The following is a 57,671-nucleotide window of genomic DNA, read 5'->3' on the forward strand; positions in this document are numbered from 1 at the left end:
GGCGCCGTGGCGCCGTCCGCTGAGCAGACGGCGAGGGCTGCGAGTCGGCGATGACAGGATGGGCAGCGCGGCAAGAAGACCTCTGATGGCTCGGATGGGCCCCGGCTCGAGAGGTGGCCGATATTACCGGGGTTCCGGTCGTGATGAGTGCGAAAAGCCGACGTCGTGCCGCATCGACTTACGCCCATAGCAAAAGCGCGTCGCGCTTGTCGCGCTGTCACGCGCGACATCGTGGGCGTCGTGTCGACAGAGGAGGACAGCGGCAGCTGTCGTGTGCGCGCGCCGCGCCGCGGAGATCGCCTCGCGCGGGCCGGCGCGGCGCCGCGCGGAGGCCGGGGTATCGGTCGAACACCCACGCTGGCACCCCGGAGAGGCAGAGTCCGCCCGTATGCCACCGCCGCGCCTGCTCGTCGGCTGCTTCCGGCTGAGCACACGGGGCCTGGAGCCGTGGTGTATGCTGCGCCGACCGGCCGGAGGGTTGGATGATCCATCGACAGACGGGCGAGATCGAGCTCTCATCCGGGGCTCGCATCGGCCCCTCGTATTCGGAAGCGCAGTTCCTGTCGTCGCCGCTGGCGCGGATGGCCAACGCCCTGAGCCAGGCGCAGCCGTGGAGCGGATACAGGACGTCGCGCCAGCGCATCGGCTTCCGGACCTTCCGGATGACGCTGCACTTCTGCAGCGGGAAGCTCGCGTCGGTCGAGCTCTTCGAGGTGGGCGCGGAGTCCAAGGCGTTCTGGAACGACTGGTCCGAAAAGGAGGAGGCGGAGCGCAAGGCGAGCCACGATGCCTGGCTGGAGTCGATCCTCGGCGCGCCGCCCTACGAGTACCCGTGGGGGAAGGTCACGTCCGAGCACGACCCGCGGGGCGGCTACAGCAGCATCGTCGTGCGCTTCGGCCCGCCGGCCGAGGCCCAGGCCGCCCGCTGAGCCGGGGCTGCGCCGGGAGCCCCTCCCGGCGCGCTACAGCGCCCGGCGGTAGCGGACCTCCGGCAGGCTGCCCGCGCCGACGCGCGCCGGCCGCCGCGCGCCGTCGCGGGTGAAGCCGGAGAGCTCGTAGAAGCGGCGCGCCCGGGTGTTCCCTTCGAGGACCCAGATCGTCATGGTCCGGTGGCGGCGCCGCGCGAGATCGGCCTGCGCTGTGTCGAGCAGCGCGGCGCCGAGCCCGCGGCCCCACGCGGCGGGCAGCAGGTAGAGGGTGTAAAGCTCGCCGACGTCGAGCGGTTCGTCGTCGTCGCGCGTCGGTCCGGCGCTCGCGAAGCCGAGCGCGGCGTCCTCCGCGTGCAGGGTCCAGGCGCGCGTGCCGGTCGCGGCGCCGCGGCTCAGGATGCGCCGCCAGCTCGCCTCGCGCGCCTGCGTGGAGAGGGCGTTGAGATCGGACGCCGGCACGAGGCCGAGGTAGGCCGCACGCCAGGAGTCGACCTCGACGCGCGCGATGGTGGCGGCGTCTTCCGGCTGCGCCCGGCGGATGACCGCCCTTGTGATCCGCTCCGACATGGTGCCTCGCGCCCCAGGGTGCATGGCGCCGCGGCGCGACGCCATGCCGTCGTGGGGTCCGGCGCGCCCGCCGGCTCGAGCCTGCATGACCGGCGTGATGGGGTGAGCCCGAGAATGTCCGTCCAGCGGCGCCTGACGCCGCATTCATCCCGCTGCTCCTTCGTCTGCCGGCGCTGCCCCCCTAAGGTCCAGGCGTGTGCGGCGACGCGAGCGGACGCCGCAACCGAAGCTGAGGAGGCAAGCATGCTGTGCCGGGAGATCATGACGAGGGAAGTCCAGTGCATCATGGCCGACGACACGATCCGGACGGCCGCGCGCAAGATGCGCGACGCGAACGTCGGCTTCCTCCCTGTCTGCGACGAGGCCTGGCGGGTGCTCGGGACGCTGACCGATCGCGACCTCGCCATCCGGGTGCTGGCCGACAACCGTCCGCTGAGCACGCGGGCGGGCGACGTGATGACCCCCGAGGTGATCGCGTGCCGGCCGGACGACGACGTGCTGCGCGCGGAGCAGCTCATGGGGCATCACCACAAGTCGCGCGTCCTGTGCACCGAGGCGGACGGCCGGCTGGTGGGCGTCATCAGCCTGTCGGACATCGCGCAGCGCGAGGACGACAGGAACACCGCGCAGACGGTCCGCCGGGTGACAGAGCAGCGGGAGGCCGCCCACGGGGCCCGGGCGTAGCCGCAGCGCGCTCGCGGGCCCCACGGCCGCGACGGCGTGCAGCTCGGCACCCTCGCCGCCCTGGCGGCCTCAGCCGATCGCCTCGGCGGTGAGCAGGCGTGTCCTCCGCCCCGAGGCGAGCGTGAGGTGCTGTCCCCAGCTCGTCTGGTGCGGCATGTCCCCGTCCACGATCTCGCTCGCCCGGATCTCGAACCCCGCGGCGCTGTAGGCGGGGCGCAGCGCGTCCTCCACCCACGCGTCCGTCAGCTCGGGGAGCCCGAGCCGCGCCGCGTACGGCCTGTCGTCGAAGACGCTCTGGTTCAGCAGCGCGATGAGCTCGCCGCCGGGCCGGACGAGGCGGCGCAGGGCCTCGAGCACCGGGGCCTCGGGGAGCACGAGGGCCGAGAGCAGCGACGCCCAGGGGAAGTTCAGCGTGAGGGTGTGCGCGAGCCCGGTGAGCTCCTCGGGCAGCGCCTGCACCGACGCGACGACGAAGAGCGCGTTCGGCCGGCCGCCCCGGGAGGGCTTGCGGCCGGCGCGCCACGACACCTCGCGCATCCGCTCGCCCGCGGGGTCGACCCCGATGCAGTACGTGTCGGGGTGCGCGCCCGCCTGCCTGTACACGAAGCGCCCGTCGCCCGTGCCCACGTCGATGAGGACGCGCGCGTGGCCCTCGAGCTTCGCCTCGAGATCCGCCCGCGTCCACGCGAGCGACGCCTTGCCGAGCTGCACGATCATCGTCGCCTCGCGCGCCGCGCTCCCCGTCTCCCCGTCTCCCCGCTCAGGTCAGCGCGCCCCGGCCGCGCGGGCGGGCGCCTCGGTGGCCTGGCCGCTCGCCGCCGCGAGCTCCCGGCAGGCGATCGCCCGCGCGAGGTCGTCGCTCGCCTCGCGGAGCATCCGGACCAGCATGGGCAGCCGCGGCGCGCCGCCCGGGCTCTGCTGGAGCAGCGCGAGCTGCGCCTCGGCGCGGCGGAGGAGGTCCCGATCGACGCGGTACGAGGGGAACAGGTGCGTGAAATACGCGGACGCGAGCTCGTGCGTCCGCGTCTCGAAGACCTGCTGCACCCGCTCGAAGAACGCCTCCACGTAGGGCTCGAGCAGCGCGCGCTGGAACGACCAGTTGAAGCCCGACATCGCCGCGCCGGTCTGGTGCAGCGAGCCGTACCCGCCCTCGTGGAAGCGCTCCCACGCCTCGGCCTTCGCCGCGGGATCCGGCCGCGCCGTCTCGGCGCGCAGCGCGGCGCGCTGGCCGCGGTCGGACGGGTCGCGCTTGCGCTCGGCGGCGAGGCGCTCGTCCGCGCTCTCCATCCCGCGCGCGACCCACTTCACGGCGACGGTCCAGCGCATCTCCTGGTCGATCTCGAGCCCCTCCACCTCGAGCTCTCCGTCGACGAGGCGCGCGGCCAGGGCGAGGTCCGGCGCGGAGTAGGCCGCGTTGAGCAGCGCCCGCGCCCAGACGATCTGCGCGTCGCCGCGCGGCGCCGCCCGGAGCGCCGTGAGGGCGAGGCCCGTGAACGCGCTCGCCTCGGCGTCGCGCATCGGGTCGGGCACGTAGCGCGCGAGCGCGGTCACCGCGTTCGTGAGCACGGGCTCGAGCAGCGACAGGTCCGGCTCGGCGGGCAGCTTGTCCCTCACGAGCGCGAGGTAGGCGGGGGAGGCGAGCTTCTGGTCGCGCACCATGCTCCAGAGCGACGCCCAGAGGAGCTGGCGCAGGAGCGGATCGTCCACGCGGCCCATGTGCTCGCGCACGAACGCGAGCGAGCCCGGGTCGAGCGCGATCTTCGCGAACGTGAGGTCGTTGTGGTTCGGGAACACGAAGAGCGGCGCCCGCTGCCCGCGCGCGGCCGCGACCTCGGTCGCCGCGCCGTCGATCTCGGCGGGCACGGAGTCGACGACGAGCGCGCCGTCCTCCTCGCGCGCGAGCGCGACGTCGATGCGGTGCGGCCGCAGGGTGGGGTAGCCCTCGGGCGCCGTCTGCAGCACGCGGAGGCGGCCGATGCGGTCGCCGTCGGGCTCCCACTCGGCCGTCAGCGTGTTGAGCGACGCCTGCTCCAGCCAGACGCGCGACCAGGCGCCGAGGTCGCGGCCGGAGCCCTCCTCGAGCGCGGACAGGAACTCGCGCAGCGTCGCGTTGCCGTACTGGTAGCGCTTGAAGTACCGGCGCATCCCGTCGCGGAAGGCCGGCAGGCCGATCGTCGCGACGAGCTGCTTCATCGCGGCCGCCCCCTTGCCGTACGTGATGCCGTCGAAGTTCAGGAACGTGTGCTCGGTGTCCGCGAGCTCCCCGGCGATGGGGTGCGTCGTCACGAGCTGGTCCTGCCGGTAGGCCCAGCTCTTGATGACGTTGAACGCCTTCCACGCGGAGGGCTGGAACCGGGTCGCCTGCTCGATGGCGAGGAAGGCCATGTACGTGGCGAAGCTCTCGTTGAGCCAGAGGTCGTTCCACCACCGCATGGTGACGAGGTTGCCGAACCACATGTGGGCCATCTCGTGGAGGAACACCTCGGCGCGCGTGAGGCGCTGGTGGTCCGTCGGCGGGTCCCGGAAGATCATCCGCTCGCTGTGGGTCACGGCGCCGACGTTCTCCATGGCGCCGGCGTTGAACTCCGGGACGAAGACCTGGTCGTACTTGGTGAACGGGTAGGGGTAGTCGAAGAAGTCGGGGTAGAAGTCGAAGCCCTGCTTCGTGATCGTGAAGAGCTCGTCGGGGTCGAGGTGCCGCGCGAGCGATCTGCGACAGTAGAGCCCGAGGGGGATGCCGCGGTGCTCGTCGCGGACGCCGCTGTAGGGGCCGGCGATCAGCGCGAAGACGTACGTGCTGAACCGGGTGGTCTCCTCGAACACGCGCGTCGTGCGCCCCGGGCCCGCGGCGAACGTGCGCGTGACGCGGGCGTTGCCGATGATCTCCCAGTCCTCGGGCGCGGCGACGGACAGCCGGTAGCTCGCCTTGATGTCCGGCTGGTCGAAGCAGGGGAAGAGGCGGTGGGCGCTGAACGGCTCGAGGTCGGTGTAGAGGTAGTCCTCGCCGTCCTCCGGGTCGCGGAAGTGGTGGAAGCCGTCGCCTGTGTGGTCGTAGTCGTTCTCGTAGACGACGCGCACGCGCGTCTCCGGATCGAGCAGCTTGCCCGGGAGCCGGATGCGGCAGTCGGTCCATTCGGGCTCGACCTCGACGCCGTTGATCTCGAGCCGCTCGATGCGCCGGCCGCGGAAGTCGATGAAGGTGTCGCCGCGGCCGCGGACGTCGAAGTAGGCGATCGCCTCGCCGCGGTAGCCGTTCCCTCCGCGGGAGAGGTCGAGCGAGAGCTCGTAGCGCGCGCTGCCGATGCGCGCAGCGCGCTCCTCGGCCTCCCGCTGGGTGAGCACGTCCCGTCCAGGGCCACCGGTCTTCTCCGCCATCATGCGGGCACACCCTAGGCCGAACGGCCGGAGGGAGGCCAGCGCATCTGTGCCATTGTCTCGATCGCCGCCCGGCGCGGGGCGCTGGAGGATGGGCGGTTTGCGGGCGAGCGGGCGAGGGATGCGGGAAGGAGGGGCGAGGGCGCCGTCCTGCGCGAACGCGGTCGTCGACCGTGGTTGGTTGGCCGGGGCGGCGCCGTGGCGTGTCGGGGAACGGTCCCGTGGCGGCCGGCGCTCACCGGTGCCGCCTGCGCACCCGAGGTTGCGCGGGCGGCGCAGGTGACCCGGGCCGTGCAGGTGACGGGCCGTGCAGGCGACCCGGAGGAAGCAGCGCGCCCTTGCCTGTGCCAGGCGGGCGTGCTCTGTGCCGGGAGGGGGGCCGGCACTGGCTCAACCGCAATGCATTGCGGCACACCGGGGTCCGGACCCCTCGAGAACGTCCAGCCGGGCGTCCCAGCGGGTCGATCTGGCGCTGGGCGTGCTCTGGAACGAGCGGAGCAAGGAGGAGCTCGAGGACCGCGCCGCCCGCTACGCGTCGCTCGGGATCCCCGCGTACGTCGTCTTCGATCGTCGGCGCCGCCGGTTGCGCGGCTTCCGGCTCGTCCAGGGCAGCGCGTGCTACCAGCCCATCGCCCGTCAGGAGGGCCGGCTCACGAGCGCTGTGCTCGGCCTGGACCTGGGCCTGGAGGGGGACCGGCTGCGCTCCTACCATGCGCTGGCCCGGCTGCAGGAGCCGCACGAGGTGCTCGCGAGGCTCGGCACGACGGTGGACGACCTCGCGAGGCGCAGCCAGCGTCACTTCAGTCGGTCGGAGGTCGCATCAGGGGAAGTTGAGCGGCCCCCACAGCGTGCCGCAAACACCACCCGAGTAGTTGATGCGGTCCACGTATCCATACCCCGTGACTCCTGAGTCGGGACAGTCGTATCGATTCGTCGCGGTCGCGGTCGCGTTCTGGGACGGCGAGCCGGGACCCCAATCCCCCCGGTCGTGCTGCACCGGAGCGTCGCCGTCGAGCAGAATCCCTGGAGATGACTCGTGACGCACTGGACCCCCGTCGCGACCTTGTCGCTGGGGCAATCGGTCGTCCAGACGTGGTTCGTCGTGGACGATGGACCGGGCGTACAATAGATCCGGAATTTGGCGCGAGCCGAATCGCTCTCCCAGCCAGTCGCTCCAGCTCGTCGACAAGCGGGAGGACAACACCGATCTCGCCAAGGCGCGCACGAACGTGGAGGACATCATCAACGCCCACCCGGACCTCAACGTCGTGGGCGCAGACGCCGAGGGCGCCGGCGATCCCTCCGGTCTGCACGGCCTCCCGGGCGATCCGCATCCCGAGCTCGATGTCGAACCGGCTCTCGGCCGGCGGCTGCAGGTCCAAGGGCGTGCGCGTGCCCGAAACCGCCGCACGGAACGCCTCGATGCGCTCGCGGCTGTTGATGGCGCTGAGCCAGAACGTCTGCGCGCCGATCTTGCCTCCGCCCGGGCGCAGCCGGGCCATCATCTCCGCGGCGAGCCGCCCCGCCGCCACGTTGTCGGTGCCGATGTAGGCCGAGCGCGGCTGCCCTCGGCGGGCGGCGTGTCGATCGTGACCACCGGGATCCCGGCCTCGGCCGCACGACGGATCGCCGGCTCGAGGACCTCCGGGGTGATCGGCGCCACGGCGATACCGTTCACGCCTCGGTCGATGGCGTCCTCGAGGATCCCGCGCTGCTCGACGGCGCTGTGGGCGGGGCGTTACGGACGTCCACGTGGATACCGACGCTCCGCCCCGCGGTGAGGGCGCCGTCACGGACGTTGTTCCAGAACGACAACGGCGATCGGTGCGGGACGTGGTAGATGCGGATCTCGCGGGCCGCGGCGTCGCCGCGCGCGCCCCCGGAGGGAGCGTCGCTCAGCAGGACGAGGTGCACGGAGCGCCATTGCGGCCCGAGCTGCACGCTCTTGATGCCTTTCGAGATCATCTCGACGAGCTCATGCGTGCTGGTCCGCGCGGCCACCGCGTTCAGCACCTCCTCGAGCACGCGCACCTCCTGGGCCGACCGCGCCTTGTCGTTGTAGAGCTCTCGCCGCGCCGGCGCCGCGCCGGCGCCGCGCCGGCGCTCGCGGCCAGCGCGGAGCCGCGCCCAGCCCTCGGCGGAAGGCGCCTGCCCGTCCGGCTGCTCGACGGCGAGCACGCCGATCGTCTGTCCCTGCACGTGCACCGGGGTGAGGACCACGACCGCGCCGGCGGGCACGAGGTGCAGCGCCGACGCGCCCGGCAGGTGCTCGCGGTACCAGTCGGCGGCCGCCATCACCCGAGCGCTGTCCGCGGATTCAGGCGTCGGGAGCGTCGAGAGCGTCGGGAGCGTCGAGAGCGTCGCGAGCACGGTGGCCGGCCCCGCGCCGCCGACGGCCTCCTGCGGGCTCGCCAGCACGCCAGCGAGGCCGACAGAGGCCTCGTAGACCAGCAGCTCCCCGTCCCTGGCCACGAGGCTCCCGCGCTGCGCGGAGGGCACGGCGCCCACGCTCCCTGCGGCTCCGCCGGTTCCGGCCGGCGGGCCAGGCGCCGCGCGCGACACCCCGCGATCGGTCGATCGCGCTCAAGGGGATCCCTCATCGGGATCGACGTCGGGAGCATAGCAGCTCGAAGCACCGTCTCTGCTCGTCTTGCACACCTCGTCCGGGAAGCACCAGTAATAGGTCACACCGGACGTCGTGCCGCAGTACCGGACCCCATGTACCCCGTCCTCGATCACAGGGCCCTATCCTCCGAACGACCGCCTGCTCTCCACCGTGCTCTTCTACCCGGCCAGCGCCGCCAAGTACGCGCCGAGCACGGGGATCGAATCCACCCTCGCCCTCGACGATCCCTCGATCGAGAACTACTTCGTCCTGTGCACCCTCCCCGACGCCACCTTCGGGGACCCCGCGACCCTCACGAAGCTGGCCGAGGCCGCCTTCTCCTATCCGGTCGACACCACCGTCACCTACGCCTACGACCAGGCCACCCAGACGGCGACGGCGACCTACCGGATCTCCACCGTCAATGTGCTGGGAGGGCCGGTCAAGAGCGTCAATGGCCTGATGCCCCACCATTACGGGCCCATCTCCTGACACGAGGGCGAGGCGGTCCTCGAGGCGGGGCCCGAGCCCGTCCAGAACGGCGCCCAGCAGACCATGGAGTTCCTCACGATCCGCGGCAAGCTGAGGGTGTACGACGCGGGCCAGGGCCGGGCGAGCCCTGGAGTCGATCGCCGCCGCCGACACGGAGCGGTAGAGTGGTCGTCCGGGACAGAGCAGCGGATTCGTCGGTCTCTCAGCGACTCAGTATCTCATCCGACCGTAGCCGTGGGCCACCACAGCCGGCACGGAGCGGCTTCGTCCAATTCATAGATTTGTGCCCAGAGCACGCGAAGGTTGAAGGGCAACAGGACGACCGCGGCGAGCGTCTACGCTTGCGGCGGAGGCGTGAGTAGAATAGAAGAACGAACAGTTCACCTCGCTGGAGCCGAGTGGACCCGCGGCACGTCACGCGGCCGAGCTCCTGTCTCGCTGCAAACGCTCTGTCAACAAAGAATCATGGACTCTCGGGGCAGGCGAGGGGGTCGCAGTGCTGCCCGGAAGGATGATTTGTCGGGCGCCATGCCGCGGTCCGCTCTCCTTCTTGCCTTCATCATTTGAACCCAGCACGCGAAAGGCATGATCATGGCAATTCCCACCACGCAATGCAGCGTCCAGATCCAGATCTGGGTCGATACCAATGCCATCCAGAATGGCAGCGCGCGCGGCGTGTACCTCGTCGACAACCGGGTCACCAGCGGCAGCCAGAACGAGGGCTCCGCGAACCTGGTGACCGCGTGCACGCAGAACTCCTCTATCTGCTGGCAGGTCCTTACGGTGAGCCCGTGCACTGCGTCGAGCGTGCAGATCCAGTCGATCGGCAACTCGCAGGCATGGGGCGCGAGCGGTCAGCCGCAGATCGCGCCGGACAACCCCAACGCGTTCACGGGCCAGGCGCAGGCCGCGGGCTCTTCCTCTTACCAGCTCTCCATCAACGTGATCGCGGGCGGCGGCTCCGGGACCACGGTGATCCTGAACCCCAGCGTGAGCGTGCAGGCGACAACCGTAAGGACTGCGGCGTGACTCGCCGAGCGGAAGCAGGAGGACCATCATGAACGAGAGGAAGCCGCAACAGCCCTACGTCCGCGTCGTCAAGCCCCGGAGCGCCACGCCGTGCCCGCAGACGGCGATCTCGATCGCCGTCGACACGTCATACGTCATCTCGCAGGGCGGCCGGAACATCGGCACCGGCATCTACATGTTCGACAACCAGCGCAACAACGGGAGCACCGGCCAGGGGGCGCTCGAGCTCTCGACGGTCGCCAACGCCGGTGATCTCGTCGGCTTCGAGGTCGTCCCGATCAACCCGAACACGGGAGACACCGTCGTCATCAGCGGCTTCAACGTCTCGGCGGGGAACGTGTTCGGCAACCAGGGCTACCCGATCCCCGATTCCAAGGACCCGTCCTTCTGGATCGGGCAGGCCGTCAACGCCGGCCAGCAGACCTACCAGATCCAGATCCTGGTCACGAGCGGCGGGATCCGGCCGACCAAGTACTACGTGAGCTGGGATCCATTCATCACTGCGCGCTGACGCGCTCGGCTGGGTAGCGCCGCTGCGCCGCAACCCCGCGCGACGAGAGGGTCGAGCGCGGTGATCCGGCGCAGCGGCGGTGGGGATTCGCGCGCCCTCGCCGCGCGTGCGCCTGTCGGCAAGACCATGAACAAGGGGTGAGAAGAGTGAAAGCGACGCAGGCTCCGCCGAGCCTCCCGAACCAGTACCTGGTCTACACCGGCTACCAGGGGCCGGACCAGCCGGAGGTGAGCCAGACATGGCTGCTCCCGCCGGCTTCGGTCTATGGCGGGAAGACCCCTCAGCAGCCGCTGAGTATTCCCTATCTCTACACGGGGAACGGCAATCCATCCACGCTCGGCGTATCGAACGACGACTTCGTGATCGCCGCGAGCTGGAGCGGGTCGCCGACGCGCACGAACGTCAACGTCACCCTCCAGCTCACGGGCAAGAACGCCTGGAGCACCGGGGCCGCCGCGCGCGCCGCGCTCCGCAAGAACTTCCTCGCCTTCCTGGCGAAGATCGAGGCCTCGTTCGAGATCGGGTCGTCGCCGCTCCTGATCCCGGGCGCGACGTCGATCCTCGCCGCGGCCCTCGTGCAATACATGCCGCTCCCCGCCGGCGAGACGTTGCTCTACGCGTGCGGGCTCGAGTCGGGGATGGGCACCGGCGCACCGCCCGCGGTCGACGTGATGCCCGGGATGCGGCTCCGCTCCGAGCCCTCGGTGCGACAATACCTTGCCCCTCCGACGCAGGCGTTCTCGGGGTACGTCTCGACAGGGACGCTCGCGTGGGAGGTCGCGGCGAGCACCGTTTCGGGCTCCCGCGTGCAGGCGTTCGATGCGTTCTGGGGCGCCGTCGCCTCCCCGCAGATCACCCCGCCGCCCGGGTCGCCCGGGCCGATCTACGGCCTCTTGGATCTCGCGCTCGCGAACAGCGGTTACAAGTACCACCGGCTCGTCTATCCGCAGAGCGTGATCGCGGGCAGCGCGCCGGGCAGCCTCGACGCGGCGACCAGCGCGACCCTCACCGGCGCCAACACGCTCGCCGACCTCCGCTCAAGCCCTCCGTACTCCGCGAGCTTCTTCGGCCGTGACGTGGTGATCCCGGAGATATGCGTCTTCCTCGGGGTCTCGAGCGCGACGTTGCAGCCCATCTGGGTGCCGCTCGGGACGACGGTGAACAACCTGCTCGAGCGCTTCACCCGCTGGAAGCCGCTCTCGACGAGCAGCGCGCAGAACGCCCTGCGCCTGACGCGCCCCGCGTACTCCTCGCAGCAGCTCGGCTCGCTCGCCGGCGTGTCGGTCGCGTTCGCGCCGGCGGGTGCGGCCATCACCGATCTGCGCGCGCTCGATCTCCCGCTCTGGCCGGGCGATGGGCTGCTCCTGAATCTGCCGGTGCCGGTGGGCGCGTGATGCTCCGCTATCTGCGCTTCACAGCGATCCCGGAGCTGTACGCAGCCTCGGACGACGGACAGCCGCCGCCGGCCGGGAGCGTCACGCGCTGGTTCCTCCTCCCGAAGGGCGCTGGCGCGCCTGCGACCCTCGATCTTTCCCAGACATGGGCGCTCACGGGGACATACATTTTCCTGGAGACGCCGCTCCCCGCGGGCGGCGAGGCGGCGTTCGCCGGCGCGGCGTGGGGGTTCCTGGACGATCCTGCGTTCCGGACTCCGCGCATCGCGTGGTTCCCGAGCGGCGTTCCGACCGGCGGCGCGGTCGACGGGTACGCGCTCTCGACGTCGCCGCTCGATCCGTCGGTCACCGGGCGCGCGCTGGTCGTCACCCATCGCAACTACGCGCTCGTCGTCGGCACGGGCACGCCGCTCGGGCTGGACTCGTCCGCCCCGGCGTTCACGCTGACGCAGACCGCCGCGGTGTCGATCGCGCTCACCACCGAGCTCGGCGCCACGACGCTGCGCGGCGCTGGCTCGATATCCATTCCCCTCACCGGGGCCGACGCGGGGTCGCTGCAATTCCAGCTCTCGCTCGGCGCGACCGGCGGCGTCTCCGACCTCACCCACCTCGACGTCGGGCTGCGCGCCTATTACGCGACGCCCGGCTCCTCGACGGACGGCGGCGTTTCCGGGCTGGTCACCTCGCTCGGCTACCCCGTCTTCGATCCCGAAGAGGCGCCCACGCTGGGTGTGTCGCTCGCGCCCTTCAGCGTGGCGGAGGGGCGCAGCTATTTCACCTTCATCGCGGGCGTGAAGGCGCTGCGGTCGTGCTACGCGACCGTCACCGGCTATCGCGCGCTCCTGACGCCGTATCCCGACGGCGCGGGCCCCTCGGGGTCGCCGGCGCGCCTCGTCTTCGCGCCGCGGCCGAGCGCGCTGCCGCCGTCGCCCGACGACCTGTACACCCTGGTCCCCAAGGGCGATTTCGCGCTCGCGGCGGAGGGGCCCTCGAATGATCCCCGGGCGGCGGGCGTGGTGCCGGCGGTGGCCGTGACCTCGCCCAACGATCGGCTGATGTGCGGGCTCTCCGGCGTCGAGTACGTCGGGCTCGGCGCCGGGGCGAACGCGCTCTCGTTTTTCACCGGGAGCCCCGCGTACGCGCGCGGGTTCGATCCCGCGTCGAGCGTCCAGGCGCCGACGACGCTCACGACCGACGCGACGACCGCCTGGGCGCTCCCGAGCGCGCCGGGCTCGGCGCCGCTCACGTACTACGCGCAGCCCGACGGCGCGGTGCTCCATCAACCGTCGAGCGGCACGACGTTCGACCCGCTCGTCTACCTCGAGGTCGCCGCGAACGCGCTGCCGGCCGCCGTCGCGGCGACGGCCGCCGTGCCGATCCTCCCGTACGCCGGCCTCTCGGCCGGCGATCCCGATCTCGACGCGTTCCTTGCGCTCGAGGCCAAGGTCCTGAGCCCGAACCGGCGGGCGGCGATCGCGAGGGAAGGCGGCCCGCCGCCCGCCGCCGCCGCGCACCCGCAGTTCGCCGCGACGGCCGCGACCGGGGCCGGATTCGCGGGCGTGACGCCGCAGGGGCTCCTGGCGATCTTCGCCGACACCACGCTGCAGACGATGGACGAGCTCGTCCTCGCCCAGATGCCGGACGCATCGCGCTTCTCGCTCCGCGATCTGCCGAACGGGACGCCGCTCCGCACCGCGATCGCGTCGAACCAGCTCTTCCTGATCGCGAGCAACCCGGCCGCGATAGGGCCTCACCTCTCGGCCGATCCGGCGCAGAACCGCATCCTGATCGAGGGCTGGACGTTCGATCTCGATCCGTCGACCTGGCTCACCACGGGGCCGCCGGGGCTCCGGGGGACGACGCTGATCTTCAAGTTCGCCGACGGGCGGCTCGTCGATCTGGCGAAGGACACCGGCGCCTGGGCGAAGGCCGGCGCGGGCGCCGCGCCGTTCAACGTCGACGACGAGGCGACGTCGACCCGCGTCGGGACGCTGATCCAGCGGGCGATCGACGCCTACGACGGCGGCAAGGGCGCCGCGGAGTTCGCGACGTTCGTCGCCGCCGTGACCGATCCGTCGTGGCAGGGCATCCTGATCCTCAACGCCGAGGCGCCGCTCGAGGCGCTGCCCGATGCGTGCAAGGGGCTCGCGGCCGGCATCGATCCCGCGCTTTTCCACGCCCACCACGTCGGGATCAACACCGCGAAGATCGCGTCGACCAGCCCCATCTCCATCGAGGCGTCGTCGATGTTCGCGCTGATACGCTACGCGGCGCCGCGCGCCCCGGTCGTGCCGAACGGCGCCGCCTACCAGTTCCAGGTCGACCTCATCGAGGTGCTCTTCGAGAGCTCGGCGATCAGCGAGTTCTCGAGCAAGATCGAGCTGCTCGTCGCGGAGCTCTTCGGCGACGCGGTCGATCTGCCGGCCGCGGACCGGATCGTGTACCTGTACGGCGTCCTCCAGCGCCAGACGGTCGCGGGGAAGGTCTACGACACCTACCTCTTCCGGACGGCGCAGAACCAGCCGCGCGTGTTCCCCCTGGTGAAGGGGAGCGTCTTCCGGCAGATCCAGATCAGCAGCGCCCAGTTCGTCACCCAGCTCGACACCGGCGGCGGGCTCACCCACACCTACTTCGCGCTCGCCGGCGTGCTCGATTTCGCGGAGCTCGAGGGGCTCGACGTCTTCTCGTTCGGCGGCTCGACGGCGAGCGACGTCGCGGGGCTCTCGTACAGCAAGCTCCTCGTGCGCATGACCTTTGACCCGGCGGTGCAGCACAGCAGCGTGTTCGCCTTCGACGCGACCGGCATCGCCTTCGACCCGTCGAGCAGCACCGCGCGCCCGGACAGCCTCTATCTGCATTTCCCGATCAAGGTCTCGGCCTTCATCCAGGCCGACAGCGTCTCGTCGCCGGGCGGGCTCGGTTACCTCGGCGTCCAGAGCCCGCTCGCGCAGAGCGCGCTCGCGTACCCGTGGTTCGGGCTGGTGTTCGATCTCGACCTCGGGTCGCCCGGCGCGCTCGCCGCGAGGGTGGGATTCACCGCGCAGCTCCTCGCGGCGTGGAGCCCGTCGTCGGGCGCGTACAAGGTCTTCATCGGCCTGAAGCTCCCCGGCAGCGACGGGGGGAAAGGCACCATCAGCATCGAGGGCGTGTTGAACCTCGGGTTCCGCGCCATCGTCCTCGGAAAGAACGGTGCCTCGACGTATTACCTGCTGCTCAACGCGCTGACGCTCAGGTTGCTGGGCCTGTCCTTCCCGCCCGACGGGCAGATCGACATGGCGCTCTTCGGCAACCCCGACGACGAGCACGACTCGAGCCTGGGGTGGTACGCAGCCTACACCAAGGATCAGGCGCAGAAGCCGGGCGGGGCAAGGGCCGCGCGGGCGCTTCCGCGGAGGAGGGCGTCGTGAAGATCCTCGTCTGGAACATCCAGTTCTTCACAAAGCGCCGGATCGATGACGACTCGGGCAGCACGGTCAAGCAGCGCGCGGCGAACGCGGAGCGGACCCTGGCGAACCTCCTGTACATCACCAGTACGGTCGAGCAGGCGCAGCCGGACGTAGTCGTGGTGATCGAGCCGCAGGCGACGCAAGGGACGCTCCGCACGCTCGCCACGGGAGGCGGGCCCGACGGCCTCCTCTACCTGCTCGCGCAGCTCCGCGAGTGGATGGACGGCGCAGAGTGGGACTGGTGCCTCGTCCCTCCCCAGAGAATGAACCCTCGCGATGATCTCAAAAGCAGGACCTACACCGAGTGCGTCGGCGTCTTCTGGCGCAATGCGACGATGGCCTTCACCGGGCCATGGCACTGGACGGTGAACGGCTCCCGTGAAACGACCATGGGTGTGGCGGTGAACTACCCTGCTCCGTGGGACGCCGCGGTGCCGGCGGGGACGACCTGGGCGGGGCAGCCCGAATTCCAGCGTCCGGGCGCCTACGCGCCGATCACGTTTCCGGACGTCTACAGTCGACGGCCGTTTCTCACCCAGTTCCAGGAGCGCGCGGCGCCGAACCGGACGTTGAGGCTCTACTCGGTCCACACGACGCCGGCCACCGCGCGCGACGCCTGCGCGCACATGCGCGACATCACCGGCGCGCGCCCGCAAGCGAACCAGATCACCGTCCTCGCGGGCGATTTCAACCTGGACCAGAACAAGCTGAACACCGCCGGCTCCTCCACGCTCCAGGCGTTCAACGACCTGATGTTGACCCTGTACAAGCCACCGGTCCTCAGGCAGACCTTCCTCACCACGACGTACCGCGCGACCCGCGTGAAGCCTCGCACCAAGGCGAGCTGGGCGGACTATGCGACGAAACAGGTGCTCGACTATGCCCTGGTCGGCTACGGGACCGGCGCGAGGCCGCCGGGGTTCCAGCCCAGCGTCGAGGTCGTCGACCGCGTCGCCGGCACGCCGTCCCCGCCGTTCACCTCGGACATGGGTGTCCGGCTCGCCACGTATCCGACCCTTCCAGGCGCGGACGCCACTCACCTGGATCCTCTCGAGATCTTCCGGCAGCGATGGAACTACGGGCACATCGCTCAACCCCAGCGCACGCGCCGACAGGATGACGCGCCGACCGACGGCACCAGCGATCACCTCCCCATTCTCGTGACGGTTTGAGCGGAGCGGCAGCCATGATGACATCGAAACAGCTCGCCGATCTGCTGCGGCAGCAGGCGACGGCGAGCGTGGGCCGGATCACGCTGAACGACGCCGTCCTCGGGACGAGCGGCCTCGACGCGCTGGTGAGGCGCGATCTCCTGCGCGCCGGCGGATCGCTGCTCCTGCAGGTCGATCCGGCGACGATCCCGGCCGATCCGCCCGCCGGCGGGTTCTCGCTCGACGCCGCGGTCCCCGCGGGATCCGCCGGCTTCCTCAACCTGGATGACCGGCGCGCCGCGATCGCCTTCGCGGTGGGCAGCACCATCGACCTCGCGCTCACCATCGCGGCGCGCACCACGCGATCCGGCGCCACCGCGCCGTGGGTGTTCAGCACGAGCTTCCCCGAGCTCGCGGTTCAACCGTACGACGAACTCGATCTCGCGGCGCCCCAGCTCGACTTCGCCACGAGCGGGCAGAAGGGCCTCTCCTTCGACGGCCAGCTCGCGCTGACAGGGATCTTCGCGGCGCTCGCGTCGCTGATGAAGCTCTCCAGCACGTTCCCGCTCACGGGCGCGCTCACCCGTGACGCGCAGGGAAACCTGAGCTTCACCCTCGAGGCCGACCTCGGCCTGCCGGCGTTCGGGATCGGACCGATCATCACCCTCCAGAGCCCGCGCGCCGGGGTGGCGTTCGCGCGCACTGTCGGCGACGACGGCACCGTCGACATGCTCGTCCAGCTCTACCTCGCCGCCACCGCCGCGTTCGGCGCCGAGGGCGGGACGCAGGTGATCGTCGACATCCGCTCGGCGATGCCGGTGGTGAACAGGACGTCGCCGATCCTGCAGCTCTCCGTGATGCCCAAGGACTTCTCGACCAGCCTGAGCAACCTCGGCTCGCTCGTCGCCGGCAAGACCTGGGACGACTTCTTCCAGGGGCCCGCCGCCGAGCTGAAGCCGTATTTCGACACGTTCGGCTTCCTCGGCTACTCGATGACGTTCTCGACGGGCGGGAAGGTGACGGCCCTCGCGCTCAGCGTCGGCACGCTGAAGCCCTGGACGCTGTGGGGCGACTACACGCTCACCCTCGACGGCACCTGGAGCGTGCTCTTCCTGAGCGGCACCTCAGTGCAGACCCTCTCGCTGCACGCCGGCTTCGACTACGAACAAAAGATGCGGTTCGACGTCACCGTCGAGCTGCCGAGCCTGCGCATCAGCGGCCGCCAGAGCGGCGCGCCGATCATGCTCTCCCTGAAGGACGTCGCCGACAAGCTCTTCGACGGCGGCATCTCCGTCCCCGAGGACCTGCTCCGGATCGCGGTCAGCGACTTCTCCATCGACATCGACAAGGCCGCCAGGACGTTCGGCATCGGCGCCGGCGTCGACGCGAGCTTCTCGCTCTTCGGCGCGCAGATCCTGGCGCTCCGGCAGATGGCGATCCACGTCACCGTCGACGCCTCCGGGGCGACCAAGAAGTACACCGCGGCGCTCGACGGACAGATCAGCCTAGGGCCGATCACCGCGCAGGTCGACGCCGTCCTCAGCAACGATCCGACGGTCGGCACCGTCTTCACCATGCACCTCGTCGACGAGACGGTCGGGTCGATGCTCGGGCACCTCATCCACCTCGTCGACCCAACGTACGACGTCTCGTTCAGCGCGCCATGGGACAAGCTCCTCGACATTCGCCTCGACGCCTTCGTCCTCAAGGTCGATGTCACCAACAAGGTCGTCTCGCTCGCTTACGAGGCCTCGATCGATCTCGGCTTCCTCTCGATCACCGAGCTCGCGCTCTCGTGGAAGAAAAACCCGACCGGGCCGAGCACGACGCGGATCGAGATCTCGGGGACCTTCCTCGGCGTGCGCTTCGGGACGGGATCGTCGAATCCCAAGCTCTCGTGGGATCCGGTCAACGAGAACCCGCCGGCGGTCCCGGGGGCGGGCGACAAGATGTTCGATCTGCGCTATGTCGGGATCGGCCAGCACGTCTCCTTCGACCCGGCGTGGAAGCCGCAGAACGTCGAGGAGGTCATCGACAAGATGGAGAAGCTCGCGTTGCCCGCGGGCGGCTCGAACCTCCCCAACCTCACATCGAAGGACGGCCTGCGCTTCGCCAAGGACAGCGGGTGGCTCGTCGGCGCCGACTTCACCATCCTGCAGACCCTGAAGCTCGCCTTCGTCTTCAACGACCCGAACCTCTACGGCATCCTCATCGCGCTCTCGGGGGAGCGCGCCAAGAGCTTCGCGGGGCTGAAGTTCGAGATCCTCTATCGCAAGGTCACCGACACCATCGGCGTCTATCACATCGAGCTCAAGCTGCCCGACGCGATGCGGCACCTCGAGTTTGGCGAGGTGTCGCTGACGCTGCCGGTGGTCGTGCTCGACATCTACACGAACGGCAATTTCCGGGTCGATCTCGGCTTCCCCAAGGGGCTCGATTTCTCGAACTCGTTCTGCCTGCAGGTCTTCCCCTTCATCGGCTACGGCGGCTTCTACTTCGCGCTGCTCGACGGGGACACCTCGAGCCGGGTGCCGAGGATCACGAACGGCCGCTTCAGCCCGGTGATCGAGCTCGGGATCGCGCTCTCGGTCGGCGTGGGCAAGACCATCGACGAGGGCATCCTCGCGGGCGGGCTCTCGGTCACCGTCGTCGGCGTCCTGCAGGGCGCGATCGGGTGGTTCGACCCGACCGACGCGGCGACGCCCAGGGACGAGTATTACTGGCTCCAGGGCACGATCGCGATCACCGGCCGCCTCTACGGGTCGATCAACTTCGCCATCGTCCAGGCCAGCATCTCCATCACCGCGTACGCGAGCGTCACGCTCGTCATCGAGGCGCACCAGCCGATTTACATCTCGCTGTCGGTGGGCGTCTCCGTCGAGGTGAGCATCAAGATCGTCTTCTTCACGATCCACTGCTCCTTCCAGGCGACGATCAGCGCCTCATTCACGATCGGCGCGGCGTCGCCGACGCCGTGGATCCTCGCGCAGCCCTCGGGGAGCGCGAGCCGGCAGCTCTTCGCGCACCGCGGAACGGTGCACGCGCCGCAGCGCCGCTTCTTCGCCGGGCTCGCGCGCCACGAGCGCCTCGCGCGCATGGCGGCGCGGCTCGCGGCCGGCGATGTGACGCTGGCCTGGAGCGCGCGCACGGTCTTCGCGAGCCCCCGCGCCGTCCCGCTGCACGCGATGCCCGCCTTCACCAGGGCCGGCGAGGGCGTGGCGATGGTCCTGCTGCTCGGGATCGAGGACGGGATCCCCGCGCGCGCGGCGTCGCTCGCCGCGCCCCTCGCCGCGACGGCGGGGCCGGGCGTCGGCGACGTGCTCGAGGGGCTCGTGCGCTGGGCGATCGCCAACGCGCGCGCCAGCCTGGGCAAGCCCGCCGACGACGGCCGGGTCGACGCGGACGACGTGGCCCTCGCGAACCGGGCGCTCGCGGACGACGCGGCGCTGGCCTCGGCGATCGACTACACGGCGTACCTCGCGGATTTCCTCGATCGCAACTACCGCTTCTCGCTGAGCGCGCCGCAGGCGGGCGACGGCGGCGACACCGGGGTCGGCGTGTTCCCGATGCCGCCGGTGCTGAAGGTGACGGCCGGCGGGGCGCCGCCGATCGATTTCGCGCGCTTCAACTCGCTCGATGAGACGACGCTCGAGAAGATGCGGGCGTACTTCGCGCTGCTCGCCGTCGATTACGAGAAGTTCGTCGCGCAGCAGGGCGGCGCCTCGGGGCCGAGCGCGCTCGCGGCGGTCGAGGGCACGACCCCGATCGCGCAGGTCGTGCTGGAGCAGTACTTCGCCATGCTCCTCCGCGCGGCGGTCAAGGCGGCCGGCGACGTACTGCACGGCTACGCGTTCTCGTACGCCGACTCGACGCGGCCGTTCGGCCTGGCCGAGATCCGCGCGCAGCTCGGCGCCCCCGGGCTCTCCGCGATCGCGGTGGTCCCCGCAAACCGCGACAAGCCCGTGCTGGCGCCGGCCGCGCCGCTCGCGCTCGACGGCGTGCACCACCAGGTCAAGCTCGGCGAGAGCTTCGCGTCGATCGCCGCGACGTTCAACGCCGTGCTCCCGGCGGGCGCGCAGGTCACCGCGCGGCAGATCGCCGCACAGAACGCGGGCGCGGCGGGGGTGCTGAGGAGCGGGGCCTCGGTGACGTTCGCCTCGCTGTCGTGGACCACGCTCCCGGGCGAGACGCTGAACCTCGTGCTCGCGCGGCTCGCCGTGCGCGCGGCCGCCGCGCCGTTCGTGCAGGGGTTCCCGGGCCTGCAGCCGCTCGCCCAGAAGATCCTCGCGCTCCCCGAGAACGCGGGGCTCTTCCCGGCCGGCACCGATCCCATCGCGGCGCTCAACCTGCCGATCGATCCGGCGCGGCACCCGCAGCTCGCGATGCCGCCGGGCGCGGCCTTCGCGGCGTACGCGGCCGTGGCCGGGGACACGCTGCTCCGCGTCGCGGCGGCGTCGATCGCGATCCAGCAGAACCTCGTCGACCTCATCGGCATGGTGGCGTGGGTGCTCGCGCACAACACCCTCACGGTCACCGATCCGAGCGCGCCGCAGCCGCCGGGGACCACGATCGCGCTCCCGCCGACGGCGCACGCGATCGAGGCCGGCGAGACGGCCTCGTCGCTCGCCACCCGCCTGCTGACCGATCTCGACGCGGTGATCGCCGCGCTCCTCGCCGTCGCGCCCGAGGCGAACCTGCTCGCGCCGCAGGCCCTGGCGGCGTTGCCGCCGCTCTCCTACGAGGTCCGCGCGAACGACACGTTCGCGTCGATCGCCGCCCTCTTCAACCTGACGCTCGAGGCGCTCGAGGCGGCCATCGACGGCGCCGGCGCGCTCGCGATCTTCGCTCCCGACGCGGCGGTCACCGTCGCCGACATCACCGAGATGGCGCTCGATCCGCTGGTGGCGGGGCTCGCCGCGACGCAGTGGACGACGCTGGCGCCGATGGCCTCGCGCTTCCTGCTGGCGGGCCTGCGCCTGCCGGATCCGAGCGACGGCGCGTTCGAGCGGCTGACGCTCGCCGAGATGCGCGATCCGGCCAGGCTGGGCGCCATCGCCACCCTCCCGCTCTATGCGCTCACTGGGCAGCAGATCGTCATCGCCTCGCCGCCGCCGGCTGGCTACACGGTCGCGTTCGATCAGAGCGCCGCGGCGCAGTGGCTGTCGCTCCCCGGCACGCTCGGCTTCGAGCTCACGAAGGAGCAGATCGCGGTGATCGGCGAGATCGCGGGCGCGGCGTTCGCGCCGCCCGTGGAGCTCTCCGCGCTGCCGCTGCTCCGCCTGGCCGCGGCGCGGTCCACGCTGCAGCGGCACATCGCGTGGCAGCCCGCGGCCCTGCCGGACGGCGCGGTGTTCAACCCGGCGAAGCTCGGCAACGTCGCGGGCAACCCCGCGCTGTGGGTGTTCCCCGATCCGCTCGTGGCGCGGATCGAGGCCGACGGCGCGCAGCAGGCGCCTTACACGGTCGCGATCGGCACGCACCAGCGCGCGGACGGGATGACCGTGACCTACGCGAAGGGGTTCGCGTGGGCGACGCTGCTGCGATTCTCGGTGCAGCAGCTCCCGGCGGAGGAGGCCGCGTCGGAGACGGCGGCGACGATCGTCTCCGTCGTCGGGACCGACCACGACGGGATCGCGCTGCTCGACGCGATCGACGCGCAGCTCGCGCGCGACGACGCCACGCTGTACCTGCTCTACCCGCCGAGCCCGGCCGGCGGGGCCGGGGCCGGCCTGCTCTCCGATCAGCTCGGCCCCGCGACCGCGCTGGTGCAGACCAACCTCTCCACGCTCAGCCACAGCGGCGCGGCGGCGCGGCCCCTGCGCAACCGGTTCCTCGTCCGCGACGACGGCGCGGCCATGCACGTCGCCCCGATCACCAGCGCCGGCGCGTTCCTGCGGCTCATCCGCGACGCCTCCATCGTGCGCAGTGGCGGCTATTGCCTGCGCTACGTGAACGCGAACGGCGGCGTCGGCCTGCCGGGGACGTTGTTCACGAACGGCCCCGTCGCGGAGCTGGCCCTGCTCGTGGTGCTCGACTCGCAGAACACGGCGCACCCGCCGATGCTGCCGTTCAACAACTGCGCGATCGTCGGCGATAACATCGACGCGGCGAGCAGCAACGTGTTCGTCGAGTCGGCGACCTGGCTCGTCACCGCGCCGAGCTCGCTCGCCGACGCGGCGGCGTACGCGGCAGCGCGGTTCGGGCTCACGCTCGACGCGGGCGCGGTGGCCACGCTCAACGCCGACGTGCCGCAGCTCCTCCGGCCTGGCGCGACGGTCGAGATCCCGGACGGCGCGGGCGGCGGCAAGGCGGACGCGGTGCGCATCGACGACACGCTCGCCACGCTCGCGGGTCGCAACGGCCTCACGCCCGCGGCGCTCGCGGCGTTCGGCGGCAACGCCGCGGCGCCGATCCTCGCGCCGACCGAGCTCGTCCAGCTCTACCCCGGCGCGCTCACGCGCGCCGCGGCGATCCCCGCGGGGAGCGCGGGATTCCAGCTCACGCGCGCGAACCCCGATCCGGGCAACGCGCGCGCGCTGACCGAGATGGATGGCGCGACGATCGTCGACGAGCTCTTCCACATGCTCGGCCACCGCATCGTCCCGAACCTCGCGGGCGATCCCGACTTCCTGAAGAGCGGCGAGGGGATCCCGGTCGGGCCGGCGCAGAGCAGCCCGACCGAGGGCGGCGGGGCCCCGCCGCCGGACGCGCCGAACACGCGCTGGGACTACCACCAGGCGATCGCGATCGCGCCCTTCGCGCTCGGCCGCCACGGCAGCGCGAGCCCGGCGCTGCCCGCGGCGGCTGAGAGCCCGTACGCCGGCGTCGATCCGAGCGCGGGCGTCACGTTCGCTTTCGCCTTCCAGGATCCGTTCGGCAACACGCTGCCCGTGCCGGGGAGCGGCTCGCTGACCCAGCCGGTGCGCTACTTCGACGATCTTGTCGGGCTCGGGCATTGGCCGTCGTGCGCGGCCGGGTACTCGCTCGCCGGGGGCAGCGGGGTGCGCCCCTCGATCGGGCTACGCCTCTCGATGCAGACGGAGCGGTACCTGCCGACCGCGGCGCTCTCGAGCGCGCGGGCCGCGCAGAACGTCGGGACCGACCTCGCGACGTACCTGCGCGTGTACTACCAGATCGCGCAGCCCGACGTCGGCTTTACGCTCACCACGACGCTCGAGGGCGGCGGCGCGCCGACCGCGCACGATCTGCCCATCGAGCCCTTCCGCGACTTCGTGGCGGGGGCGTGGGTGGTGCTCGACGCGCTCCGCGCCACGCAGCCGGTGGTCTTCGCGCCCTCGAACGCGGCGACGACGATCGGCTCCGTCGCCGACACGTACGGGATCGCGCTCTCGGACCTGTTCGCGGCGAACGGCGAGGCCCTCTACGCGACGGTCTTCGGCGGCGCCGCGCTCTCCATCCCCGCGCTCCACACCACCGTGGCGGGCGACTCGCTGGCCTCGATCGCCGCGGCGAACACCCTCGATCCCGTGATGCTCGCCCGGCAGAATCCGTGGGCAGCGCTCTCCACGACGGTCGTCCTCGCGGCGCCCGCGCGGACGGTGCAGGCGGGCGCGGACGACTCGCTCGCGACCCTCGCCGCCGCGACGCAGGCGTCGGTGGCCGGCATCGCTCGGGCGAACCCGACCGCGCCCCTCGCCGACGGGCTCTCCATCGCCGTCGCGGGCGTCGCGGTGACGACGAGCGGCGACGATTTCACCTCGCTGGTGAAGAAATTCGGCGATCTCGGCCTGTCGGTGACGATCGGCGAGATCGCGCTCGCGAACCAGACCACGGCCGGACTCTTCCGCGCGCCGGCGACGCTGACGATCGACGATCTCACCCCGCTGCCCGGCGACTCGCTCGGGGCGCTGCAGGAGCGCTTCGGCTTCACCATCGCCGCGCTCGCCGCCGCCAACCTGGGCCTCGCCGATCTCTACGCCGCCGGCACGTCGCTCGTCCTCGGCCCAGGCTCGGCCGCGTCCCCGAGCGGCGACGGGGTGACGATCGCCCAGTTCGCCGCGCAGCACGGCGTGTCGCCGGGCGCGCTCGGGCGCGCGCTCTACCTCGATCTCCAGCCGGCGACGCCGTCCGCGGTCAACCAGGGCGCGATCTTCGTCTCCACGGCGAAGCTCACCATCCCGGCGACGGTGACGAACGGCGGGGCCGACCGCCACGCGCCCTACCGCGCCCTCGCGACCGACGCCGATTTCGCGACGATCGCGGCGAAGTTTGCCGGTGGCACCCCCGCCGCGCTCGGCACGCTGAACGTCGACCGCCCCGGCCTCCTCGCCGCGGGGATCACGTTGCGAGACGCGGCGACCGGGAAGACGGTCCAGACCGACGCCAGCTCGACCTTCGCGTCGCTCGTGGCCGCGTTCGCGGCGATCGGCGTGACGGTCACGCCCGAGAGCCTCGCGCGCGACAGCGCGTCCACGCCGAGCCTGGCGCGCGAGGGCGGGCTGTGGCTGTGTCCGCCGATGATCGCGATCGCCCAGGAAGGCGGCGCGCCGGACACGCTGGCGCGGATCGCCGCGCGCTACGGGCTCATCGCGCCGGACGGCGCCCCGGACGCCGCCCGCGTCGCGCGCGCCAACGCCGCCGTGCTCGGGTTCGTCGCGCCGGGCGTGTCGCTCTCCTTCGGCGGCGTCACCCTGGTGACCCTCGCCGACGACACGCTCAACGCGCTGCTCGGGCGCTTCACCCGGCCGGGCGCGCCGGCGCCTTCGATCGACGATCTCGCGTCGGCGATCGCCCGCATCGCGCTCGTCCCGGCGGGCGCGCTGGTGCTCCCCGTCGCCGTCGAGAGCGCGGTGAGCGCGACGATCGCGCCGTCGTTCGCCGGCCCGATGGTCCGCCTCGGCGTCACGGTGACCGAGGCGCGCACGCCGGCGTGGATCGCCGATGCCTTCCAGGACGTCGCCAGCGTCGCGACCAGCGCCTTCGAGGTGCCGCCCGACACCGGCGCCCGCGACGCGGGGGCGAGCACCCTGTCGCTCGACGCGTTCGCGACCGCCGTCGAGGCGGCGCTCCCCGGCGCGCGCGTGGCGACCGGCGCTCCGCCGACCGAGGCCGACGACGCGAGCGACCGGACCTTGTGGCTCGTCAACTTTGCCGGCCCGAGCGGCCCGCAGATCGCCTTCCAGCTCCGCGACGCGACCGCTCTGCGCTCCTTCGCGATCCCGCCGCTCTCGACGTCGCTCGTGTCGGGGACGGCGCAGGTGACGCCCTACGTCTCCGGCGCGGGCCTGACCGGCACGCCGCTGCCGATCGTGTTCGCCTCGATCGACCTCGACGTGTGGGGCGCCTCGTTCCTCGCGGCGATGGACACGATGCTCTCGCCCGTCCACGCGGTCCCTGCGAGCGAGGTGTCGCTGGACGATATCGAGCGCATCGTCGCGGCCAAGCAGACCCTCGCGCAGGCGATCGCCGGCCGCGTCCAGTACGTCATGCACGGCGGCGGCCCGGGCGAGTATGGCGACCCGGATCCGCGCCGCGCCGCCGCGATCGCGGCGATGGAGCAGGCGCTGCTCGTCACGCTCTCGAGCGCGTACTCGGTCACCAGCCTCGTGCAGGCCGCGGTCGACGTCTCCTCCGGGTACACCGATCCCGTTACCGCTCCGCGCCTCTCCGGGAAGGCGACGCTCACGCAGCCGGCGTCGAGCACGCCCGTCCGGAACGCGTCGCTCTCGACCGCGAAGGTGCCGCTCGCCCGGACGGCGACGGCCGATCCCGCGCCGTTGACGTTCCTCCTGACCGTGCGATCGGCGGCCGAGCAGCGCAGCGCGACGGTCGATCTCGACTACGCGGTGGGCGAGATCGAGGTGCCGTCGGGGGCACCGGATCCCGACGGGTACCAGTCGTCGCGGTGGCTCACGCTCGTCCACCCGATCGCGGACGATCGCGGGAAGATCGCCGGCGCCACGCTTCCGATCCCGTTGCGCGCGTACCCGCTGCCGCCGACGCTCGTGTCGCAGACCGCGACCGCGTCGTACGACGCCCCGTCCATCGTCGATCAGCTCGTGCGCTGGGACGCGGAGGCGGTGTATTCGCACCAGGACGCTGCTCAGGATACCGGACGGCTGCGGTTCTCGATCGGGGTCGAGCTCGGCACGGGCGAGCGCGGGACTGCGCTGACGGGCGATGATGTCATCTTCGCGGCCCTCGCCCAGTTCGTCTCGGTCTACCCGGCGCTGCAGCGCGATCTGGCGCTGCTGGCCACGCGCGCTCCCGGCGCGCCGCCCGACCCCGTGGTCCAGAACGCCGTGGCGGCGTTCGCCACCATCGCCTCTGCGGTGGCCGCGGCGTGGCCATCGGATGCGGTCGTGCCCAGGCCGCCCGCGCGTCGCTCGGCGGTGCGCGAGAGCGGTGAGATCGCCCCTGGAACGTACACCTACACGCTCCTTCATCCCGACGATGGCTCCGGAGACCTCGTCGAGCTCGACCTCGTCGCCGAGGCCGAGAACCCCATGCCGCTCTGGCCCCAGCTCGCCGTCGACACCGGCGATGGCCAGGGGCTCCGCCCGCTCCAGTTCGTGTCGTCCTCGGGCGCGACGGGCGCCTACCGGTACCCGCCGAGCGTCCCGAAGGGGATCTCGCTCGTGTACCAGGTCGGCCTGCCGAAGCTCGACGTGGTGATGATCCCCTGCGTCGAGACGGGGGTCGGGGTCCAGCGCAACGCCGACCTGATCGAGGGGGAGGCGACGTGCGAGCTCTTCGTCTACAGCACGCCGTACACGAGCTTCTCCTCGTCGCTCGTGCCGCTCCTGGTGGTCCCCTCGGATTTCGACGTCGGCCGCGGCCCGGTCGGCGGTCTGAAGGCCGCGCTGCAGTCGTTCCTCGCCGCGCTGCTCGCGCGCTCGGCGGCGCCTGCAGAGAGCACGCGCGTGCTCCGGCTCGCCGCCAGCTATGGATACGAGCTGACGCGACCCGTGGCTGCGACCGCGGTGCGCGGCCGCGCCTCGAGCGTCGGGGGCGCGGGCAGCATCGCCACGCACCTCCCGGTCGCCCTCGTGCCGAGCGTCGAGCTCGTCATCAACGGCGACGGCGGGGCGCAGATCGACGGCTTCGCGGCGAACCTGGCCGGCTTCGTGGCGGACTGGGATCGCACCGTGCAGCCGTCGCACACGAACGCTGCGGTGTTCTTCGACGTCAGCCTCTTCTCCGGGGCTGAGGGGTCCGGCGACACACCGCTGCTCGCGGTGCGCTCGGTGCGCTATGGGCTTGTTGACACGGAGCGCGCGTGAGCAAGCGGGATCTCTGACCCGCGATACGCAGCTCCTCGACGGCTGCCTGCACGCCCTGCGCGGGGCGGCTCAACGCGCGGGCGGCCTGCGGCGCCACGCGAGAGTGGCGGCGATCCCCGCGAGCGCGAAGGTCGCCTGGAGCAAGTGGACGAGCACCGAGATCGCGATCGCGGAGCTCGCGGTGAGCCCGAGCAGCGGGGCGGCGAGCGCGAAGGCGCCGTCCGTCGCGCCGATCTGGGCCGGGATGAGGTCGCCGAGCGCCGTGCCGGCCGCGCCCACGCCGTACGCGGCGAGCGCGCGGAGGGGGCCGCCCTCGGCGCCGACAGCGGCGAGGAGCACGGCGTACTCGGCCGCCTGGAGCGCGCGGCTCGCTACGTGGGCGGCGAAGGGGCGGGCCGGCACGGGCGGGCGCTCGCGGACGGCCTCCTGGAAGGCGGCCGTGGCGTGGCCGACGCGGGCGAACCGCCGGGCGAACCAGGCGAAGGCGGCGCGCTGCCGCGCCGCGTAGGCGACGCCGAGGCCGCTCGCGGCCAGGAGCGCGGCGTGCGCGAGGACGCCGAGGGCGAGCGGGGAGGCGCCGCCGCCGATCCGCCAGATGGCCAGGGCGGCGAGGAGCGACAGCGGGCTCGCCGAGAGGAGCGCGAGCGACTGGTTCGCCACGGCGATCGCGGCCGCGCGCGGGGCACCGACGTGGGGAGAGAGCAGCGCCGCCTTGACCGCCTCGCCCGTGGCGCGGCCGGCCGGCATCAGCGCCATCACGGGGTAGGAGACGACGTGGATGCGCAGGAGCTCCGCCGGCGGGACGCTCCGCCGCGGGCAGAGCGCGCCCGTCGCGAGCGTCTCGCAGCCGACGCGCGCCGCCTCCAGCGCGGCGAGGAGCGGCAGGAGCGGCGCGGCGCGCGCCACCGCGTCGAGCATCTCCGCCGCGCCGACGTGCCGGATGAGCGCGACCAGGGCGGCGAGGCCAACGACGCCGAGCGCCGCGTGGAGCAGCGCCCGGCGCCGCGCGCGCCTGGCGGCGTCGCTCCGGGCGGCCGGCGCACCGGCGGTGAAGGGCGCGCCCTCGCCGCCGCCCGGGCGCCCGGCGTCGCCGCCGGGGCATCCCTCTGCCGCTCGGGCCGGAGGCAAGTCAGCCATGGGAAATGCCTGCACTGCGAGGCGCGTGCCGGCGGCGTGTGCGCGCGGCGTGCGCATGCGGCGGGACGCTTCGCGCAGGGCTCGCGCCCTGGGCGTGCCGCGCGGCGCGTCCGGCTCGGTGCCCCGGTGCCGCGATGTCGCGATGTCGCAATATCGCGATGTCGCGACGTCGCGATGAGCCCCTGTCGGCCGCCGTGGCCCACGAGCCCCAGAGCCCGTGCGCCGCACGAAGAAGAGCGCGCCGGATACGCGACGTCAGGAGCATGCCCTTTTCGTTCCCTCGACAGAGATCCGTGAAAGACTGCGTTCAATTCCATGACTTGCTTGCGTGTCGAATCGATGAAGGGTGGGAAGCTGTCCTCTGTCGGGCGCGGCGCCCTGGCCGCGCTGCTGATCGCCTCCGCCGCGGGCAGCCCGGTCGCGTGCGGCTCGGCTGCGGACGAGCGCGCGCCCGCCGACGGCGCGCAGGGCGGCGGCGCCTCGAGCGGAGGCGACTCGGGCGGCGGCGCGTCGGGCGAGGGCGGCGCGGACACCGCTCTTCCCGAGATCCCGCCGGCTGCTCCGGAGATCGTCGCGCAGCGCCTGACCAGGTTCCTGTGGAACGACGGGGCGCTCGCCGGCGAGATCCGCGCGCGCCTCGGCGCTCCGGTGCAGGCGCAGGCCGCCCAGGACCTCGCGCGCGAGATGCTCGAGGATCCGCGCGCCAGAGACGGCGTGGGGCGCTTCTTCCACTGGTGGCTGCGCTCGAAGCTGCTGAGGGCCTTCACGCCCGAGGGCGAGCCCGTCGACGACCCGCTGCTCGCGTCGATGCGCGAGGAGGTCGCGGCCTACGGGAGCGCGGTCGTCCTCGATGAGGACGGCACCCTGGATACGCTGATGTTCGCCCCGTACACCTTCGTCGACGCGCGCCTCGCGGAGCACTACGGGATGAGCGGCGTCGAGGGCGAGGAGCCCACGCGCGTGCCGTACGGCTCACCGAACCGGATGGGGCTCTTCACGAGCGCCGCCATCATGACGACGTTCCGGAGCGCCTACCCCGTCTCCTGGCCCGTGAGGCGAGGCTGGCTCGTCCGCTCTGCGCTGCTCTGCACGGAGCTCCCCGACGGTTCGCCGGCCGAGGAGCCCGTGCTCGGTCGCTCGATCCGCGAGCAGATGATCGAGGTGACTTCCCCGATGACCTGCGACGGGTGCCACGCCCTGCTCAACCCGCCGGGGTTCGCCTTTCTGCGGTTCGACAGCATGGGGCGCGAGCTCGCGGACGACGGCGGCGAGCCGTTCGACACCTCCGGCTGGGTGACCGGCGTGTCGGGCGAGCCCAGATACGGGGATGTCCGCGAGCTTCTCGAGATATTGAAGGAGCTCCCTGAGGTCCACGCCTGCATCGCGCAGGTGGCGCTGCACTACGCGACCGATCCTCTGTCGGCCGCCAAGGCGAGCGCTCCGGCGGCGCTGGGGCCGCGCATCGAGGCGCTGGCGGAGGCCTTCGCCAGCTCGGGGCGCGACCTGCGTGAGCTGCTCATCGCCGTTGTCGGGACGCCCGAGTTCCTCGGCGAGCCGGAGCTCACGTGGGGCGCTCCGGATCCGGACGAGCAACCGTGAGCGACAGGGGGCGCCCGCGCGGGCGCTGCCCGAGCGCCCGCAGGCGCCCGCGGGCGTGACCCCCGGCGCTCACGCCGCGTCGAGCGGGGCGTGGAGGCGCGTGCCGGGCACCACGATGCCCCCGCGGTCGCCCGGGGTCAGCGCGCCGAAGCGCTCGCGGAACACGGGCGGCAGCGGCCGCGCGCCGGGCGGCGCGAGCCAGAGGCGGAGCAGGTGCCGCTTGCGATCGGGCTCGGGCCAGTCCTCGAAGGCCGTGCGGTCGTGGAGCAGCGTGTGGTTGTGCACGAGCTGGATGTCGCCAGGGCGGAGCTCCATGGTCATGTGGAGCGCAGGGTCGTTGGCGAGGGCGTCGAGCAGGTCGAGCGCCTCGACCTGCCGCGCCGTGAGCGGCGGGACGCCCGGAAAGCGGCGCGCCGACGCGATGTACTGCCGCTGGTAGATGGCGGACAGGAGCCCAGCGTGCCAGTTGAACACCGGGATGCGGAAATAAGGCCTCTCGCCCGCGGGCACCTCGCCCCGGCGATCGGTCTCGATCGGCGCGAACAGCGCCTCGACGAGGTCCGGGCGCGCCCGCCGCAGCTCGTTGTACAGCGTGACCGAGCTGACAAGCGCCGACAGCCCGCCCGCCCTCGCTGTGCGGAGGCAGAGCAGCGCCACGACGTCGCACGAGTCGGTGTGGAACGTCTGCCGCTCGCGCGTCTGGTAGATGCGCACGCTCGGGTCCTGGCTCGACAGGCCGAGGTCCTTCACGTGACCGAGGACGTGCCCGCGCGCGTTCTGCGAGCGCGCGCTCCCGAGGTGGCTGCCGATGCCGAGGAACGCGATCGCGGCCGCGCGGGCGTCGACGCGATCGGGGGGATCGAGCCAGCGCCCGCGCAGGCCGCGGAGCACGGCGAAGCCGCGGCCGTCGAGCACCTCGGCGAGCGCGCGGCGGAGGCGCCCGGCGAGCGACGGCAGGGGGAAGTCCTCGCAGCGGAGGCTCGCCGGGTCCTTGCCCGTCCCGGCGAAGCGGCGGACGGCGGCCTCGACCTCCTCGATCTCCGCGGGCGTGAGGTGCTCGATCCAGCCCTCGCCCTGGGCCATCGCGGGGCCGTACCAGGCCGCGGGGCCGTCGATCCACGGGGGGATATGCGAGAGGTGGACAGTCTGCGCTGTGTCTTCGGAGCTCATCGTCTCGCCTCCGGTCGCGACGCGCGAGGCGCCTCTGCCGGAGGCGCGCGCCGGAGGGCACGTCTATCGCAGCGCGGGCCTGGGCGCACGCGCTGCGCGCCAGCGGCCCGGCGCTGTCACCCCTTGGGCTTGCCGTTCGCGTCCCACTCCGCCCAGAAGCGCTCGAGGCCGAGGTCCTTGAGCGCCCGGTTCAGGAAGCGCCTGTCGGTCCAGGGCTCGACCTCGAAGGTGTTCCTGATGAGGCCGAACTTCTTCGAGTCGGCCACCGCCGACCTGTAACGGGCGATGACGTACTCGTCGAGCAGGGGGCTCGCGTTCTGCTTCATGTCCTCGCCCTGCTGGGCTTCCTTGTAGTTCGCGAACGGCGTCCCCGACTTCGACCAGAGCTGGAAGGCCTGGATGCGGTTCTTCTCGTCGGCCACCCACGACGCGGACTTGACAGCGAGCGTGATGATCCGCTGCACGACGTCGGGATGCTCGTTGATGAAGTCCTCTCGCGCGACGATGCCCGAGTTGCTCGGGTAGGCCGGCGAGTCCCCCTTCGTCGTGTAGACGATCTTGGCGATCCCCTGGTCCCGCAGGGAGAGGTAGTCGGTGCCGCCGAACACCGCGTCGATGTCCTTCGTGGCGATCGCCGCCTTGGCCGTGGCCGCGTCCATGCTGATGGCGCGGACGTCCCGCTCGGTCAGGCCGTGGCCCTCGAGGATCCGGTTCGCGGAGAGCTGCGTTGCTGTGCCCTTCTGGAAGGCCACCCGCTTGCCGCGCAGGTCCTTGACCCCGCTGATGGGCGAGTCGGAGGGCACCACCAGGTAGGCGTGGCCGCGCCGGCTGGCGCTGGCGAGGAGGCGTGTCTTCAAGCCGCTCGCCCGGCCGACGACCGAGGGCAGGTGTCCGTGCGTCCAGATGTCGAGCAGGCCATTCGCGACGGCCTCGTTGACGGCCGGGCCGGCGCCGCGGAAGAAGTTCCACTTGACCTCGATGCCGTCCTTCTTGAACTCCTCGGCCAGGCTGCCCTGGAGGTGCAGCAAGGAGAAGAAGCTGCCGCCGGTGACGGGGCGATTGCCCACGCCGACGCCGGGCACGCCGACACGGATCACGCTCGGCCCAGCAGCGTGGGCTCTGCCTGCGAGGAGAGCTCCGGATACAGCGGCCGCAGCGCCCCCCAAGAACTGACGTCTATGCATGGAGCGCCCGTCATGCAGCGGGCGTGCCGCTCTCCCGAGAGCCCTCGATTTCCGCGGCTGGCGCGGCGCGCTGCTGCTCCGCGAGCACCGGATCCGCAGCGCGATGCTGCTGGCGCCGCAAGCGCGAGGCGCGCGCCGCTTTGCCTGGAGCGAGCGGCGCCGGGCGAGGTAGGGTGCCGCGATGTCGATGCCCGATCTGGCGCGCGTGGGCGCCTTCCTGGAGGAGGTCGCGCACGAGGACATGCTGCCGTTCTGGCGGCGAATCGCCCAGGCGGAGGTGACGCCGAAGGCGACGGCCCTCGACCCTGGCGACGTGGTGACGACCGTGGATCTCGCGGTGGAGCGGCGCATCTCGCAGGGGCTGCGCGCGCTCCTGCCCGGGTCGGCGGCGGTCGGCGAGGAGGCCGCGCACGCCGATCCGCGGCTGCTCGACGCGCTCGGCGGCGGCGGCTGGTGCTGGCTCATCGATCCGCTCGACGGGACGCGCAACTTCGTCGAGGGCAACGACCGCTTCGGGATCATGGTGGCGCTGCTGAGGGCCTCGGAGCCGCGCGCGGCCTGGATTCACCTGCCGGCGCGGCGACAGACCTTCTTCGCCGAGGAGGGGGCCGGCGCCTTCCTGAACGGCGCGCGCTTCCTCGCCGACGCCGCGGACGGGGCGGAGGCGCCGGCGGGGACGATCTACACGCGCTTCATGCCGGGTGAGGTGGGCGCGGAGATCGAGGCCCGCGCGGCAGGCGCCTACCGGCCGGCGCAGGGCGCGGGCTGCTCCTGCGTCGATTACCCGAGCGTCGCGCGAGGCGAGACGGACTTCTGTGTCTACTACCGCCTCTTGCCCTGGGACCACGCGCCCGGAGCCCTGATCGTCCGCGAGGCGAACGGCGTGGTCGAGCACCTCGACGGGACGCGCTATTCAGCGATGAGCAGGAGCCAGGTGACGATCGTCGCCCGGAGCCGGGATGTCGCCGACCGGATGAGACGAGCGCTCTCCGCCCGTCCCGGTCAATCGCAGCGGCAGTAGAGGCACCCGGGGTGATGGGGGCCGGTGCCACAATATCCAGCCCACCCGGTATTGCTGCACGTGCAGGGGTCATGAGGGCGGAGACAGTTGTCCAGCCTGCACGCCTGGTCTGGCGCCTCGCTCTGCGGATCGACGCCCGGGGCGTCTGCCGATGCGTTGTTTTCCGGAGCCTCGCCGATCGCCGGGCTGTTCGCCGCTGGCTCATCCACCTGCGCTGCGCTGCCGGCGCCGATCGACCCGATGGCGGATAACAGCGCGACAATCGACATGAACCAGCGAGTTTTCATGGTCAGTCCCCCCGGGGTGCATTCGAATTGCTGCTCGTCGGCGCGTGCGGCAGCAAATGTCGACAAAACGCATCATTCAACGACGAGAACGACGAGCGCGCCGTTGATGCCCGAGTCCAAGATGGCCTGGATCCTCGCTGGCGGCAAGCGGCCGCGCCGGCGCGGAGCGGTTGTCCGCGGGTCGGATCGAGAGGGCAAGTCGGGGTCTGCCGGGAAGAAGCGAAAGACCGGTCCTCGACCGCTCCTCGCGTGTCAGCGAACCTGGCGGAGCGCGGCGCCCGGGCGTGACCCTGAGCGGCGCTCGGAGCGGCCTACGATCTCGTCCGATCGGAGGCGGCGCGCGCGGCCGACGCGCGCAGCGCCGCGTCCGCGCTGAAGACCGCGAGCCCGGTCCAGATGCAGGCGAAGCTCACGGCCTGCGTGGCCGTGAACGGCTCGCCATAGACCAGCACGGCCAGCAGGAACTGGCCGCTCGGCGCGAGGTACTGGAGAAAGCCGAGGGTGGTCAGCGACAGGCGGCGCGCCGCGTTCGTGAACCAGACGAGCGGCAGCGCGGTGATGATGCCCGTCGCGGCGAGGAGGAGGTCGGTGCGAACGTCGACGTGGCCCATGGCGCCGGCGTCCCGGGCGTGGAGGGTGGCCAGGTAGGCCGCGCCGAGGGGGGCGATGAACAGCGTCTCGAGGGTGGAGCCAGGGAGCGAGTTGACGGCGGCGACCTTCCGCAGGAGGCCATAGACACCGAACGTCCCCGCCAGGGCCAGCGCGATCCAGGGGACCGCGCCAGCGCGCACGGCGAGGTGCACGACGCCCACGGCGGCGAGGCCGAGCGCGATCCACTGCGCCGGGCGGAGCCGCTCGCGCAGGAAGATCATGCCGAGGAGCACGCTGAGCAGCGGGTTGATGAAGTAGCCGAGGCTCGCGTCGAGCACGCGCCCCACCGAGACGGCGTAGATGAAGAGGACCCAGTTCGCCGAGACGAGCGCGCCGGTCGCCGCCATGGCCCCGACGACGCGCCGGTCAGAGAGCGCCGCGCCGAGCGCGCGGAGCTGCCCCGTGGCGAGCGTGAGGGCCGCGAAGGCGAGCAGGCTCCACACCGTGCGGTGGGCCAGGATCTCGACCGGACCGACGTGGCGGAGCTGCTTCCAGAAGACGGGGACGATGCCCCAGGCGCTGTAGGCCGCGACGCCGTACACGACGCCGAGGGCGGCCTCTCGGCGGCTGTCGCGGGGGGTCTCGGGGGTGAGCATCGGCGGTTGGGCGCTTCGGAGGTGCGATGCTCGCGGCTCGATTCGACGCGGCCGTGACGCGGCGCCGCTCGCGTCTGGCTGGCGGCGAAGATGTCGAACCTTGTCCGGGATTTCAAGCTCTTCCTTCGCGCGCGGCGCCGCGGGCGCGGCCGCCGGGATCGCGGTCCCGGCGGCGACACGGGAGCTCCGGCGGCGACACGGGAGGTCGCTCCCGGAGCGACGTCCACCGCCGGATACGCCGACTCGCGCGCTCGCCCGATACTCGCCGTGCTCGCGGCCGCCACCGCGCAGCGCGTGCGCGTCGCTCGACGCCCAGCGCTCGCCGGCCCGTCGGGGGACGCGCGCCGCCGCGCCGCCGCGCCGCCGCGCCGCCGCGCCGGATCGCGGGGGATACCGCGCTCGCCGCCCCGGCGCGGGGCGCGCCGAGCTCGCCGCCGCGCCGCGGGATCCGTGTGGCACCCGCGTTGCTGGCGCGGAGCGCGGCGCCCCGATCGGCGCCGAGCACAGCGAGGTAGGAATGCGAAGTATCTACTCTGTGGCAGCGGTCTGTGCAGTGGCGCTGGTCGCCTGCATGGATCATGGGGCCGACGGAACACAACCGGGAGAAACAGGGCCTGGAGAGGCAAAGCCCGAGGAGATGGGGTTCGTCACCGTCCAGTGGTCGATCGAGGACAGGACCGAGGCCGGCCAGTGCAAGACGTACGGCGCGCAGGCGGTCGAGCTGTTGCTCATCAACACGAAGAACAACGAGGTCACGAGGCAGGTCGTCCCGTGCGAGCGGTTCGACACGAGCGTGCAGGTCATCGCCGATGACTACGTCGGGACGATCACGCTCCTCGACGACAACGGCAAGGCGGTCAGCGAGCCGCTCCCGGTGGGGCCGTTCGAGGTCTCCGGGACCGAGCAGACGACGCGCCGGGTCAGCTTCCCCGCCGCCGACCAGCAGCGGGAGCGCGGCACGCACCGCGACCGCGGCGCCCAGCGCGACCGCGAGTCGCAGCGCGACCGCGAGTCGCAGCGCGACCGCGACAGACCACGACGGTAGCGCGCCTCCAGCTCCTGCCGCCGGCGCGAGCCCCGAGCGAGCCCGACCGCGCGCTCGCCCGCCGCGGCCCCACCCGACCACCGAGCCGGGCCGGCGCGCCGTCACGCCGGCGAGGGCGCTCGGTCCCCCGGCGCCGCGCCGGAGAGCCCCCGACCTTCCACCAGCTTCAGGAGCTTCTCCTTCGTTGTCAGCCCCACGTGGCGCGCCACCTCCTTGCCCGCGTCCAGCGCGATGACCGTCGGGAACGCGCGGACGTTGAAGCGGCGGGCGAGCGCCGGGGAGCGGTCGCCGTCCACCGCCACCACCTTCAGGCGGCCTGCGCCCTCCTCCGCCAGCTTGTGCAGGATGGGCGCGAGCGCGCGGCACGGCGGGCACCACGTCGCGGTGAATTCGATGAGGACAGGCACCCCGGCCTCCAGCACCTCGGCGTCGAAGCGCAGCTCGTCGATCTCGTGGACAGGGTTCGTGGACATCGCGTGATCCTCCATGCCTGCCCAGGTCTCGAGATCGGCATCCATTACAACGCTCGGCGCTGTAATGTGGGCGAGGCTCGAGACCTGACCTCCGTAGACCATGGACGCCATCAACGACGCTGACGACATTCTGAGCCATGTGTCGCACCTTGTGCGCTCGGAGCGCTCGGCGCTCGCCGCGCTGGCGCGCGCGGAGGGGGTGACGCCCGAGGACGCCGTCGACTGCGTGCAGGAGGGGCTCTGCACGCTGCTCACCCTGGCGCAGCAGCGGGGCGCGCTCCCGGAGGACGCCGGCGCGTGGGGGGGCGTGCTGGCGGCGATGGTGCGCAACGCCGCGCGCAACCGGCGGCGCCGTCACTTCCGCGCCCGGCCGCACGAGGACGTCGACGCGCACCCGGAGGCCGCGGGCGATTCCCCGGCGACCGACGAGGCGATCGCGCGCGCCGAGGAGCACGTGCGCCTGCGGGCGTGCGTCGAGGAGCTCTGCGAGATCCAGAAGGCCGTCGTGACGCTGCGCATGCTCGAGGAGCAGCCGGGGGAGGACGTGGCGCGGGCGCTCGGCATCTCCGCCGGCCACGTCGCGGTCCTCCTGCACCGCGCGAAGCTCGCGCTGCGCGCCTGCATGACGTCGCCGTCGTGACCGCGCCAGGCTCGCGCTGCGCGCCTGCGTGACGTCGCCGTCCCGACAGCGCGCTGCGCCGCCTCGGCGCTGCGCCGCCTCGGCGCTGCGCCGCCTCGAGCGCGCGCCGCGGGGGCGCCCGGGTCTGCTATGTCTCCGGCGAGACGCCATGAGCTCCCCACCGCCTGCCTTGCACATCCTTGCGCCCGACGAGCCGCCCGCGTTCGAGGTGGTCAACCCCGAGGGCCCCTCCAGCGCGTTCCTGCTCTGCGACCACGCCTCCAACGCGGTCCCGCGGAGCCTCCCCGTGCTCGCCCTGCAGGAGGAAGCGCTCCGCGAGCACACCGGCTGGGACATCGGCGCGGCGCTCCTCTCGCGCCGCCTCTCCGCGCTCCTCGACGCGCCGCTCGTGCTCTCCGGCTACTCCCGCCTGGTCATCGACTGCAACCGGCCGCTGGGCGCGCCGAGCTCCATCCCCGAGGTGAGCTGCGGCGTGCCCATCCCCGGCAACACCATCGACGCCGCCGAGGCCAGGGCGCGCGCCGACGCGTGCTTCTGGCCCTACCACAACGCGATCACAGCGCTCCTCGACGCGCGGCGCGACCGCCGGCAGAGCACGGCGATCCTGAGCGTCCACAGCTTCACGCCCTCGATGCCCGGCCAGGACCGGCCCTGGCAGGCGGCCGTCCTCTACGGGCGCGACCGGCGGCTCGCCGCGCCGTTCATCGAGCTCCTGCGGCGCGAGCCCGGGCTCTGCGTCGGGGACAACGAGCCGTACCACGTGAGCGCGGGCGGCGATTACGGCATCCCCGTGCACGGCGAGGCGCGCGGCCTGCCGTGCGTGCTGCTCGAGATCCGCCAGGACGGCCTGCTCAGCGCCGAGGGCGTGGAGGCCTGGGCGCAGCGCCTGGCGGCGATCTACAGGGAGATCGAGGCGCGGGGTCTCGCCGGCGGCGCGTGAGCACGCCGCGGGGCAGGCCGTCCCGTGGACGGCCTGCCCGGACGGCTCCGGGGGAGCCCGGAGCGCGCGTTCGTGGAGGCCCGCTGCGCCCGGCCACTCCAGCAGCGGCCAGACGTCGGCCTCGGCGCGCTGACAGAAGACCGGATCGGCGTGCCCGTACCCGGGGACCACGCCGGAGCGGACACCGGTGTTCCCGGCCCCCTCGATGAGCTGCGCGCCCCGCGGGGGATCGCCTCTTCCGAGCTCGGTGCTGACCCACGGGAGGCGGCCGGCCGCGCGACGCACAGAGGTGCGCCGGCCCCTGCGCCGCGCCTGGAAGCGGCCTGTCGGCGACCATTGACAAAAAAAGTTGTCAAGGTTAGGTAGGGTCACGTGCTTGACGTTGACGTGATCGACGATCCGGCCGCGGCCACGGCGGCGCTCGAGCCTGTCAGGAACCGGCTGCTGTCGGAGCTGGCCGCGCCGGCCTCCGCCGCCACGCTCGCCACGCGCCTCGGGATCGCGCGCCAGAAGATCAACTACCACCTGCGCGCCCTCGAGGCGCACGGGCTCGTGCGGGTCGCCGGGACGCGAAAGTGGGGCGGCCTGACGGAGCGGCTGCTTGTCGCGAGCGCGGCTTCGTACGTCGTGTCGCCCCGCGCGCTGGGGCCTGTCGCCGCGGATCCGCAGCGCACGGCAGACCGCCTCTCCGCGAGCTACCTCATCGCCCTGGGCGCCCGTGTCGTGCGGGAGGTCAGCGACCTCCTGCGGTTGTCGCGGGAGGCCGACAAGCACCTGGCCACCCTGTCGATCGACACCGAGGTTCGCTTCCGGTCTCCGGCGGAGCGCGCCGCGTTCACCGGCGAGCTCACCCGCGCCGTGACGTCGCTCGTCGCGCGCTACCACGATGAATCAGCGCCCGGCGGGCGGCCGCATCGCCTGGTGATCGTCGCTCACCCCACACCGAACGAGACACCCAGAAAGGAGCCATCATGCCAGTGAGAAAAGACGCGTCCGGACGCCGGTCCGTGCAAGCCGAGGTCGAGGTCCCGGGCAGCCCCGAAGAGGTGTGGGAGGCCATCGCGACCGGGCCCGGGATCTCATCGTGGTTCGTGCCGAGCGAGGTGGAGGAGCGCGAGGGCGGCACCACCGTCTCTCACTTCGGCCCGGGCTCGAGCATGGACTCCGTCTCGAAGATCACTGCCTGGGATCCGCCTCGCCGGTTCACCGCCGAGAGCCCGGAGGACATGGGGCCGGGCACCCCGAGTGTCGCGACGGAGTGGATCGTCGAGGCGCAGTCCGGCGGGACGTGCGTCGTGCGCGTCGTGCATAGCTGGTTCGCGAGCACCGACGACTGGGACAAGCAGTTCGAGGGGCACGAGCACGGCTGGGTGGCCTTCTTCCGGCTCCTGCGGCTCTACCTGGAGCATTTCCGCGGCCAACCCTGCGTGCCATTCCAGTTGATGGGGGCCGGACCCGCGCCGGCTGCAACGACGTGGGACGCGCTTGTCGGCCCGCTCGGGCTCGCGGGCGCCGCCGCGGGGCAGCGGGTCAGCACGGCCGCCGGCGCGCCGCCCCTCGCCGGCGTTGTCGAGCGGATCGGATCGAGCGAACACCCGGAGCTGCTCCTCCGCGTCGAGGAGCCGGCGCCGGGCATCGCGCACCTGTTCGCGCTGCCCATGGCGGGGCAGGTCTTCCTGCCGATCCGCGTCTATCTTTATGGCGACGAGGCCAAGGCCGCAGCCGCGCGCGCCGAGCCGGCGTGGCAGGCCTGGATGGCCGAGCGGTTCCCGGCGCAGTAGGTCGGCTCAGCGCGCGCGACAGGGCTGCGTCGCTAGGGGGGCTCGGTGGCCGCGGCGATGATCTTCTTCACCTCCGCCAGCATCTCGTCCGTCTCGGCGTGCTGCGACCGCTCGGCGAAGTACGCCGACAGCCTCTCCGAGCCCGGCTGGATCCGGGCGCTCTCCTCGCGCACCACGACGCGGAAGACAGGCCGGTCGGCGCTGCCGGCGAGATCGACGCTCCCGTCGGTGGGGAGCGCGTCGCGCTTGTAGATCGCGACCCGCGCGTCCCGGAACAGCTCACGGAGGCCCGAGAGCTGCTCCGGGCTCAGCGCGCCGCCGAGCGCCGCCTTCCCCTTGTACCCCTCGAACGTCCCGCTCAGGTCGATCCAGAGGACTGTCTGCTCGCCGGCGCCGCGGTTCACCTCGAGCTGCGCCCAGGGCGCCGGCGGGATGTCCGAGCCGCGATGGCCAGCGCACCCCGCCACGCACAGCGCGCCCCACAGGCAGCCGGCGAGGGCCGCCCTCCTAGCACGTGATGATCTTGCCGCCATTGCTCGTGATGTTGAAGCACGGGTCGACGTCGAACATGGTGTTCAAGATCCGGTTCGCCTCGTCCCTCGCGAAGTCCTTCATCGTCGATGAGCTGTGCTGCGCGTCCGCCTCGGCGGCATACCACCACAGCCACAGGACCTGGTAGCCGGCCGCGCCCCTCCCGCTCGGCGACGCGAACCCCGAGCAGCCGTCCAGGTACTTCTCGTCGCACGAATCGCTCTTCGCTGGGCACGCGTTGCTGCCGTCGTTGCCGTTGTGACCGCACCAGTCCGCGTGGCGCGCCTCGTGGATCAGCGTGCCGGCGCGCTCCACCACGTTCTCGTTGAAGAAGAACGGCATGTAGAGCTCGGTGTAGTTGTCCACGAACGTCCCCCAGACGGTGTAAGCCCGGTTCTTCCCGTCGCCGCACCGCGCGTCCAGCTCGTCGATCTCGCGCATGGCGTAGTTGCCGCCCCAGCGCAGGATATTCCCCTTGAAGTCGTTCGTCTTTGTCGGCTGGTTGGGCGACGCGTAGCTGAGGAGCTGGATCGCCTGGAACGTGCGCGCCAGCGGCCTCTTCAGGTCGCAGGGGGCTTCCCAGCCGAAGCCGCCGTCCCAGTCCCCCTTGTCGAAATCGTAGGCGTCCCAGAAGAAGTCGACCCACGGCTGCGTGCACCAGAAGCTCTTCTGCACGGCGGGCTCGGTGTTCCGGATGGTGTCGCACGTCTGGGCGCGGGCCTCGGAGGAGAGGCCAAGGAGCAGGCAGAGCGCAAGCGTCGCTTTGATCGTCGTTCGCATGGTCAATCCCTCATCGATCAGCGGTGGCAGCAGTGGCCGGGGTGTCGAGCCGAGGCGTCACACGGAATTCACGAGAGCCGGGCGTGTCCGGCTGCACCGGTCGACCGGCGTTCGGGTTCAGGTCGGTGGTGTCGGCGACGTCCTCGGCGAGCGCCGTCCGCCCGTCGACGAACCGGAGGCCGCCGACGTCGATGCCGAGCGCGTAGAGGCTCGCCGCCGCCGGCCTGCGCAGGAGGCCGCCGAGCGCGTGGATGGCCCGCAGCTCGGCGGCGGCGCCGAGCTTCTCGAGCCCGGCGACGGCGCGCAGGCGGACGCGGACCTCGTCCGCGAAGAGCTCCTCGTCGGCGCCGGGCTCGGGGAGCGGAGATCTCGCGATCGCGTCGAGCGAGGAGATGCCCTCGCGGAACCCGAGGGCGCCGAGCAGGTGCGCCGCGCGCCACCGCATCTCGCCGGGCCGCGCCGGCTCCTCCGGATCGGGCGGCGCCGACAGCGACCAGGCGCGGTAGGCCGCGACCGCCCCGGAGACGACAGCCGGGCCGACCGCCCTGAGCTCCCGGAGCGACACCTCGTAGGTGCGCTCGTCCCCGAGCTCTCCCATCAGCGCGAGGTGCTTGTTCACCATCGCCCGGATGCAGTCCCTGTCGCACTCGAGCGACTGCGACTCCACCCCCGTGTCCTCCGCCGGGTCTGGCTCGGCGGGCGCAGCGCAGCCCGCGATCAAGGAGAGGAAGACGAGCGTCAATGATGCTCTGCTGGATGTCAATCTCATGTTTTTACCTCTGGTTGCGTTCATGTGAAGACGATCCTCGCGCCTCGACGGCCCCCTCGGCGGCAGCGCGCAGACAGGCCTGCACGCGGGGCGCGCCCGGGAGAGCCCGGGAGAGGGGGAGATCGGGACGTCAACGGGGCTCCCTCGATGCCCGTTGCGGTCATGGTGGAAGTCGCTGGTTCAGCGACTCAGGTGGCTCGAGCAGCTCGACGTACTGACCAGCGCGAGCAGCGCGACCGCCTTGAGCTACCGAATTGCAACTTCAGGTCCATGCTCTGCAAGCGGCGCTGGCCGGCCAGGCATGGCGCGGGTCGCGACGGCGATCGGCGCGAGATGGTCGATATGGGCCGGGGAAAGAAGGGGTTTGCTCGCGGGACGAGCGCCGGTGTGGAGCGAGGCTCGGAGGATGCCGGGAGCCCGGCGCGGTCGCTCCCGTCGGCCGCTGGGGGCCATGACCTCCATGTGTGGAGGCTGGCGCCTCCAGCAACGCGCCGGTCCTTGCGCACATCTTCCGGAAAGGTGCCCTTCGCTCGCGCGCCCCTGAGCCCCTGCTCCTTACGCGGTACCGTCCAGATTGGTTTCGTTCCGCTTCCACCGGCACCCCGGGCTGGTGTTCCATGGAACGGTCCGCCCACCCTCGCGCGAGCTCGATCCTGTGCCCCCTGCTGCATCGCCCAACTTCTTCTTTCTCGCCCACCACGACCCGCGCCTCGTCGTTCTCGGAACGCAGGCGGAGCGCTACTTCGCCGACGACCCGAACACCTGCCTGGTGAAGCTGCGGCAGTTCGGCGAGATCCTCGCGCAGCGCGCCGCCGCGCGGCTCGGGCTCTACGCGTCGCCCGAGGACAACCAGGCCACGCTGATCAACCGCCTCCGCGAGCGGGGCGCGCTCGACGCGACGACGCGGCAGCTCTTCCACGACCTGCGCGTCGCCGGCAACAAGGCGACCCACGAGATCCGCGGCGACCACCGCGAGGCGCTGCACCAGCTCAAGATGGCGCGCGAGCTCGCCGTCTGGTTCCAGCGCTCGTTCGGGAACGACAGGAAGTTCGACCCCGGCCCCTTCGTGCCGCCCCCCGACCCGGCGAAGGAGGACGCCGCGCTCGCCACCGAGCTCGAGCGCCTGCGCGCAGAGCTGGCCAGGAGCAAGGTCGACATCGAGGCCGTCCGCGCCGCCGCCGACGAGGAGGGGAAGAAGCGCCTCACCGCCGAGGAGCGCGCCCGGAAGGCGGCCGAGGACGGGGCGCTCTGGGAGGCCCTCGCCACCGAGGCCGAGCAGAAGCGGGCGAAGGACGTCGAGGCCTTCGAGCGCCAGAAGGCGCAGCTCGCCGCCGAGCTCGCCGCCCTCCAGGAGCAGGCAGCGGCGGCACCGCCCGCCGCCATCCAGGCCGTGGTCGAGCGCGCCGCCGAGGCGGCGCAGGCGATCCTCCTCGACGAGGCCGCCACCCGCCGGATCATCGACGCGCAGCTCCGCAACGCGGGCTGGGAGGCCGACTCCGAGCACCTGGACTACCGGCGGGGGACGAGGCCGCAGAAGGGGAAGAACCTCGCCATCGCCGAGTGGCCGACGGAGACGGGCCCTGTCGATTATGTGCTGTTCGTTGGACTCGAGGCGTTCGCGGTCGTCGAGGCCAAGAAGATGAGCGTGGACGTGGCCAACGTCCTCAAACAGCAGACGGTCCGCTACAGCCGCGGTCTCACGCTCGAGGGCGACGCCAGGTTCGCGGGCGGTCCGTGGGACAAGGGGCACAAGGTGCCGTTCCTCTTCGCGACCAACGGGCGGGCATATCTCAAGCAGATCGAGACCAAGAGTGGCATCTGGTTCCGCGACGCGCGGCGTTCAACCAACCTCGCGCGCCCGCTCGAGGGCTGGTACACGCCCGAGGGGCTCGTCGCGCTCTTCAAGCAGGACATCGCCGCCGCCCACGCCCGGCTGGACAGCGAGCCCACGGGCTACCTCGACCTCCGCGACTACCAGATCCGCGCCATCCGGGCCGTGGAGACGGCGATCGAGGGCGGGAAGCGGGCGTGCCTCGTGGCGATGGCCACGGGGACGGGGAAGACGCGCACGGCCATCGGGCTCGTCTACCGGCTGATCAAGACCCAGCGGTTCCGGCGCATCCTCTTCCTCGTCGACAGGAGCGCGCTCGGCGAGCAGACGGTGGACGCGCTCAAGGACGTGCGGCTCGAGAACCTGCAGACGTTCGCGGAGATCTACAACATCAAGGGGCTCGAGGACGCGCGGCCCGACGCGGGCACCAAGCTGCATGTCGCGACCATCCAGGGCATGGTCAAGCGCGTCCTCCTCTCGAAGGAGGACGAGGAGAAGAAAGAGGCCGACGTGCCGCCGGTCGACCAGTACGACTGCATCGTCGTCGACGAGTGCCATCGCGGGTACACCCTCGACCAGGAGATGAGCGACGTCGAGCTGCGCTTCCGCAGCGACGACGACTACGTCTCCAGGTACCGGCGCGTCCTCGATCACTTCGACGCGGTGAAGATCGGCCTCACGGCCACGCCCGCGGCGCACACCAAGGAGATCTTCGGCGATCCGGTCTTCCTCTACTCGTACAGGGAGGCGGTGATCGACGGCTGCCTCGTCGATCACGAGCCGCCGGTGACCATCGTCACCGAGCTCGCGAGGAAGGGGATGATCTGGAAGCAGGGCGAGACGATGCGGCTCTTCAACCCGCGCACGGCGGCCGAGGAGCTCGTCGACGTCAAGGACGAGGTGAAGGTCGACATCGACGGCTTCAACAGCAAGGTGATCACCCGGAGCTTCAACGAGGTCGTGTGCGCCGAGCTCGCCCGGCACATCGACCCCACGCTCCCGGGCAAGACGCTGATCTTCTGCGTCAACGACGCCCACGCCGATCTTGTGGTCTCGCTGCTGGAGGCGGCGTTCCACGAGCGGTACGGCGACGTCGACGAGGGCACGGTGGCCAAGATCACCGGCCATCCCAGCGTCGATCGCCCGCTCCAGCTCATCCGGCACTTCAAGAACGAGCGTCTCCCCAGCGTGGCCGTCACCGTGGATCTGCTCACCACCGGCATCGACGTCCCGAAGATCTGCAATCTCGTCTTTCTGCGTCAGGTCAAGAGCCGCATCCTGTACGAGCAGATGATGGGCCGGGCCACGCGTCTGTGCCCGGAGATCGAGAAGGCGAGCTTTCGCATCTTCGACGCCGTGGCGCTCTACGAGAACTTCGAGCGGCTCACCTCGATGACGCCGGTGGTGAACGACGTGAGCCTCTCGTTCGAGGAGCTCGTGAAGGAGCTCCGGACGCAGAAGGACGCCGAAGTGCGGGCCGTGGTGCTGGAGCAGCTCATCGCGAAGCTCCAGCGCAAGCGGCAGGTGCTGAAGGGCGAGCGCCTCGCGCGGTTCGAGAACGTCGCGGGGACGTCGCCGGCCGAGCTTGCACGCCGGCTCAAGGCGGGGACGCCGGACGCGGCGGCGGAGTACTTCGCGCAGCACGGGTATCTCGTCGCGGTCCTGGACGAGAGGCTCGCGGCTGGCCGGCCGCTGATGGTCTCGGACCACGCCGACCGGGTGATCGAGGTGGGCCGCGGCTACGGCAATGCGCCGCGGCCGGACGATTACCTGGAGAGCTTCGCGGCCTACGTCCGCGACCACCTCAACACGCACCCGGCGCTCGTCCTCGTGACGCAGCGCCCGCGCGATCTGACGCGGGAGCAGCTCCGGGAGCTCAAGCTCGCGCTCGACGGGGCGGGCTACAGCGAGTCGGTGCTGCGGAGCGCGTGGCGGGACAAGACGAACGCCGACATCGCCGCGTCGATCATGGGCTTCATCCGGCGGGCGGCGCTCGGCGACCCGCTGGTGCCCTACGGCGAGCGGGTGGACAGGGCGGTGGCGAAGATCGCCCAGAGCCGCGCGTGGACGCCGGTGCAGCGCCGCTGGCTGGAGCGCATCGGCAAGCAGATCAAGGCCGACGAGGTGGTGGACCGGGCGGCGCTCGATCGCGGGCAGTTCCAGGCCGACGGCGGCTTCCAGCGGATCGACAAGATCTTCGACGGGCAGCTCGAGCAGGTGCTGGGCGATCTGAAGGAGGCGATCTGGGAGAGGGCGGCGGGCTGACTGTGATACGGAGGGCGCGCCGACAATGACCACCGCCGATATCGTCCGCAAGCTCTGGGATCTGTGCCACGTCCTCCGGGACGACGGCATCACCTACCACGAGTACCTCACCGAGCTGACGTACCTGCTCTTCCTCAAGATGGCGAAGGAGACGAGCACGGAGAAGGAGCTGCCCAAGGGGTATCGCTGGGACGATCTCTCGGGCAAGACGGGGATCGGGCTGCTCACCTTCTACCGCGCCACGCTGCTCCACCTGGGCACCGAGGCGTCGGGGCGCGTTCAGGGGATCTTCGTCAACGCCAAGACGTCGATCAAGCAGCCGAGGAACCTGGAGACGCTGGTGAAGGAGATCGAGCGGCTCGACTGGTACTCGGCGCGCGAGGAGGGCCTCGGCAACATGTACGAGGACCTGCTCCAGCGGAACGCGAGCGAGAAGAAGTCGGGCGCCGGGCAGTACTTCACGCCGCGGCCGCTCATCGACTGCATGGTGCGGCTGGTCCAGCCCAAGGCGGGGGAGCTTGTGCAGGACCCGGCGGCGGGGACGGCGGGGTTTCTGATCGCGGCGGACCGGTACATCAAGGCGGCGACCGACAACCTCTACGACCTGCCCGCGCGCGAGCAGGAGTTCCAGAAGAAGAAGGCGTTCTACGGCGTCGAGCTGGTGGAGGACGCGCACCGGCTGGCGCTGATGAACCTGATGCTGCACGGCATCGAGGCGAACCTGGTGCGCGGGGACACGCTCGCGTCGGACGGCGAGCGGCTGCTGGATGCGGATGTGATCCTGACGAACCCGCCCTTCGGGACGAAGAAGGGGGGCGGGCTGCCGTCGCGGAAGGACTTCACGTATCCGACCTCGAACAAGCAGCTCGCGTTCTTGCAGCACATCTACCGCGGGCTGAAGCCGGGCGGGCGGGCCGCGGTGGTGCTGCCGGACAACGTGCTGTTCGAGGAGAACACAGGGGCGCAGATCCGGGCCGATCTGATGGACAAGTGCGATCTGCACACGATCCTGCGGCTGCCGACGGGGATCTTCTACGCGCAGGGGGTGAAGACGAACGTGCTGTTCTTCACGCGCGGGGAGGAGCGGAAGGACAAGGGGAACACCAAGGCGGTGTGGGTCTATGACCTGCGGGCGAACATGCCCTCGTTCGGGAAGCGGACGCCGCTCGGGGAGAATCACTTCGCGGAGTTCGAGAAGGCGTTCGGGGGCGATCCGTACGGGAAGAGCCGGCGGAAGGACCAGGGGGCGGAGGGGCGGTTCCGGAGGTTCACGCGGGAGGAGATCAAGGCACGGGGGGATAACCTCGACATCGCCTGGCTCAAGGACGAGAGCGTCCATGGGGCGGATGATCTGCCGGAGCCGGAAGAGATCGCGGCGGAGATCCTGGAGAAGCTGCGGATCGCGATGCAGGAGATGGAGGGGCTGCAGGCTGAGCTCGATGGGGAAGCATATGAATAGCCTTCCCGCAGGGTGGACAAGAATCAAAATTGAAGAGCTTGCGGCTTCCAAGCGATATTCGCTCGCAATTGGTCCGTTCGGAAGCAGTCTGAAGGTTGTGGATTATCGCGACAGCGGAATTCCACTTGTGTTTGTGCGTGAAATACGCGGTGAGTCTTTTGGGGGGCCAAAAACTAGATATGTGCTCTCTGAGAAGGCTGCTGAGCTTTCGGCTCACGCCGTCTATCCTGGCGATCTCTTGGTAACCAAGATGGGCGACCCGCCAGGGGATACGGCCATCTACCCGGAAGACCGACCGTCCGGGATCATCACAGCAGACTGCATCAAGATGACCGTCGGGACGGCAGCAAGTTCCTTGTTTCTCAAATACTGGCTTCGGTGCGCTCCTGTCCGCGATCGAATTCTAGACGAGACAAAGGGTGTGGCCCAGCAAAAGCTCAGTCTTGAGCGGTTTCGCAAGATCGAAATTGAGCTTCCACCAATAGGTGAACAGCGCCGCATCCTCACCAAGCTCGAAGCCCTCACCTCCAAGAGCCGCCGCGCCAAGGAGGCGCTCGACGCCATCCCCGCGCTCCTCGAGCGCTTCCGCCAGTCCGTGCTCGCAGCCGCCTTCCGCGGCGATCTCACGGCAGACTGGCGGGAGAAGAACCCCGACGTGGAGCCGGCCGAGGAGCTGCTCAAGCGGATCCGCGCCGAGCGGCGGCGGCGGTGGGAGGAGGCGGAGCTCGCCAAGATGCGGGCGAAGGGGAAGGTACCGGGGGACGATCGCTGGAAGGAGAAGTACGAGGAGCCGGCGCCGGTGGATGCGAGCGAGCTGCCGGAGCTGCCGGAGGGCTGGGCGTGGGCCACATGGGCTCAGGTCGGTCTCTGCCAAAATGGGCGTCCCTTTCCTTCGTCAGAGTACACTTCATCCGGCATCAAGCTGCTCCGACCCGGTAATCTGCACGTCGATGGTCGATTGGAATGGACGCCAGATAATACAAAGTGTCTTCCGGAGCGATGGACAGAGGAGAACTCGGACCACGTCATTCGAGCCGATGAGCTGGTGATGAACCTCACCGCGCAATCGCTCAAGGACGAATTTTTGGGCAGGGTTTGCTTGTCGTCACCAGGGGAGCGATGCCTCTTGAACCAGCGGTTGGCCCGCCTCACCCCGCTGATGATGTCTGCTCGCTTTTGCCTATGGCTGTTCAAATCACCACTTGTTCGCGCCTACATCGATGAGCTGAATACGGGCTCGCTCATCCAGCATATGTTCACGTCTCAAGTGAATCGGTTCGTGCTGCCTATCCCGCCTGCGGATGAGCAGATTGAGATCGCGATCCGAATCGATGCAATGCTTGATGCGGCGAACCGCGTACGACTACTCATGGGCGAAGGTGGTGCTCGGTTGTCAAATCTGGATCGCGCCATCCTCGCCAAAGCCTTCCGCGGCGAGCTCGTCCCGCAGGACCCGAACGACGAGCCCGCCTCCGTCCTCCTCGAACGCCTCCGCGCCGAGCGCGAGCAGAACCGCCAGCCCACCAAGGGCGCCGGCCGCCGCCGCGCCGCCGAATCCCCGCCCCCTGTCGCTTCCAACCCCACCGCTCTACAGAGGAAACCCGATGCAAGCCGCCGAAGCCAAGCTGCAGCGCGTTCTCGAGGGTAGCAAGCAGTTCCTGGTGCCGCACTACCAGCGCCCGTACTCCTGGCAGCCGGAGCAGTGGGAGGCGCTGTGGCGCGACATCGTGGTGCTGCTCGAGGAGGAGAATCCGCAGCCGCACTTCCTGGGATCGATCGTCACCTCCCCGGCCAAGTCCGTCCCCGAGGGCGTCGAGAAGCGGCTCCTGATCGACGGGCAGCAGCGCCTGACCACGCTGCTGATTCTGTTCGCCCTGCTGCGCGATCAGGCGCGCCTCGGCGGCCTCGACAAGCTCGCATCGCAGATCGAGGACCTGTACCTCACCAACCGGTATGAGAGCGGGAACGACTACTTCAAGCTCCTGCCCACGCAAGGCGAGGACCCGAGCCTGAGCGATCGCGAGAACTTCATGCGCATCGTCCGTGGCGAGGGGCCGAACGTGAAGACCGGCATCGGGCTCGCGTACCAGTTCTTCCAGAACAAGCTGCGGAAGGCCGACGCGCCCGGCCTGGAGGCGGTGCACCGGATCGTGATCAGCAAGCTGACCCTGGTCAGCATCATCCTCGACGAGCAGGACAACCCGCACCGCATCTTCGAGAGCCTGAACGGCAAGGGGCGCCCGCTCTCGCAGGCGGATCTCATCCGCAACTACTTCTTCATGCGGATCGACGCCCACGAGCACGAAAAGACCTACGTCGAGCTCTGGCGGCCGATGCAGAAGCGGCTCGGCGACGAGGTGGTCACGCCCTTCGTTCGGCACTACCTCATGCGCGAGGGACCGATCGTCCGCGAGACCGACGTGTACTCCGCCCTCAAGGCGCGGGTGGACGAGGACCGCTCGAAGGGGCCGCTCGATCACCTCCGGCGGCTCGACAGGTTCTCGCAGTACTACACCCTCCTCCTCCGGCCTCAGCACGAGCCGAACACGCAGTTGCGGGACCGGCTGGTGCGGCTGAACCGCCTCGAGGTCACGGTTGCGTATCCCTTCCTGCTGAACGTTTACGGTGACTACGCCCGTGGTGCCCTGTCGGAGGCTGACGTCATCGACCTGCTCGAAACGCTCGAGAGCTTCCTGGTTCGCCGGTTCGTGTGCGCCGTACCCACCCACGGGCTAAACAAGATCTTCACGCCACTCTACGCGCAGGCGTCCGCGGAGCCGAAGTTCGTCGAGGCCGTGCGCAAAATCCTCGCGGGCAAGGGGTACCCGAGGGACGAAGATTTCCGCGACCGGCTCGAGTCCGCGCGCCTCTACGGCGCGGGCGACCGGCGCGAGAAGACGAAGCTCCTGCTCGAGCGGCTGGAAGCGTCGTTCTGGCACAAGGAGCACGTAGTCACGGCCGGGCTCACGATCGAGCACGTGATGCCGCAATCGTTGACGGACGAGTGGCAGGCGGACCTCGGGCCGACGTGGGAGGAAGATCACGAGCAGCTCCTGCACACGCTGGGGAACTTGACGCTCACGGGCTACAACTCGGAGCTCGACAACGATCGGTTCTCGGACAAGAAGAAGCTCTACGCGGAGAGCCACCTCGAGCTGAACAAGTACTTCGCCACGGTCGAGCACTGGACCGCGGCGGAGATCGACAAGCGCGCCGAGGCCCTAGCCGAGCGTGCCCTCGCGGTGTGGCCCTACTACGGTCCGGTCCACGTGCCGGCCGGCGCGACGGACAAGTCCCCGGTCACGGGGACGATCCCGCAGACGGTCCAGGTGCGCGGGCGCAACTACCCGGTCAGGGCGTGGGTGGAGGTGGCTGTGGTGACCATGGAGGCCATCGCGAGCCTCGGGGATGAGGAGTTCGAGCGGGTCGCGACTGAGCTACCGAAGTTTGTGAGCCGGGACGCCACGTCGTTCCGCAAGTGGAGCCGGCTGAAGACGCTGTCGAACGGGGCGTACATGGAGACCAACTTGTCCGCCGCGGCGTTCCATCGATTCTGTGTACAGGCGACGCAGCTCGCTGGTCTCGGCTCCGACGAGTGGCGGGTGCGCTACGCGCCCCGCGCCGTGGCGGAGGCGGGGATGGCGGGCGGAGCTGAGCACCGCAACGAGGTGGGTTCCCGATGACATGGCCCCGGTCGGTGTAGGCTCACCAACCCAGGCTTGACCGCCAGCAAGCATGCTGCCCGACGCGCTGGGGGCACAGGCGGTCGCCTCGCCGAGCTCGGCGCAGGCGTGCCTGGCGCTGAGGCAACCATGGGCGAGCCCAGCGACCGCTCTCCGGCCTCCGTGGTTGGCGATCCCGGACGACCTGTCAGGAGCGGCGACGTCGATGAGGCCGCGGCTTCAAGGTACCGAGATATCGATTGCGGGGAACCCGATCCACTCCTCTTCGAGCCACGAGAGCCGGCCAGCGGCTTCATACCTGGAGAGCATCGTCGGGATCAGGTAGAGCGCGCCATACAGCGCCTGAAACGCATCGATCCCGGCTCCGTGAGACTTGTCGGTGTCCCCCGCCCCTGTGACTTCCACGTCAGCCTCCCAGCAGAGGACGGCTGGCCTGTACTCGGGCGCCCAGACTCGTACCCGGATACTTTCCTGGATCCCGCTGGGTCGCGTCAGTGTGATGCTGCGTTCCGCGATCGGGCCCGTCATGCTCGTCCAGCTAGCGCACTCGTCGGTGCTGTCAAGTGCCCGAGCTCAGCAGGACCTCAGGCACTTCGCCTGCCCCTTGTTGCGCGCCTGTTCACAGATGCTTCGCAGGAGCACGGGCGCGCGCTCCTCGCAATAAAGCTCCCATCGAGTCGAGAGCGCGAAGCATGCGGTGGGGCAACTGGAACGGCACTTTCCTTTGCCTGCGGCTCGCCCTTGCATGTGCTCCGAGTAGCACCGGACTGTCGCCGCGGGCGTCAACAGCGCGGCTCCGTTCGCCGCTCCACACATGAGCTGCCAGATGTCGGCCCCATCGTCGACCGCATCTTCGCACCTGCCTCGTGTGGCTCGAGATTCGATTGGTTCGCCCGTGGCGTGAATCTCCTCGTCAGGGGCGGTCTCCGGCAGTTCGGGCGCAGTCTCCGATGGCGGCGCTGGTTCGAGCGCGCACGAGACGACGGAGCAGCAGATGACGACGGTGGTGATGGCGTCGAATGTTCGCATGCCAGGGCTGTTGCGATTGGCGTGCCTGGTTGAAGGTGTGCTGCTGTGAGGCACGCCGGCAGCTCTGTGCCTGGTCCGGTCGTGGCAGGGGCCAGGAGCAGATGCGCGTGTTGCTGCGTCAGTTTGTCTCTATCGGCGCTGGGTCGGCTCTCGTGTCTTTGCCGACCTTCGGTCGGTCGGCAATTGATGGATGAGCAGAGAACATATCGCCATCTCGCTGATGGTGCGTGAGCGGGCCGCAGCGCTGCGCCGGCGGGTCGAGCAACGCCGTGTTGCCGCGGACCGCGAAGGTCCAGGTGCAGCCGTCGGTGGCGGCGGCGGTGTGCGGTCCGGTGCGCTCGAGCTAGCCGTCCTGGCGATCCTCGCCGCCGCGCGCCCACCTCGTCCGGCCTCGCGCCGGGTGTTCGTGTGCCAGATCGGGCCAGCCCTCTCGCCGGATGTCAGGGTTCGCTCGCGCGCGGCGTGCGGCGCCTCGGCCTCGCCGCGCGTGCCGCCTCGGAGCCCAGGAGCCCTCGATCGGGCGCCGGCGCGGCACGGCGAGTGCTCGGCGGAGCGGCATGATGCGAACCCTACGAACCTGCGCTCCGCTCTTCGCCCTGGCCCTGACCGCGACCCTCGGTTGCCAGACCTCCTCCACCGACCCGCCGAACGAGGACCCGAACCCCGATCCGGGGGACGAGGTGTGCCACGACACGCCCGGATGTGTGGTCGCCTCCGACAAACAGCGCATCTCGACCCCGGACGTGCCTGCGGACGACCAGGCCGCGCTCGTCTCGGGCAACTCCGCGTTCGCGCTCGACCTCTACCAGCAGCTCCGCGCGGAGCCGGGCAACGTCTTCTACTCGCCCTACAGCATCTCGACGGCGCTCGCGATGACGTGGGCCGGCGCGAAGGGCGACACCGAGACGGCCATGGCCGGCACGCTGCACTTCGACCTCGGGCAAGACAAGCTCCACCCGGCGTTCAACTGGATCGACCAGGAGCTCGAGAGCCGCGGTCAGGGCGCCCAGGGCGCCGACGGGAAGGGCTTCCGCCTCAACGTCGTGAACGCGCTCTGGGGACAGATCGGCTATCCGTTCGAGACCGCCTTCCTGGACACGCTCGGGCTGAACTACGGCGCCGGAATGCACGTCGTCGACTTCATTGGCCAGCCGCAGGAGTCGGTCGATCTCGTCAACGGCTGGGTCAGCGAGCAGACCGAGGGCAAGATCGAGGAGCTGGTGCCCGTCGAGGCGATCACCCCCGAGACGGTGCTGATCCTCACGAACGCCATCTACTTCAACGCGGCGTGGCGCACCCCGTTCGAGACCACCGCGACCGAGGACGGCCAGTTCGCGACGGCCGACGGGACCGACGTGACAGTGCCCCTGATGCACGGCAGCCTGGAGATACCGTACGCCGAGGGCGACGGCTACCAGGCGGTCGCCATGCCCTACGACGGGGACGAGCTGTCGATGGTGATCATCCTGCCGGAGGCGGGCACGCTCGACGCGTTCGAGGCGTCGCTCGACGCGGCGAAGGTCGACGGCATCGTCGGCGCGATGAGCGAGCACCTTGTCGACACAACGATGCCGAAGTTCAAGTTCGAATACAAGCTGAGCCTCAAGAACACGCTGGAGGCGATGGGGATGGAGGTCGCGTTCACGCCCGGCGCCGCCGACTTCACCGGGATCAACAGCCAGGGACAGCCCTTCATCCAGGACGTCATCCACAAGGCGTTCGTCGGCGTGAACGAGGCCGGCACCGAGGCGGCGGCGGCGACCGCGGTCATCGTCGGCGACGAGTCGGCGCCCTCGCCGGCGTCGCTCGCGCTCGTGAATCCCTTCCTGTTCCTCATCCGCGACAACGCGACAGGCAGCATCCTGTTCGTCGGCCGCATCGCCGACCCCAGCGCGAGCTGAGCACCGCGTCCCGCTCCACGACGGGGCCCTCCACCATCCCCCTCGCCACGTGCGTGCTTTCTGCGGCCTGATGGCCGACGATGGCTCATCAGAAAGCAACCTTGAGCTTGGCCTCGTGCGAAGCTGCTTCGTCGGCAGCCTCGGTCTCCGGATACCAGCCCAGCTCAATCTCCTGGACCGCGCGAGCAAGCATCCTCGCCATGACGTAGGTGTCTCCGATGGTGCTGGCCTGCCAGGATGTCACGTCGTGGTTGCCGAGTCGGTGCAGAAATATTCGGTGGCCGACAGTGAAGAATACACGGGCCCAGAACTTCTTCTCGTCCAGCGAGGGAAACACCTCGTCGAGGTCGAGATCGACCCCGGGCCACATGTTCGCCTCGAAGCTCCGGAGGGTTGCCAGGCTGGCGCGGTCGCTCTCCGTGGATGCCGTTTCGGATCCGACCTGGATCGCGAACGCGACGATGGAGCACAGCCGAGCGTTCGAAACATGGATGAACTGTTCGCCGATGGAGATGCAGGACGACATGATGGTGTTCTTCTCCGTGCATGACGACCTGCCGGTCTGCCGCGGCGCGCAGCGCTGCCGGCAGCAGCGGCTTGTCGGGCGCGAGATAGAGAAAGAGAGAGTACACAGGGAGGCGGGGAGGCGGGGAGGAGAGAGAGCGCAGACAAGGGTGGGAGGCGAGACATGGGGACCATCGTTCGAGCTCGCTCGGGGCCGGCTGGCGTTGTCGTCGAGGAGAAGCTCGTGCTGGAACTCAAGACCGTCGATCACCTGCTGCCAGTCCATGAAGCTCAGGTGCTCACGTACCCAACCCGAAGCAGCCGGCGCTGAGGCTGCTCGTTCGAACGACTGATCCCGGCTCTCGCCTCCCCGCCTCCCTGTTCAATTTTCCGCTGAGAAGGGCCGCAAAAATGAAGCAGCAGCGGCGATAGCACTGTTCCACTCCTCGAACGCCGCCGTTTCAGCTCGCTGTCTGGCGTCGCATACCGTGTCGCCGCATACTCTGGACGTGATCCCGGCGCGGTGCGGGGCGGGCGGGATGCGCCTGTCCCCGGACGCACCAAGGAGTCCCCGCGCCCGGCCACGCGCTTGGTCCGGAAACATAACTCATCCTAGCAAAACATTGGCGAACAAATGAAACACATCTCGCACACGATGCTCATGCGCGCCCTGATCTGCGGCCTTGTCGTCGGAGGCGTCTCGCTGAGCGCACCCGCCGAAGCTCAGGCGGTGGAGTACGGAGTCTACGAAGGTGAAACTTGCCCCGCAGGCTACGCGCCTTTGACCCCAGTCGACGCCTTCTGGACGTTTGCCTTCAGCTGCAATGAGCTCCCCTATTCAGGGGTCTTTCGCATCGCAGACGGGTCTTCGATCGATGGTCCGTGGAACAACTGCCAGCAGCACGCTGACGATACCCGCGAGCTGGACTACATACTCTGCAAGCCCAACTACGAGCTCTTCGAGATCGGCGGGACCACCTTTGCGGTCGTGAGAGGCGGAGAGCAGTGCCTGGAGGGCTTCGAGCTCGCGGATTTCGCCACCGTCTCCGCCAACTCGGCGGAGATCTGCTCGCACGTCGGGCTCTGGAACATCGCGAGGATCGGTGGAGGCGGATCCATCGACGGTGCAGGTTACGAGTGCAACGTCCGCGCGACCGACCCTCGCTCGCTCGGTGACGCCATCTGCGTGGAAAGCGATTGACGCTCGAGCCGCCGGTCGCTGCGTAGCCTCATCGGGGCGCGGCGCGACGCCTGCGCCAGGCAGCAGAACGTCGACGGCTCGGTCGGCACCACGTCGCCGAGCGGCTCGCCGCCGCTCGGCGCACAGCCGTCGGGATCCACGGCGACGATCTCCGCGGGCTTGCTGCCGACGCCGACGCCGGGCGGCGTGACCCCGCAGAACGGCGTCGTCGAGCTCACGACGGCCGACACGAGCACGTCCGCGCCCGCGCCGTCGCTGTGGACCCGGTGCACGCGACGGAGACGCGCCCGGGAAGTGAAGGGCTGAAGCGGATCTACGCGGCCTTCGCCGGCTTCGGGTTCAGCTCGAGGAAGCGGCGCTGGTAGGCGTACGAGCGAAAGCGGATCTGCAGCGGCGGCTCGTTGCCGCTCTTGATCTCGAGCTTCGCGCCGTCGTCGTGCTCGGCGCAGTGCGGGATGCGCAGCGTGTAGGTCGTGCCGCCGCCGGTGCGCACCGCGATGCTCCCGAGCGCGAGCCCGGCCGCGGCGACGGCCACGTTGGTCCCGGTCTGGCCGTCGTCCGCCTTCGCCTCGATGCCGCGAGTCGCCGGCCTCGCGCACACGCAGCAGCCTTGCGGCCAGCAGATCGTCTCGCTCGCCACCGGCACCGGAAAGCCCGGCGTCGGGTGGACGTAGTCGCCGGCGAGCACGGTGAGGACGCGCTTGTCGACGAGGTACGCGGCCTGGCACTTGTCGCAGAACGCCGGCTCTTCGGTGTGGTTGAGCTCGATCTCCGCGAGCGTCGCCTGGCAGCGCGGGCACGTCGCGGTGCCGGCCAGGTCCCTGGCGACGAGGAGCGACCCGAACGCGAACACAGCGAACCCGAGGCCGCCGACGAGGCAGAGCAGCCACAGCAGGCCGGATTGGTCGAGCATCGCGCGGAAACAGAGGAACGAGAGGCCGACGAGCACCGCCGTGATGACGGCGTACTTGATGGTGGAGCCGGTGTTGCGGGTCACGGTGGACGTCATGAGCGCGATTTTAGCGCCGGTTGACCCGTGAGCGCGCGCCGAACGCTGTCGCGGAAAGAGGGTAGGAGGGCAGGAGGGAAGGAGGGAAGGAGGGTAGGAGGGTAGCGCCTCCAAGCGCCTTCAGGCGGTGCGGTACCATCCTGCCCCACATGCCCCACCGGCCTGGCCTTGAGGTGCATGCCGAGCCCTGGAGCACCGGCCGGGGATCGGCATCAAGAGAGCGGGTTGAAGCAGCAGCGGCGCGGTCCTGTTCTTCTGGGCGCCGCTCCCACCCGCTCCCGAAACGATCGCGCTTCGCTTCTCCTGAGCCACCAACCTATCACGCGAAGCGTACTGAATAGATGGGCGGCAGGTTGTTGGCGACCGCCGTCCAACCCTCTCCGCCGTCATCGCTCACGTAGAGGTTGCCCGTGGTGGTGCCGAAAGCCACAGCGCCGTCCTTGTTGGCGAGCGCGTGGCGGTAGATGACGTCGTAGGCTTGCTCCTGGGGCAAACCGCGGCGGAGCTGCTTCCATGTCTCACCGCCGTCCGTCGTGCGAGCCACGAAGAGCGCGCCATCGACGGTCATTCGCTGCATGTCCGACTTGCCGGGCACGACCCACGCCGTGCGTCCGTGCTTCGCGTCCGCGGTGATGGGGAAGCCGAAATGAACGCCTTGTTCCGGGCGGCTCACCTTGCGCCAGCTCTTTGCGCCGTCGCTGCTGTAGTAGATACCAACGTGATTCTGCTGCCAGATATGGTCGGGGTCGCCCTCGCATT

General features: G+C 70.7%; 44 protein-coding genes (2 of these 44 cut by a window edge). 25 read left to right on the plus strand and 19 right to left on the minus strand.

Annotated features, from left to right (window positions below; translation table 11 throughout):
• Window positions 1-74, minus strand: the start of a protein-coding gene (locus WMF42_RS10360) for a serine/threonine-protein kinase (RefSeq protein WP_437691775.1). The gene continues 4,000 nt to the left of window position 1, outside the view; the window shows 74 of its 4,074 coding nt (coding positions 1-74); it begins with the start codon at window positions 72-74; the stop codon falls past the left edge of the window.
• A gap of 408 nt (window positions 75-482) precedes the next feature.
• Here WMF42_RS10360 and WMF42_RS10365 point away from each other — a divergent pair, with 408 nt between their 5' ends.
• On the plus strand, window positions 483-929 hold the full coding sequence (locus WMF42_RS10365; RefSeq protein ID WP_061609754.1) for a hypothetical protein: 447 nt from the start codon (window positions 483-485) through the stop codon (window positions 927-929).
• A gap of 33 nt (window positions 930-962) precedes the next feature.
• Here the strand turns inward: WMF42_RS10365 and WMF42_RS10370 are convergent, their stop codons facing one another.
• Window positions 963-1,496, minus strand: coding sequence for a GNAT family N-acetyltransferase (locus WMF42_RS10370; RefSeq protein WP_061609757.1), 534 nt, complete (start codon window positions 1,494-1,496; stop codon window positions 963-965).
• Between the two features lie 243 nt (window positions 1,497-1,739).
• Here WMF42_RS10370 and WMF42_RS10375 point away from each other — a divergent pair, with 243 nt between their 5' ends.
• Entirely contained in the window at window positions 1,740-2,180 is a 441-nt protein-coding gene (locus WMF42_RS10375; RefSeq protein ID WP_061609753.1) for a CBS domain-containing protein, read from the plus strand.
• 69 nt (window positions 2,181-2,249) lie between these two features.
• Here the strand turns inward: WMF42_RS10375 and WMF42_RS10380 are convergent, their stop codons facing one another.
• Both WMF42_RS10380 and pepN read right to left on the minus strand, forming a co-directional pair.
• The gene (locus tag WMF42_RS10380) at window positions 2,250-2,897 is read right to left on the minus strand and encodes a class I SAM-dependent methyltransferase (RefSeq protein WP_061609752.1); all 648 of its coding nucleotides are present in this window, start codon (window positions 2,895-2,897) and stop codon (window positions 2,250-2,252) included.
• A 48-nt stretch (window positions 2,898-2,945) separates the two neighbouring features.
• Complete coding sequence (gene pepN, locus WMF42_RS10385) at window positions 2,946-5,558, minus strand: aminopeptidase N (protein ID WP_437691776.1); 2,613 nt, start codon at window positions 5,556-5,558, stop codon at window positions 2,946-2,948.
• Between the two features lie 361 nt (window positions 5,559-5,919).
• On the opposite strand from pepN, the gene WMF42_RS10390 reads away from it, so the two are divergent.
• Window positions 5,920-6,465: a Uma2 family endonuclease gene (locus WMF42_RS10390; RefSeq protein ID WP_437694242.1), complete on the plus strand. Its 546-nt coding sequence runs from the start codon at window positions 5,920-5,922 to the stop codon at window positions 6,463-6,465.
• Window positions 6,466-6,899: 434 nt separating this feature from the next.
• Window positions 6,900-7,106, plus strand: a complete 207-nt coding sequence (locus WMF42_RS10395) for a hypothetical protein (protein ID WP_437694481.1) — start codon at window positions 6,900-6,902, stop codon at window positions 7,104-7,106.
• On the opposite strand, the gene WMF42_RS10400 is transcribed toward WMF42_RS10395, so the two are convergent.
• Window positions 7,057-7,233, minus strand: coding sequence for a substrate-binding domain-containing protein (locus WMF42_RS10400; RefSeq protein WP_437691777.1), 177 nt, complete (start codon window positions 7,231-7,233; stop codon window positions 7,057-7,059). The two genes, WMF42_RS10395 and WMF42_RS10400, sit on opposite strands and share 50 nt — an antisense overlap.
• Window positions 7,230-8,054, minus strand: coding sequence for a hypothetical protein (locus WMF42_RS10405; RefSeq protein ID WP_437691778.1), 825 nt, complete (start codon window positions 8,052-8,054; stop codon window positions 7,230-7,232). The genes WMF42_RS10400 and WMF42_RS10405 overlap by 4 nt, the downstream gene beginning before the upstream one ends.
• A gap of 277 nt (window positions 8,055-8,331) precedes the next feature.
• Between WMF42_RS10405 and WMF42_RS10410 the strand changes: the two genes are divergently transcribed.
• From WMF42_RS10410 to WMF42_RS10440, 7 genes are all read left to right on the plus strand, one after another.
• Window positions 8,332-8,652 carry a hypothetical protein gene (locus WMF42_RS10410; RefSeq protein ID WP_437691779.1) on the plus strand — a complete coding sequence of 107 codons (321 nt, stop codon included), beginning with the start codon at window positions 8,332-8,334 and terminating at the stop codon, window positions 8,650-8,652.
• A 591-nt stretch (window positions 8,653-9,243) separates the two neighbouring features.
• A complete protein-coding gene (locus WMF42_RS10415; protein WP_437691780.1) occupies window positions 9,244-9,681 on the plus strand; it encodes a hypothetical protein in 438 nt (145 codons plus the stop codon).
• Between the two features lie 28 nt (window positions 9,682-9,709).
• The gene (locus WMF42_RS10420; protein WP_437691781.1) at window positions 9,710-10,192 is read left to right on the plus strand and encodes an AidA/PixA family protein; all 483 of its coding nucleotides are present in this window, start codon (window positions 9,710-9,712) and stop codon (window positions 10,190-10,192) included.
• A gap of 146 nt (window positions 10,193-10,338) precedes the next feature.
• Window positions 10,339-11,586: a hypothetical protein gene (locus tag WMF42_RS10425; protein WP_437691782.1), complete on the plus strand. Its 1,248-nt coding sequence runs from the start codon at window positions 10,339-10,341 to the stop codon at window positions 11,584-11,586.
• On the plus strand, window positions 11,586-14,993 hold the full coding sequence (locus WMF42_RS10430; RefSeq protein WP_437691783.1) for a hypothetical protein: 3,408 nt from the start codon (window positions 11,586-11,588) through the stop codon (window positions 14,991-14,993). The genes WMF42_RS10425 and WMF42_RS10430 overlap by 1 nt, the downstream gene beginning before the upstream one ends.
• Entirely contained in the window at window positions 14,990-16,204 is a 1,215-nt protein-coding gene (locus WMF42_RS10435) for an endonuclease/exonuclease/phosphatase family protein (RefSeq protein WP_437691784.1), read from the plus strand. Before WMF42_RS10430 ends, WMF42_RS10435 begins: the two co-directional genes overlap by 4 nt.
• Before the next feature lie 14 nt (window positions 16,205-16,218).
• Complete coding sequence (locus WMF42_RS10440) at window positions 16,219-27,426, plus strand: hypothetical protein (RefSeq protein WP_437691785.1); 11,208 nt, start codon at window positions 16,219-16,221, stop codon at window positions 27,424-27,426.
• Window positions 27,427-27,495: 69 nt separating this feature from the next.
• Here WMF42_RS10440 and WMF42_RS10445 read toward each other — a convergent pair whose 3' ends face one another.
• Window positions 27,496-28,563 carry a lysylphosphatidylglycerol synthase domain-containing protein gene (locus WMF42_RS10445; protein WP_437691786.1) on the minus strand — a complete coding sequence of 356 codons (1,068 nt, stop codon included), beginning with the start codon at window positions 28,561-28,563 and terminating at the stop codon, window positions 27,496-27,498.
• A gap of 339 nt (window positions 28,564-28,902) precedes the next feature.
• Here WMF42_RS10445 and WMF42_RS10450 point away from each other — a divergent pair, with 339 nt between their 5' ends.
• Complete coding sequence (locus WMF42_RS10450; RefSeq protein WP_437691787.1) at window positions 28,903-30,162, plus strand: DUF1588 domain-containing protein; 1,260 nt, start codon at window positions 28,903-28,905, stop codon at window positions 30,160-30,162.
• 69 nt (window positions 30,163-30,231) lie between these two features.
• Here WMF42_RS10450 and WMF42_RS10455 read toward each other — a convergent pair whose 3' ends face one another.
• Both WMF42_RS10455 and WMF42_RS10460 read right to left on the minus strand, forming a co-directional pair.
• Complete coding sequence (locus WMF42_RS10455) at window positions 30,232-31,332, minus strand: TauD/TfdA family dioxygenase (protein ID WP_061613311.1); 1,101 nt, start codon at window positions 31,330-31,332, stop codon at window positions 30,232-30,234.
• Between the two features lie 116 nt (window positions 31,333-31,448).
• Window positions 31,449-32,429 (minus strand): ABC transporter substrate-binding protein, encoded by a 981-nt coding sequence (locus tag WMF42_RS10460; protein ID WP_437691788.1) that lies wholly within the window; start codon window positions 32,427-32,429, stop codon window positions 31,449-31,451.
• Between the two features lie 268 nt (window positions 32,430-32,697).
• Between WMF42_RS10460 and WMF42_RS10465 the strand changes: the two genes are divergently transcribed.
• The gene (locus WMF42_RS10465) at window positions 32,698-33,537 is read left to right on the plus strand and encodes an inositol monophosphatase family protein (protein ID WP_061613309.1); all 840 of its coding nucleotides are present in this window, start codon (window positions 32,698-32,700) and stop codon (window positions 33,535-33,537) included.
• 598 nt (window positions 33,538-34,135) lie between these two features.
• On the opposite strand, the gene rarD is transcribed toward WMF42_RS10465, so the two are convergent.
• On the minus strand, window positions 34,136-35,071 hold the full coding sequence (rarD, locus tag WMF42_RS10470) for an EamA family transporter RarD (protein WP_437691789.1): 936 nt from the start codon (window positions 35,069-35,071) through the stop codon (window positions 34,136-34,138).
• A 637-nt stretch (window positions 35,072-35,708) separates the two neighbouring features.
• Between rarD and WMF42_RS10475 the strand changes: the two genes are divergently transcribed.
• Window positions 35,709-36,116 carry a hypothetical protein gene (locus tag WMF42_RS10475; RefSeq protein WP_437691790.1) on the plus strand — a complete coding sequence of 136 codons (408 nt, stop codon included), beginning with the start codon at window positions 35,709-35,711 and terminating at the stop codon, window positions 36,114-36,116.
• Window positions 36,117-36,217: 101 nt separating this feature from the next.
• Here WMF42_RS10475 and WMF42_RS10480 read toward each other — a convergent pair whose 3' ends face one another.
• On the minus strand, window positions 36,218-36,589 hold the full coding sequence (locus WMF42_RS10480) for a thioredoxin family protein (protein ID WP_437691791.1): 372 nt from the start codon (window positions 36,587-36,589) through the stop codon (window positions 36,218-36,220).
• Window positions 36,590-36,689: 100 nt separating this feature from the next.
• Between WMF42_RS10480 and WMF42_RS10485 the strand changes: the two genes are divergently transcribed.
• From WMF42_RS10485 to WMF42_RS10500, 4 genes are all read left to right on the plus strand, one after another.
• Window positions 36,690-37,229 (plus strand): RNA polymerase sigma factor, encoded by a 540-nt coding sequence (locus WMF42_RS10485; protein ID WP_061605966.1) that lies wholly within the window; start codon window positions 36,690-36,692, stop codon window positions 37,227-37,229.
• A gap of 148 nt (window positions 37,230-37,377) precedes the next feature.
• A complete protein-coding gene (locus WMF42_RS10490; protein ID WP_437691792.1) occupies window positions 37,378-38,169 on the plus strand; it encodes an N-formylglutamate amidohydrolase in 792 nt (263 codons plus the stop codon).
• Window positions 38,170-38,541: 372 nt separating this feature from the next.
• Entirely contained in the window at window positions 38,542-39,150 is a 609-nt protein-coding gene (locus WMF42_RS10495) for a helix-turn-helix domain-containing protein (RefSeq protein WP_061605968.1), read from the plus strand.
• Window positions 39,141-39,950 (plus strand): SRPBCC family protein, encoded by an 810-nt coding sequence (locus WMF42_RS10500; protein ID WP_437691793.1) that lies wholly within the window; start codon window positions 39,141-39,143, stop codon window positions 39,948-39,950. Before WMF42_RS10495 ends, WMF42_RS10500 begins: the two co-directional genes overlap by 10 nt.
• 32 nt (window positions 39,951-39,982) lie before the next feature.
• Here the strand turns inward: WMF42_RS10500 and WMF42_RS10505 are convergent, their stop codons facing one another.
• From WMF42_RS10505 to WMF42_RS10515, 3 genes are read right to left on the minus strand one after another with little or no spacing between them, the layout of a single operon-like run.
• Window positions 39,983-40,417 carry a hypothetical protein gene (locus WMF42_RS10505; protein WP_061605970.1) on the minus strand — a complete coding sequence of 145 codons (435 nt, stop codon included), beginning with the start codon at window positions 40,415-40,417 and terminating at the stop codon, window positions 39,983-39,985.
• Between the two features lie 40 nt (window positions 40,418-40,457).
• A complete protein-coding gene (locus WMF42_RS10510) occupies window positions 40,458-41,261 on the minus strand; it encodes a hypothetical protein (RefSeq protein ID WP_061605971.1) in 804 nt (267 codons plus the stop codon).
• Between the two features lie 10 nt (window positions 41,262-41,271).
• On the minus strand, window positions 41,272-42,030 hold the full coding sequence (locus tag WMF42_RS10515) for a hypothetical protein (RefSeq protein WP_437691794.1): 759 nt from the start codon (window positions 42,028-42,030) through the stop codon (window positions 41,272-41,274).
• A gap of 655 nt (window positions 42,031-42,685) precedes the next feature.
• Here WMF42_RS10515 and hsdR point away from each other — a divergent pair.
• From hsdR to WMF42_RS10535, 4 genes are read left to right on the plus strand one after another with little or no spacing between them, the layout of a single operon-like run.
• Window positions 42,686-46,126, plus strand: a complete 3,441-nt coding sequence (gene hsdR, locus WMF42_RS10520) for a type I restriction-modification system endonuclease (RefSeq protein ID WP_437691795.1) — start codon at window positions 42,686-42,688, stop codon at window positions 46,124-46,126.
• 25 nt (window positions 46,127-46,151) lie between these two features.
• Complete coding sequence (locus tag WMF42_RS10525) at window positions 46,152-47,585, plus strand: N-6 DNA methylase (RefSeq protein WP_437691796.1); 1,434 nt, start codon at window positions 46,152-46,154, stop codon at window positions 47,583-47,585.
• Window positions 47,578-49,233 (plus strand): restriction endonuclease subunit S, encoded by a 1,656-nt coding sequence (locus WMF42_RS10530; protein ID WP_437691797.1) that lies wholly within the window; start codon window positions 47,578-47,580, stop codon window positions 49,231-49,233. The genes WMF42_RS10525 and WMF42_RS10530 overlap by 8 nt, the downstream gene beginning before the upstream one ends.
• Entirely contained in the window at window positions 49,190-51,268 is a 2,079-nt protein-coding gene (locus WMF42_RS10535; RefSeq protein WP_437691798.1) for a DUF262 domain-containing protein, read from the plus strand. The genes WMF42_RS10530 and WMF42_RS10535 overlap by 44 nt, the downstream gene beginning before the upstream one ends.
• 219 nt (window positions 51,269-51,487) lie before the next feature.
• On the opposite strand, the gene WMF42_RS10540 is transcribed toward WMF42_RS10535, so the two are convergent.
• Complete coding sequence (locus WMF42_RS10540) at window positions 51,488-51,796, minus strand: DUF6968 family protein (RefSeq protein ID WP_437691799.1); 309 nt, start codon at window positions 51,794-51,796, stop codon at window positions 51,488-51,490.
• A 1,058-nt stretch (window positions 51,797-52,854) separates the two neighbouring features.
• On the opposite strand from WMF42_RS10540, the gene WMF42_RS10545 reads away from it, so the two are divergent.
• Window positions 52,855-54,198 (plus strand): serpin family protein, encoded by a 1,344-nt coding sequence (locus WMF42_RS10545; protein ID WP_061605974.1) that lies wholly within the window; start codon window positions 52,855-52,857, stop codon window positions 54,196-54,198.
• Window positions 54,199-54,286: 88 nt separating this feature from the next.
• Here WMF42_RS10545 and WMF42_RS10550 read toward each other — a convergent pair whose 3' ends face one another.
• Window positions 54,287-54,988: a hypothetical protein gene (locus WMF42_RS10550; RefSeq protein WP_437694483.1), complete on the minus strand. Its 702-nt coding sequence runs from the start codon at window positions 54,986-54,988 to the stop codon at window positions 54,287-54,289.
• Between WMF42_RS10550 and WMF42_RS10555 the strand changes: the two genes are divergently transcribed.
• Together WMF42_RS10555 and WMF42_RS10560 are read left to right on the plus strand one after the other, a co-directional pair.
• Window positions 54,950-55,033, plus strand: coding sequence for a hypothetical protein (locus WMF42_RS10555; RefSeq protein ID WP_437694244.1), 84 nt, complete (start codon window positions 54,950-54,952; stop codon window positions 55,031-55,033). The genes WMF42_RS10550 and WMF42_RS10555 overlap by 39 nt on opposite strands.
• A gap of 330 nt (window positions 55,034-55,363) precedes the next feature.
• On the plus strand, window positions 55,364-55,903 hold the full coding sequence (locus WMF42_RS10560) for a hypothetical protein (RefSeq protein WP_437691800.1): 540 nt from the start codon (window positions 55,364-55,366) through the stop codon (window positions 55,901-55,903).
• On the opposite strand, the gene WMF42_RS10565 is transcribed toward WMF42_RS10560, so the two are convergent.
• From WMF42_RS10565 to WMF42_RS10575, 3 genes are all read right to left on the minus strand, one after another.
• On the minus strand, window positions 55,834-56,175 hold the full coding sequence (locus WMF42_RS10565) for a hypothetical protein (protein WP_437691801.1): 342 nt from the start codon (window positions 56,173-56,175) through the stop codon (window positions 55,834-55,836). The two genes, WMF42_RS10560 and WMF42_RS10565, sit on opposite strands and share 70 nt — an antisense overlap.
• Window positions 56,176-56,216: 41 nt before the next feature.
• Complete coding sequence (locus tag WMF42_RS10570) at window positions 56,217-56,912, minus strand: hypothetical protein (protein WP_437691802.1); 696 nt, start codon at window positions 56,910-56,912, stop codon at window positions 56,217-56,219.
• A gap of 319 nt (window positions 56,913-57,231) precedes the next feature.
• A protein-coding gene (locus tag WMF42_RS10575) for a WD40/YVTN/BNR-like repeat-containing protein (protein ID WP_061605978.1) crosses the window boundary here: on the minus strand, window positions 57,232-57,671 show its 3' end. 736 nt of this gene lie beyond the right edge of the window; the window shows 440 of its 1,176 coding nt (coding positions 737-1,176); its start codon lies beyond the right edge, outside the window; its stop codon occupies window positions 57,232-57,234.

The organism is Sorangium sp. So ce176, assembly GCF_051519835.1.
Classification (GTDB): Bacteria; Myxococcota_A; Polyangia; order Polyangiales; family Polyangiaceae; genus Sorangium; species Sorangium cellulosum_G.

Bases quoted from the DNA above. Each gene is read 5' to 3' on its own strand.
- WMF42_RS10365 (WP_061609754.1), top strand. From the start codon at position 483: ATGATCCATCGACAGACGGGCGAGATCGAGCTCTCATCCGGGGCTCGC.
- WMF42_RS10370 (WP_061609757.1), bottom strand. From the start codon at position 1,496: ATGTCGGAGCGGATCACAAGGGCGGTCATCCGCCGGGCGCAGCCGGAA.
- WMF42_RS10375 (WP_061609753.1), top strand. From the start codon at position 1,740: ATGCTGTGCCGGGAGATCATGACGAGGGAAGTCCAGTGCATCATGGCC.
- WMF42_RS10380 (WP_061609752.1), bottom strand. From the start codon at position 2,897: ATGATCGTGCAGCTCGGCAAGGCGTCGCTCGCGTGGACGCGGGCGGAT.
- pepN (WP_437691776.1), bottom strand. From the start codon at position 5,558: ATGATGGCGGAGAAGACCGGTGGCCCTGGACGGGACGTGCTCACCCAG.
- WMF42_RS10395 (WP_437694481.1), top strand. From the start codon at position 6,900: ATGTCGAACCGGCTCTCGGCCGGCGGCTGCAGGTCCAAGGGCGTGCGC.
- WMF42_RS10415 (WP_437691780.1), top strand. From the start codon at position 9,244: ATGGCAATTCCCACCACGCAATGCAGCGTCCAGATCCAGATCTGGGTC.
- WMF42_RS10420 (WP_437691781.1), top strand. From the start codon at position 9,710: ATGAACGAGAGGAAGCCGCAACAGCCCTACGTCCGCGTCGTCAAGCCC.
- WMF42_RS10430 (WP_437691783.1), top strand. From the start codon at position 11,586: ATGCTCCGCTATCTGCGCTTCACAGCGATCCCGGAGCTGTACGCAGCC.
- WMF42_RS10440 (WP_437691785.1), top strand. From the start codon at position 16,219: ATGATGACATCGAAACAGCTCGCCGATCTGCTGCGGCAGCAGGCGACG.
- WMF42_RS10445 (WP_437691786.1), bottom strand. From the start codon at position 28,563: ATGGCTGACTTGCCTCCGGCCCGAGCGGCAGAGGGATGCCCCGGCGGC.
- WMF42_RS10450 (WP_437691787.1), top strand. From the start codon at position 28,903: ATGAAGGGTGGGAAGCTGTCCTCTGTCGGGCGCGGCGCCCTGGCCGCG.
- WMF42_RS10455 (WP_061613311.1), bottom strand. From the start codon at position 31,332: ATGAGCTCCGAAGACACAGCGCAGACTGTCCACCTCTCGCATATCCCC.
- WMF42_RS10465 (WP_061613309.1), top strand. From the start codon at position 32,698: ATGTCGATGCCCGATCTGGCGCGCGTGGGCGCCTTCCTGGAGGAGGTC.
- rarD (WP_437691789.1), bottom strand. From the start codon at position 35,071: ATGCTCACCCCCGAGACCCCCCGCGACAGCCGCCGAGAGGCCGCCCTC.
- WMF42_RS10475 (WP_437691790.1), top strand. From the start codon at position 35,709: ATGGGGTTCGTCACCGTCCAGTGGTCGATCGAGGACAGGACCGAGGCC.
- WMF42_RS10480 (WP_437691791.1), bottom strand. From the start codon at position 36,589: ATGTCCACGAACCCTGTCCACGAGATCGACGAGCTGCGCTTCGACGCC.
- WMF42_RS10485 (WP_061605966.1), top strand. From the start codon at position 36,690: ATGGACGCCATCAACGACGCTGACGACATTCTGAGCCATGTGTCGCAC.
- WMF42_RS10490 (WP_437691792.1), top strand. From the start codon at position 37,378: ATGAGCTCCCCACCGCCTGCCTTGCACATCCTTGCGCCCGACGAGCCG.
- WMF42_RS10500 (WP_437691793.1), top strand. From the start codon at position 39,141: ATGCCAGTGAGAAAAGACGCGTCCGGACGCCGGTCCGTGCAAGCCGAG.
- WMF42_RS10510 (WP_061605971.1), bottom strand. From the start codon at position 41,261: ATGCGAACGACGATCAAAGCGACGCTTGCGCTCTGCCTGCTCCTTGGC.
- WMF42_RS10515 (WP_437691794.1), bottom strand. From the start codon at position 42,030: ATGAGATTGACATCCAGCAGAGCATCATTGACGCTCGTCTTCCTCTCC.
- WMF42_RS10525 (WP_437691796.1), top strand. From the start codon at position 46,152: ATGACCACCGCCGATATCGTCCGCAAGCTCTGGGATCTGTGCCACGTC.
- WMF42_RS10530 (WP_437691797.1), top strand. From the start codon at position 47,578: ATGAATAGCCTTCCCGCAGGGTGGACAAGAATCAAAATTGAAGAGCTT.
- WMF42_RS10535 (WP_437691798.1), top strand. From the start codon at position 49,190: ATGCAAGCCGCCGAAGCCAAGCTGCAGCGCGTTCTCGAGGGTAGCAAG.
- WMF42_RS10540 (WP_437691799.1), bottom strand. From the start codon at position 51,796: ATGACGGGCCCGATCGCGGAACGCAGCATCACACTGACGCGACCCAGC.
- WMF42_RS10545 (WP_061605974.1), top strand. From the start codon at position 52,855: ATGATGCGAACCCTACGAACCTGCGCTCCGCTCTTCGCCCTGGCCCTG.
- WMF42_RS10550 (WP_437694483.1), bottom strand. From the start codon at position 54,988: ATGGACTGGCAGCAGGTGATCGACGGTCTTGAGTTCCAGCACGAGCTT.
- WMF42_RS10560 (WP_437691800.1), top strand. From the start codon at position 55,364: ATGCGCGCCCTGATCTGCGGCCTTGTCGTCGGAGGCGTCTCGCTGAGC.
- WMF42_RS10570 (WP_437691802.1), bottom strand. From the start codon at position 56,912: ATGACGTCCACCGTGACCCGCAACACCGGCTCCACCATCAAGTACGCC.